Genomic DNA, 57,671 nt, shown 5'->3' with positions numbered 1-57,671 from the left:
TCGCCGCGCAGGTACTCCATCACGAGATAGAAGTCGCGCGAGTCGCGCGAGAACTCCTGCACGCTCACGATGTTCGGGTGGCGCAGGCGCGACATCAGGCGCGCTTCGTCGAGCAACGTCGTGCGCAGCTCGGGCTCGTGCGCGAGGTGCGGCAGCATGCGCTTGATGACGACCGCGCGCTCGAAGCCCGCGACGCCGCCGCGCTTCGCGAGATAGATCTCCGCCATCCCGCCGGCCGCGAGCCTCGCGAGGACGCGGTACGGCCCGATGCGCGCAGGAATCGACTCGTCGAGCGCTGCCACCCCCATGACCGTTGTAGATAGGAAGGACGTTGGGAGCGCCAAGGTCCGCGTCTACATGCGGCACGTGCGAACGAGCGGGGGGCTGCTGGTCGCGGGCGTGTTGGCGCTCGCCTTCGCGTCGACGGGGGTGGTGCCGCGCGCGGTGGCGCAGGAGGTCGCGCCGACACCGACACGCGAGGAGGTCGAGCGCGCGTCGGTGCTCTTCGAGCGATCGGCGCTCGCGTACTCCGAGGGTCGCTTCGACGCGGCCGCGGCGCTCCTCGGTGAGGCGTACGCGCTGAGCCACGAGCCGATCCTGCTCTACAACCTCGGACGCGCACACGAAGGCGCGCGTGCGCCGGAGAGGGCGCTCGACGCGTATCGGCTCTACCTCGAGCAGGCACCGGACGCGGAGAACGCGTCGCTCGTGCGCGAGCGCGTCGAGGTGATCGAGCGCGAGCTCTCGGACGCGGAGGCGGAGCGCGTGCGCGTGCGGCGCGAGCAGGAAGACGCCGCGCGCGAGCGAGAGGCTGCAGCGGAGCGCGCGCGCATCGCGGCCGAGCAGGAGCAAGCGCTCCGGCGCGCCGCGGAGCAGGAGCGGCGACGGCGCGAGGCGGAGCCGAGCCCGTGGCCGTGGGTCGTGGGGGGTGTGGGTGTCGCGGGGCTCGGCGCGGCGCTCGCCGTGGGCATCGTCGCGATGGAGCGCCACGCCGACGCGGCCGCCGCGGAGACGCAGGTCGAGGCCGTCGGGATCTTCGACGAGGCGCAGTCGCTCGCGATCGGTGCGAACGTCGGGCTCGTCGTGGGCGGCGTGCTGCTCGGTGTCGGCGTGGCGTGGGGCGTGGTCGATCTGACCGGCGCGACGCGCCATGACGACGAGCGCGAGCCGCAGGGCAACGTCGAGGTGACGGTCGGACCGGGCGCGCTCGGCGTGCGCGGGACGTTCTGACGCTCAGCGCCAGAGCACGGGCTCGCGGTGGAGCTCGACGCCGAAGCGCGCACGGACCGCGTCCTGCACCTCGCTCGCGAGCGCGAGCAGCTCGGCCGTCGTGCCGCCGCCGTGGTGCACCAGCGCGAGCGCGTGCTTCGTCGAGATGCCGACGTTGCCGCGGCGCATGCCCTTCGTGATCCCCGCGCGCTCGATGAGCCAGCCCGCCGCGAGCTTCACGCGCCCGTCGGGCTGCGGCCATCGCGGCATGCTCTCGTGCTGCGCGGAGAGCGCATCCGCGAGCGACGCATCGACGATCGGGTTCGTGAAGAACGAGCCGGCGCTGCGATGGTTGGGATCGGCGGGATCGACCACCATCGACTTCGCGCGACGAAGCGCGATCACGGTCTCGCGCACGGTGCGCACGTCGCGAGGCGATCCCTCGAGCGCGCGCTCGAGCTCGGCATAGCAGACCGTCGCGGGGCCGTCGGGGACGAGCGCGAACACCACCGAGAGCACGACGTAGCGATCGGGGTCGCGCTTGAACATCGAGTCGCGGTACGCGAACTCGCACTGCGCGGGCGTGAGCTCGACGACGCGCTTCTCGACGCGGTCGAAGACGCGCACGGATGCGATGGTGTCCGCGACCTCCTGGCCGTACGCGCCGACGTTCTGGATCGGCGTCGCGCCCACGAGACCCGGGATGCCGCTCAGGCACTCGAGGCCCGCGAGGCCTGCGCTCGTCGCGCGATCGACGAGCTCGTCCCACGGCTCACCCGCGGCGGCCTCGACGAGCACGACGTCGTCCTGCCGCGTCGTGGTCACGCCGCGCATGCGCATCGCGATCACGAGCCCGTCGAAGCCCGCGTCCGAGACGACGAGGTTCGAGCCCCCGCCGAGGATCGCGACGGGGACCTCTCGCTCTTCCGCGAGCGCGAGCAGGTGCACCAGCGAGTCGACGTCGGTGACGCTCGCGAAGCGCGCGGCGGGGCCACCGAGCTCGAGCGTCGTGTGCGGCGCGAGCGGGACGTCGTGGTCCGCGTTCACGTCGAGCCAGTCGACGCCGAGCTGCTCGTCGATCACACGGCGCATCAGACGCGCGACGTGATGCGCTCCAGGCCGCCCATGTACGGGCGCAGCGCCTCGGGGACGACGACGCTGCCGTCCGCCTGCTGGTTCTGCTCGAGGATCGCGACGAGCGTGCGGCCGATCGCGAGGCCCGAGCCGTTCAGCGTGTGCGCGAGCTGCGGCTTGCCCTTGGGCTCTTGGCGGTAGCGGATCTTCGCGCGGCGCGCCTGGAAGTCGCCGAACCACGAGCAGCTCGAGATCTCGCGGTACGCGTTCTGACCGGGCAGCCAGACCTCGAGGTCGTAGGTCTTGCGCGATCCGAAGCCCATGTCGCCCGCGCACAGGGCCACGGTGCGGTAGTGCAGGCCGAGCACCTCGAGCACGCGCTCCGCGTGGCGGCGCAGCTGCTCCAGCTGATCGAGCCCGTCGTTCGCGTTGCAGAAGCGCACGAGCTCGACCTTGTCGAACTGGTGCTGGCGGATGAGCCCGCGCGTGTCCTTGCCGTAGGTGCCCGCTTCGGCGCGGAAGCACGCGGTGTACGCGCAGTAGGCGCGCGGCAGCTCGCCGGGCTCGAAGATCTCGTCACCGTGATAGTTCGTGACCGGCACTTCGGCGGTCGGCGCGAGCCAGAGCACGTTCGCCTCGCGCTCTTCGGGGCTCGCCTCCGCGCCGAGCTCGGCGCGCTGGGTGCGGAACATGTCCGCCTGGAACTTCGGAAGCTGCCCGGTGCCGCGCATCGCCGACGTGAGGATCAGCGCGGGCGGCCACATCTCGGTGTAGCCGTGCTCGTTCGCGTGCAGGTCCATCATGAGCTGCAGGAGCGCGCGCTCGAGCCGCGCGCCCGCGCCGACGAGCACCGTGAAGCGCGCGCCGCTGATCTTCGCCGCGCGCTCGAAGTCGAGGATGCGCAGGCCGACGCCGATGTCGTGGTGATCCTTGGGCGCGAAGCCGTCGAAGCGCGGCTTCTCGCCCCACGTGTGCACGACGACGTTCGCGGTCTCGTCGGTGCCGTCGGGCGTGGTCTCGTGCGGGACGTTGGGCACCTCGAGCAGGAGCTCCTCGAGCTCACCCTCGATGCGCTTGGTCTCCGACTCGAGCTCCTTGATGCGGTCGCCGAGTGCGCGCATCGCGTCGCGCTGCTGCGCGAACTCGGGGCTCTTCTTGTCGAGCTTCGCCATCGCGGCGCTGGTGTCGTTGCGCTCGGCGCGGGCGCGCTCGAGGTCGGTGATCGCCTGGCGACGGCGCGGCGCGAGCGCGGCGATGCGATCGAGGGTGGCGGCAGCAGCAGGCCCGCGACGCGCGAGCATCGCGCGCGCGTCCTCGAGGTTCTCGGTGACCCAGCGGAGGTCCAACATAGAGGCGGCGCTATACCACGAGGGAGAGGTCTCGGCGTGAGGCGGGGGGTGGTGCCTCCGACGCCCGGGGTGCTCGCGGGCTGCCTCACGATCGCAGTGGGGATGTCGGGAAGCGGTGGGCGCATCGCGGCGCGCGCGCTGCCGCGCTGCCGCGATGCTGTCGTCAGTCTGTGGTCGACGTCGGCGAGCCCCCGTCGCACGAGGGCGTCGGAGGCACCACCCCCCGCCCGGTACCGCGGTTCTGCCGTCTTGATCGGAAAGGACGAGATGGCTCGCGTCCGGTCCGCGCTTCGCCGCGGCCCGGGCGCTCGCAGTTCGGGCTCTGCTGCGCACTCGCCCGGACTGCGACGGGCTCCGCTTCGCGTTCGCCTGGATCGAGGAGGAGCGGGCACGCGCGAAGCGCGGGCGCGCGACGGAGCGTGATGCGCGCGAAGAGGAGCGGGCACGCGCAAAGCGCGGGCGCGCGACGGAGCGTGATGCGCGCGAAGAGGAGCGGGCACGCGCGAAGCGCGGGGACGCGACCGCGACGCGTCGTGCGTGCGACAGCTCGCGACGGCTTGCGGTCGCACGGCTCGAGAGAGGATTCTTGCTTGTTCAATCTCGCGAGCTGGCTAGCTCGCGCCGAGGGAGCGCATGCAACGCTTCAGTCGCAGGCCACGAGCGAGATGGATGATTGCGTTGGCCGCTCCACTGTTGTTTGGATCGTGCTCGTCACCGTCCGACGCCGGCACCGCCGCTCACGCGCGCCAGACGACCTCCGCTCGGACGGGCGAGACCGAGTCGCTGTGCGACTTGGAGTGCCCGGCTCTGGGTCGGCGCATCCGCATTCACGCTGAGCCGGTGAGCTATCGTGGACTCGAGCAGCCCTTCGCGTGCGGATTCGAGCTCGTGTGGGCCGACACCGTTGCTCGCGTGGTGATTGACGCAGACGAGCTCGTCTCCCCTGCGCGCCCCGTGCGTCTGCAGATCCGCTGTCCGGCGCCCATGCAACGAGGAGACTGTCTGACCGTGACCGTCCCTGCCGCTCGCCTCATGGACGCCGCCGCCGAGGACTGGGGGATTCCGATCATCGTGACCGAGGAGACCGCAAGCGTGATCCCCTGCGACTGACCATCGCCGACGTGACGTTCGCACCGGGAAGACGCACGCGGGACGTTTGCCGTTGGACGCGCGGTCTGTCGCCGACACGCTAGGATGCGCGCCGCATGGCCGGGAAAGAACCGATCTCCGGGTTGAAGAGCGAGGACCTCCGCGCCGCTCTCGCGGACGCGCTCGCGGGACGCGAGCAGCGGCTCGGCGAGCTGCTCGCGCGACACGGAGGACTGCCGGGCCCGACCCCGAACCTCGCGCTCGCGGCCGCGTTCGGCGAGGCGATCGGCACCGAGGGCAAGGGCGCGCGACGCGTGCTCGCGACGTTCGCCGCCGATCCCGCGAAGGCCGACGACGCGCGGGTGTTCCTCGCGATCGCCGCGTCGTACGGGTACGCGGCGCGACTCGACGCCGACGCGCGCGACGCGTGGAACGGCGTGTTCGAGCTGACCGCGGACGACCGCGCGCCGGTGCGCATCGGGCTCATCGCCGCGCTCGGCGCGTGGGCGGCGCGCGCGCCGGGCCGCGTCGATCGACTCGTCGCCGAGGCGGACGGATGGCTCGCGCACGACGATCGTGATCACCGATACGCGTCGGCCGCGCTGGTGCTCGACGTGATCGCGGAGACGCGCGCGATCGACGGCGCGGAGGATCGCCCTGCCCTGCTCGCGTGGATCGAGCGCACGATCGAAGAGGTGCGCGACGCACCGCGCGCGGCCGAGCGCTCGCCCGCGCGCCGCCGCATCGTCGCGTCGCTGCCCGGCGCGCTCGCGCACGTGGCGATCGCGATGCGCGGCGAGCCCGACGGCATCGAGTGGCTGCGCGTGCGCTGCACCGAGGCGACGCATCCCGACGTGCGCGCCGCGATCGAGCAGGCGATCGAGAAGCTGCGCCGCGGCGCGGGCGCGCAGTCGAGCGCGACGATCGACATGCTGCGCGCGGCGCTCGCCTCGAGCGCGAAGCCGCCGCGCGATCCGAGCCGCATCCGCGAGGGCACCGGCCGCGGCAAGCAGGGCAAGAGCGCGGGCGGCGGCACCGCGAAGAAGGGCAAGAGCCGCTCGCGCTGAGCCGATCCGTCCCCGTTCTTGGGTATGAGCACCATCGGCCGCCGGCGATCGTGATCGCGTCGCGGCGACGTCGGCCAGCGTCCGCCGGCGATCACGATCGCCGACCGACGATGCCGGCCAGCGTCCGCCGGCGATCACGATCGCCGACCGACGATGCCGACCAGCGTCCGCCGGCGATCCCGATCGCCGACCGACGATGCCGACCAGCGTCGGCTCGCGATCACGATCGCCTCGCGCCGACGCCTACCCGCGTCCGCCGGCGATCACGACCGCTCGACGCCCATGCCGGCCAGCGCCCGCTGACGATCACGATCGCCGGCCGACGCGCCGACCGGCGTCCGCCGGCGATCACGATCGCCTCCCGCCGATGCCGCCCGGTGTCCGCCGGCGATCACGATCGCGCGCTCAGGTCGGACGCGGCTCGCTCGGCGTGGGCGGCGCGGGCGCGCGCTCCTTCGAGCCGGGCGCCCGCATGCCGACGATCGTGTCGAGGTAGCCGAAGAGACGCTGGTCCGCCGCGCTGCTCGGCTCCACGAGCCCGCGCGCCCGCGTCACGCGCTTGGAAGCCTCGCCCCGCAGCTTGATCGCCGGCGTGCGATCGACGCCCGAGTCGGCGCGATCGACGAGCAGCCGGCCGAGCGCGTCACCCGCGTCGAAGAACGCGGTCGCCCAGTCGACGAGCGTGCGCGCCCCGATCCGCACCGCCGAGAGCTCGGCACGATGGGTGTCGAGCTGCGCGCGCCGCTCGCGCGCCCGCGACACCTCGGTCACGTAGCTGTCGCGCAGCTCGCGCAGCCCGCCGGGCAGCAAGAAGTCGAGCCCCGCGCGCGCACCGGCGCGCTCTTCGGGCGTCGAGCCCGGGCACTCGAGCAGCGCGTTGCACAGCGAGTGGATCGCGGCGCCCCACGCGTCGTGCTGCGCGTCGGCGGCGGAGAGCTCCTCGGAGAGCGGCGCGTCGACAACCGCGGCCGGCAGGGCGTCGATCTGCGCGAGTGTCTCTTCGAGCGTGCGCGCGTACGCGGCACCGACCGCGGCCTCGAGCTCGGTGCGGCGATCGCGCACGAGGAACGCGAGGATCATCTGGAGATCACGGAGCGTGAGGTGGTTCATGCGGCGAGAGGAGCACACGTCTCGCGCGCTGAGAAGAGCCCTCGAACGCGTCACACCGCCGCGTACGCGCTGGCCAGGAAGTCGCGCACCACCGCGACCCGGGTGGGCAGGCGCTTGGCGCTCGTGGTGACGAGGTAGAGCGTCGGGGCGCGCAGCTCGTGCTCGGGCAGCACGCGCACGAGGCGCGCGTCGGCGGGCTCGCGCGCGCCCGGTGCGATCGCCAGCACGCCGATGCCCGCGCCCGCGATCACGAGGTCGCGCGCGAAGCGCAGGTCGTCGCACGCGACGCGGCCCCGCACGTCGATCTCCTGCTCGCCGCCCGGCCCGCTCAGCGACAGGCGCGAGACACCGTCGCGCGGCGCCATCAGCACGATCTCGTGGCGCGCGAGATCCTCCGGGCGCTCGGGCGCGCCGCGCCGCGCGACGTAGTCCGCCGACGCGACGAGCCACGCGCGATATCGCCCGAGCGGTCGCGCGATCAGCGACGAGTCCGGCAGGCCGTAGCTGACGCGCAGCGCGAGGTCGAAGCGCTCGCCCGCGAGGTCGACGTAGCGATTGCTGAGGGCACAGGTGACGCGGATGCGCGGGTGCGCGATCGCGAGATCGGCGAGGCAACGCGCGAAGAATCCGTCGTCGAGATCGCCGGGCGCGGTGATGCGCACCTCGCCGCGGGGATCGCGCTGGAGCTCGGTGACGCGGCGCTCGCCCTCGGAGAGCTCGCCCAGCGCGCGCGACGCGTGCTCGTAGAACGCGCGGCCGACCGCGGTGAGCGCGATGCGGCGCGTCGTGCGCTCGAGGAGCTTGGCGCCGAGATCGCGCTCGAGCTGCGCGATCATGCGGCTGATCGACGAGGTCGGGAGCGCGAGCGAGCGCGCGACCTCGCTGAAGCTCCGCGCCTCCGCGACGCGCACGAACGTCTCGACGTGGCTGAGGTTCATCGTTGCCGAATTGGTTAACAGACCGATGCCGCACGATCGACTGCCCACGAGCCGCGCGATCGGCGAAGGTGCGCGCATGACCGAAGGTTGGAACGTCGTCGACGAGGAGCGCGGGATCCTGTGGCGCGAGTACCCGTTCACGAAAGGCGCGTACGCGACGACGCTCGTGGTGCGCGGCCCCGAGGGGCTGATCGTGGTCAGCCCGGGCGCGGGGCTCGACGCGCGCGCGTTCGACGCGCTGCGCGAGCACGGCGAGGTGCGCGCGCTGGTGGCGAACAACACGTTCCATCACCTCGGCCAGAAGGACTGGCGCGCGCGCTTCCCGGACGCGACGAGCCACTGCCCGAGCGCCGCGATCACCACGCTCGCGAAGAAGGCGCCGGGCGTGCCGTGGCGCCCGCTGTCGGACCTCGCGTCGGGCGCGGGCGCGCGCTTCCACGAGCCGCCCGGCTTCAAGACCGGCGAGACGATCGTGCAGGTCGACACCAAGCGCGGCGCCGTGTGGTGGAGCGGCGATCTGCTGGCGAACATCCAGCGCATGCCGGGCCCGCCGATCCGCTGGCTCTTCTCGCTGACCGACAGCGCGCCCGGGTTCCGGCTGTTCAAGCTCGCGGTGTGGACGCTCGTGAAGGACCGCGCGGCGGTGCGCGACGCGCTCCTGCGCGAGCTCGACGCACACCCGCCGGCGATCGTCGTGCCGGCGCACGGCCCGCCGGTCGACACGGCGGACGTCGCGGAGCGCGCGAGAGCGCAGCTGAAGAAGCTCTAGCTCTCCTGCCGCACATCACGCCCGTCGCGGTCCCGCGCTTTTCGCGCGTGCCCGCTCCTCGTTCTCTATCAGGGCGAACGCGAAGCGGAGCCCGAACCGCGAGCGTCGGGGCCGCGGCGAAGCGCGGACCCGTCGCGAGCCATCTCACCCCACCCACGCGAGGCGGCAGAACCGCGGTACCGGGCGGGGGGTGGTGCGTCCGACGCCCTCGTGCGACGGGGGCTCGCAGAGGCCGACCACGGACTGACCACAGCATCGCGGCAGCGCGCGCGCCGCGATGCGCCCACCGCGTCCCGACGCTCTCACCGCGATCGAACAGCAGCCCGCGAGTCGGCTGTAGGAGAGTTGGGGACGCCTCGAAGAGACAGTCGAAACTGCCGTGCAGGAGGTCGTCCCCGTGGCCAAGCGTACCTATCGGACCGTCGAGATCCAACACGTCGACGCGAGCAAGCTCGCCACTGCGCTCGGAGCGTGCTGCATCGTCGCGATCGACCTCGCGAAGACGAAGATGTTCGCCGGCTTCGCGAGCGCAGCGGGTCGCTGTATCGAGATCGTCCGCTTCGAGCACCCGAAGCAGACGCGCCTGTTCCTCGAGCTGCTCTGCCGTCTTCGTGAGCTCGGCGTCGCGCTCGAGGTCGCGATGGAGCCGACGGGCGTCTACGGCGACGCGCTCCGCTATCAGCTGACTCTGCGCGACATCCCCGTGTTCCGCGTCGACGCCAAGAAGGTCCACGATGCGGCCGCGCTGCTCGACGGAGTGCCGAGCCTGCACGACGCCAAGGCGTGCACGCTGCTCGCGCATCTTCACGCGCAAGGCATCTCGAAGCGCTGGAAAGAGCGGAGCGCAGTCCAGAGGGCGATGCGCAGTCTGATCGACGAGCGCGACCTCTACGCTCGACCTTTCGAGACCGCGTACGGACGGCTCGAAGCGCTCGTCGCGCGTCACTGGCCCGAGCTCTCCCAGCACCTCGACATGGACGCCGCGTGGCACCTGCACTTGCTCTGCGAGATGCCCGGCCCTGCCGAGGTCCGCGCCAGACGCGGCGATGCAGTCGCGCTGCTCCGACGCGTCTCGCGCGCGGCGCTCTCCTTCGAGCGCATCGAGCAGATCGTCGGCTGCGCCGTCAGCTCGCTCGGCGAGTCGATGCACGATCAGGAGCGCTCGTTCCTGCGCTCGCTCGCGCGTCACATGCTCGCGTTGCGCGAGCACATCCGCGATGTCGACAAGCGCATCGAGGCCGAGCTCGCCAATCATCGCGAGCTCCACTCGATCCGCGCCGCGTTCGGCGCCGTCACGACCGCTGCGCTCGTCGCCGACCTCGGCAATCCCGCCGACTACGAATCGTCCGCGTCCTTCGAGAAGGCGATGGGCCTCAACCTCAGGGTCCAGAGCAGCGGCAACAACGCCGGGCAGCACACGATCCACATCACGAAGCGAGGTCCCGGACGCGCGCGTCGGTACCTCTTCCTCGCAGCGCTGCGCTTCGTGCAGAGCGACCCCGTCGCGCGTGAGTGGTACCGAGCGCGAAAGGGCTACCGCGCCGACATCAAGCTCAAGGCCGTCGTCGCGCTGATGCGAAAGCTCGCGCGCGCGATGGTGCACGTCGCGCGAGGAGCGCCCTTCGATGCGACCAAGCTCTTCGACACGCGCTCGATGACCGCTGTGACCGCGTCGCCCTCGCGCGACGCCGGACAATCTTCGCTCGCCGGCTCCTGACGGCGAGCTTCGCGCTCTCTTCTCTTCGCTTCCGCTCCAAGGCGCGAAGATCGAGCGGGTGACGCTCACCTGGGGTGCTCGAGCCCGCGAGGCTGCACCGCGAGTCCCAGCGCACCCTCGAGATCGACGCGGCGGGCGAAATGCCCAACGAGGCCGACCCGACGCCGCTCACGCGGACGTCCGACAAGACAGTTCGGGCCTATCCGTCCCGTCGCTCTCCGATCCGACCGCCTGAAGCCACCGCACACCAACCCTCGTTCGCGGCGAGCCACCTCGCGCAAGAAGGGCCCGGTGTGCGGATCAGCGGGTGCGAGACGCGCCCGATCCGGCGATCACACGCGTCCGCACTTGACTACGACAGCACCCCGGGCGCCGGACGCACCACCCCCCGCCTACGCCGAGACCTATCCGATCGAGACCCGCGCGAGCACGGCCGTCCACGTCTCGCTGAGCCCGACCATCTCGACGATCGCGATCGCCTCGGCCATCGCGCGATCGAGGCGCGTCCCCTCGGCCTCGAGGCGCGCCGCGACCCATCGCGCCATCGACACGCGCGTCGCGAGCTCGGCGCGCGCGAGCGCGAAGCTCCCGCGCGTCGCCCACTCGAGCGTCCAGATCGCGTCGGCGATCCAGTCCGCGAGCATCGCGTCGGGCGAGAGCAGCTCGGGCGTGCGGCGCTGCGCGCGATCGAACGCGTCGCACCACGGGCGCGGCCGGCTCGTGCGGATCGGCTCGCCGTGCAAGGCGAGAATCGCGTCGCCCGCCCACTGGTGCGCGCGCGCCCAGCGCATGGGGCGATCGTCGTCGGCGAGCTCGAAGCCGATCTGCGGCCACGACCCGTCGCGCACCTCGGGGAACGGCGCGGTGTCGAGCACGCTCTCCACACGCTCTCCTGCGTCGAGCCGCGTCATCAGCGCGGCCTCGCGCGCGCGCCACGTCGCCCACGACACCGATCGCCCCGCGCTCACCGAGATCGACTCGGGCGCGCGGAGATCCACAGACAGACGTCCGCCCGCGCCGAGCAGCGCGGGCTCGGCATCGCTCGCGCGGAGCAGCGGGCGCGCGCCCATCGTGCGGCACGGACAGCGGTGATCGGTGCCGATCCGCCCGCCGTCGAGCGTCGCGGTGAGCAGGAACGGATAGCGATGACACGTGCGCGGCTTGAGCGGGCTCGTGTGGATCGCGCAGCGCCCGCCGCGCGTGAGGAACGAGCACGCGCCGTCGCGCTTCGTGCGCAGCAGCACCATGCCGCCCTCGCGCAGGATCGCGCTCTCGTGCTCCGCGCGGATCGCGCGGCCTTCCGAGGGCGACACCGGGCCGAGCAGGTGCGCGTCGGTGCAGCACAGACCGTCCCCCGCGCACGCGAAGCGCGCCCCGGGGCGGACCATCAGCGGGCGGGCGCGCACCGGCATCAGCGGACGAGATCGGTGTCGCGAGCCCACGCGTGCACGCGCGCGCCGAGCGTCGTGCGCAGCGCGAGCCGCACCCACGCGCCGCGCCGCGAGAGCTCCGCGAAGCGCGCGATCGCGTCGGGCACCACGTCGATGCGCAGCGCGTCGGTCCCGTCGGGCTGCGCGAACACCCAGAGCCGCTCGGTGCGCGCGCGCCAGCGCGGCCCGAACGCCTCGAACGCGTCGCGCGCGACGATCGGCACGTCCTCGCTCACCACGCGCAGCGCGTCGCACGGGAGCGGCGCGCGCCGCAGCATCAGCCCGTCCCCGAGCGACGCGTCCACGTCGGCCCACGGCCCACGCAGCGCCGGCTCGACGCGGGCGAGCGGCAGCCCTTCGGGCAGCTCCAGCGCGTGCTCCCGCAGCCCGATCGCGCGCGCCAGCACGAAGCGCAGCGCCGCGCGCGTCGTGCCCTCGATCGTCTCGCCGCCGAGCGTGCGCACCTGCGCGATGCCGCGGCGGAGCGGCGTGATCTGCACGCGCGTGCCCGCGGGCACTCGCACGCGCCGGAGCCCGCGCTCCCCGCGCACCGCGACCTCGATGCCCGGCACCGTCCCTTCGATCGCGCAGACGTCGTCGTCCGCGCGCGCCGGCGCCGCCGCGAAGAGCGACGCGGCGATCACCACGAGCGCGAGCCGCATCACCCCATCACGTCTCGGAACGTCACCAGCACGATCACGCCGAGCAGGAACAAGAGGCCGACCATGTGCACGACGGCCTCGACCTTCTCGTTCGGACGACGCCGCGTGATCAGCTCGAACCCGAGGAACACGAGGCGCCCGCCGTCGAGCGCGGGGAACGGCAGCAGGTTGAACAGGCCGAGCGCGACCGAGATCAGCGCGATGAACGGGATGAACGTGCGCGGCCCGCGCTCCGCGCTCTCGGTGGCCATGCGCGTCATCCCGACCGGGCCCTGGATGCCCTCGGTCGATCGATTGCGCACCAGCGCGGCCATGCCCTCGAGCTGCACGCGCGTCTGCACGAGCGGCCACAGCAGCGCGCTGTACGCCGCGTCGCCGACCGACACCGGCTCGAACACGAGCGGCGTCATCACGCCGATCTGGCCCTGATCCTCCGGGCTGCGCGTGGGCGTGATCGTCATCGGCGGCAGGCGCTGCCCGTCGCGCTCGACGACGTAGACCGTCGGCTGCTCGGCGCGCGGCTGCGTGACCGCCTGGAGCTCGCGGATCGTCGTGATCGGCCGTCCGTTCGCCTCGACGATGCGATCGCCGGGCTGCATCCCCGCCTGCTCCGCGGGCGTGCCCGGGCCGACCTCGCCGACGATCATCGCGTCTTGGCTCTCCACCGAGCGCGGCATGCCGAACGCGAGATAGAAGCCGAACATGATCAGCATCGCCGCGAGGTAGTTCGCGAACGAGCCCGCGAAGATCGTGACCATGCGCGCGAGCACGCCCTTGTTGGGGAAGAGCGCAGGGTCGTTGGGATCGATCTCCTCGGCGGGGTTCATCCCGTCGATCTGCACGTACGCGAGGAAGGGGATCGCGCAGACCTGGAAGACGGTCGGGCTGCCCTTCGGCTGATAGCGGAAGATCGGCGGTCCGAACCCGATCGAGTACCGCAGCACACGCATCCCGAAGGCTCGCGCGGCGAGGTAGTGACCGGTTTCGTGGACGACGACCAGGAAAGAGATCCCGAGGATCGCGACCACGATGTTCATCCGGTGTGTCCCTTCCTCCGCGCCCTCCAGGAGAGGAGAACGCCAGCACTGACTCTAGCCGCGGCCGTCGCAGACGGCCACGGGGGGAACCTAGACACACGGGCCGGTGTCTCGAAGCCACGGTGCATGACATCATCCGCGCGATGCGGCGCCTGCGCCCTCTCGCGTTCGCCGCGATGCTCATGCTCGGTGCGGCGCTCGCGCGCGCCGACGATCCCATCGCGCACGAGTACGTGCCGGGCGTCGAGGCCGACGAGGGCACGATGCTGGTCTCGTCCGGCGGCGCCGCGCCCGAGGCGCTCGTCTACGACGGCGAGGTGATCCCAGCGCCCGAGGGCGGGCCGATGCGCCCCGGCGAAGAGCGCGCGATGCAGGCGGCGCCGGGCGACGAGCGCGCGACCGAGGAGGTCGGACGTCGGTCGCCCTCGTTCCGCCCCGACCGCGTGACCGAGCTCAACGGTCAGGTCGGCTACTTCGAGGTCTTCACGCCGACGATCTCGCCGTTCAAGCGCGTCACCGCGCTCGACGGGATCACGCTCGTCGATCGCACGCCGGTGCTCGCGATCGCCGAGCGTGGGCCGCGTCGCGCGGTGACGGTGGAGGGCGTGCACGCGCAGGCGCCCGACTGGAGGCCGCGCGATCTCTTCTGGGGCAGCGTGGTGCTCGACTTCTCGGGCGGACGCGAGGTGCCCTTCCCTTCGGTCTCGCCGGAGTCGCGCTTGCTCACGGTGCGCACCGAGCCCGAGACGCGGCTGCGCTTCGAGCGCGACGGCGCCGACAACTTCTACGCGGTCGTCGACGAGCCGCGCGGCGCGGTGAGCGAGGTCCGCGTCGTGTTCCTCACCGACGCGCCGCGCACGTACTTCGGGACCGAGCTGCCGCGCACGCGCGCCGACGCGCTGATCGACGAGGTGCCGCAGGTGCCCGCGAGCGTGCAGCGTCGCGGCGAGGAGTTCGCCGCGCGCCTCAACCTGCATCGCGGCATGCCGTTCGACGTCACGCTCAGCGAGCTCGTGCGCTGGTTCCGCGACTTCGAGGAGAGCGCCGAGCCCCCGCGCGACACCGGCGACATCTACTGGGACCTCGCGAACGGTCAGCGCGGCGTGTGTCGCCATCGCGCGTACGGCTTCGTGATCACCGCGCAGGCGCTCGGCATCCACGCGCGCTTCGTGCAGAACGAGGCGCACGCGTGGGTCGAGGTGCATCTGCCCGAGAGCCGCGGCTGGCTGCGCATCGATCTCGGCGGCTCGCCGCGCGGTCTGTCGCCGCACAACACCGACGAGCGCCCGCGTTATCGCCCTGACGTGCCCGATCCGCTGCCGCGCCCCGACGCGTACGTGCGCGCGTACCAGGAGGCCGCGCGGCTGAGCGAGGACGCGTCGTCGTCCTCGTCGAGCGGGAGCGGTGGATCGTCGTCGGCGACGGGGACCGGCGGCAACGAGGGCGCTACCTCGACCACTCAAGGCCACGGCGCGCCCCAGGGCGGGCCGGTGCGCGCGCAGGTCGAGGAGGGCACCGCCGGCCGCGAGTCGCGCGCCGCGCTCGATCTGCGGCTCGATCTGCCGTCGACGATCGAGGTGCTGCGCGGCCGCACGCTCGAGGTGACGGGCACGGCGCGCACCGCGGATCTCGGCGTCGCGGGCCTGCGCATCGAGGTGCTGCTCGCGTCGGAGAGCAGCGCGGTCGAGCGCATGCTCGGAGTCACGGTCACGAACGAGCACGGCGCGTTCCGCGGCAGCTTCGGCGTGCCGCCGGATCTCGCGGTCGGCGACTATCGCCTCGTCGTGCGCAGCCCGGGCAACGCACAGGTGGGGCCCGCGGTGGCGCGGTGAAGCGCGCGGGCGTCGTCGCGGCGATCGCGTGCGTGATCGTCGCGAGCGTGGTGCGCGCCGAGGAGGGCGAGCTCGAGGTCGCGCCTCCGCCGACCGAGGTCGCGCTCGAGCAGCGCGCGGAGCCTGTCGTCGACGATCGCTTCGTGCGCGTGTCGGGCACGCGCTTCGTCGTGGGCGGCGCGCCGTTCCACTTCGTCGGCGCGAACGTCGGCGTGGTGCACGGCCTGCCGCACCGCGCGGCGATGGAGCGCACGCTCGACGCGGTGCGCGCCGACGGGCTGCGCGTCATCCGCGTGTGGGCGCTCGGCGAGCGCGCGGAGGACGCGCCGGCGTGGGCGCGCGACTTCGCGTTCCGCACCGGCGAGGAGGGCTGGATCGCGACGTCGTTCGAGCACCTCGATCGCGTGATCGACGCGGCGCGCGCGCGCGACCTGCGCGTGATCGTCGTGCTCGCGAACCGATGGCGCGACTACGGCGGCGTGCCGCAGTACCTGCGATGGGCGGGCGTGCCCTTCGACGAAGCGAGCGCCGACGCGCCGGGCGGCCCGGGGCTCGCGCAGTTCTTCGACTGCACGCGCTGCGACGCGCTCTATCGCGCGCACGTGCGCCGCGTCGTGGAGCGCGTGAGCTCGACGAGCGGGATCGCGTACCGCGACGAGCCGACGATCCTCGCGTGGGAGCTGATGAACGAGTCGAGCGTGCCCGCGCGATCGGCGCCCGCGCTGGTGCGATGGACCCAGGAGAGCGCGCGGTTCATCCGCTCGCTCGATCCGAACCACCTGATCGCGGCGGGCCACATCGGCTACGAGCGCGGCGCCGATCGCGACACGTGGCTCGCGATCCAGCGCCTGCCCGAGATCGACTACGCGGACGCGCACGCGTACCCCGCGGCGTACCAGCGCGTGCGCGACGTGCGCGAGCTGACGCGCTGGATCGACGATCGCGTCCAGCTCGCGCACCACGTCGCGCGCAAGCCGTTCGTGTTCGGCGAATTCGGGTTCAGCACGCGGCACCTCCGCGTGCTCGGCGTGCCGCGCGCGCGCTGGTACGACGCGTTCCTGCGCGCCGGTCATCGCGACGGCATCGCGGGCGCGCTCGTGTGGACGTACCTGCCCTACGAGGATCGTCCGACCGAGCACGGCATCCACCCCGAAGGCGAGGGCGAGCGACGCACGCGCGACGTGCGTGCGGTGCTCGCGAGGCACGCGCGGCGCTGGGCGATCACGCCGCCCGAGGAGCGCAATCCGCGGCTCGGCGAGTCGATCGGGGAGACGCCGATCCACCCCGCGTCGCGAGAAGCGCGGGGCACGTCGCAGGTGCACGACGCGTGGTCCGACGGCGTGCTGCGCATGCCGATCGAGGGCTTCCGCCGCGCGGCGTTCGAGGGCGTGGGGCGCTGGGACGGCGGCGCCGTCGTGCACCTCTGGGGCAGCGGGCGCGGGTGGGTGCGCTACGAATTCCGTAGCGATCGCGGATCGGCTCCGTCGCGGCTCGTGCTGCGCGTGCGCGCGTCCTCGGAGCTGCCGGGCCTCGGGATCGGCGCGACCGCCGAGGACGGATCACGGGTGTCGGTGTCGATCGACGAGGTCGCGCTCGGCACGATCGATCTTCCGCCCGACGACGGGATCGGACGCGTCGTCGAGCTCGTGGTCGACGACGCGGAGCTGCTCGCGCGCGTCTTCGCGCGACCGCGGTCGAGGCACTCGCTGCGCTTCGAGGTCGTGCCCGGCGTGGGCGCGGAAGGACTGTGTCTCTACGGCGCGGCGACCGGTCGCGAGGCGCTCGCGCCCGAGGTCCTCGCGGAGCTCCCGGGCGCGATCGAGCTGACGTACGAGCGCTGATCAGAAGTCCGCGCCGCCCGACACGTACACGGCCCAGATGCCCTCGTCGTCGAAGGCGAAGCCATACGGGTCGTCGAGGTTCATCACGAGGCGACCCTCGACGAAGCCCGCGCCGATCTCGCCGCGCACGAAGGGCACGAGCGCGAGGTAGCCCTCGGAGTCCATGTCCTCGCCGGTCGGCGCGATCATCACGGCCTGGAAGCGCGCGCCGATCGCGAGCTCGGGGATCGGGCGTCCCGCGGCCCACGCCGCGCCCTGGAGCGCGAGCGTCGTGTCGCCGGTCTGCCCCTCGTACTCGACGGGCAGCAGCGCGCCGAAGCCGACCTCGGCGCCGAGGTCGAAGTACTCCTGACGCCACTCGACGTCGCCGCGCGCGACCACCGCCATGTTGAGCGGCACGGTGAGCCACGCGTCCCACGCGCCCTGCATCGCGCCGCCGAGCGCGAGCGTGAAGATCCCGACGAAGCCGTCGCCGAGGAGCCCGCCGCGATAGTCGTCGTAGAGGTTCGTCAGCGGCGCGGTGAGACCGAGCCCGCCGCGCACGCGGAAGCCGTTCTCGCGATCGTGCATGCCGGCGCGCACGCCGACGTACGGGTTGCCCGCGCGGAACGCGGAGCCGTCGCCCGCCGATCCCGCCGCGCGCCACGCGACGTCGAGGTCGACGAAGGTCGTCTCGGTCGGCGCGGCGAGCCGGAACGACCCGTAGAAGCTCGGCTGGAAGAGCTCGACCTCCGACATGCCGACGCTCCAGTGGTAGTAGCCGAGCTCCACCGCGATGCGCGACGTCGACTCGTGATCGCGCAGCTCGCCGGTGCTCGCCTGGGCGTGCGCGAGCGTGCTCGAAGCGAGGACCGAAGCGAAGAGGAGCGCGGGCGCGAGAGCCTGTGAACGAGCGATCACCATTGTTCCTCCGAAGCGACGCACGACGTTCACGCCTTGGTTCGAAACGCGAGCGCGTCGTGCGTGGAGGAGCGCGTGTGCACTGCGTGTGCCCGCTGCTGCTACGCTCGCGCCCCATGGCGACGACCTGGACGGCGAGCAACGTGCCCGAGCAGACGGGCAAGACCTTCGTGATCACCGGATCGAACAGCGGGATCGGCTACGAGGCCGCGGTGATCCTCGCGCAGCGCGGAGGCGAGGTGATCCTCGCGTGCCGCAGTCAGGAGAAGGGGCGGACCGCGCTCGAGCAGCTGCGCGCGGCGGCGCCGGGCGCGAAGGTGAAGCTGATGAAGCTCGATCTCGCGAGCCTCGCGAGCGTGCGTGCGTTCGCGGATCAGGTGAAGAGCGAGCACGGCCGGATCGACGCGCTGATCAACAACGCGGGGCTCATGGCGATCCCGCGCGCGACGACCGAGGACGGGTTCGAGATGCAGCTCGGCACGAACCACCTCGGGCACTTCGCGCTGACGGGCCTGCTCTTCGGGCGGCTGATCGAGACCGCGCCGGCGCGCGTGGTGAACGTCGCGAGCCAGGCGCACCGCATGGGGAAGATGCGCTTCGAGGATCTGATGGGCGAGAAGCGCTACGAGAAGTGGAGCGCGTACGGGCAGAGCAAGCTCGCGAACCTGCTCTTCACGTTCGAGCTGCAGCGCCGCACCGAGAAGAAGTGGCCCGGGAAGGCGCCCGTCGCGGCGGTCGCGTGCCACCCCGGGTACGCGGCGACCGAGCTGCAGGGCAAGGGGCCCGAGCTCGAGAAGAGCCGCTTCGGCGCGATGATCATGAAGCTCGGCAACGGCATGTTCGCGCAGACCGCGGCGATGGGCGCGCTGCCGACGCTGCGCGCGGCGACCGATCCCGACACGAAGAGCGGCGACTACTACGGTCCCGCGGGGCTCGGCGAGATGGCGGGCCCGCCGGTGAAGGTCGGCTGCACGCCGGCGGCGCGCGATCCCGAGGTCGCGAAGCAGCTGTGGGAGCGCAGCGTGGAGCTGACGAAGGTCGACTTCGGCGGGCTCTGATCAGCTCGCGCGGCGCGCGACGCTCGCGAAGCGCGGCAGATTCGCGAGCGACACGCCCGCGCGGTCCGCGATCCATGCGCGGGCCTTCTCTTCCGAGGAGAAGGTCTCGCGCACGACCTTGGCGGGACCGCCGGTCATCCACGTGAACGCGACGTAGACGCCTTCGATCAGCGGGTTCGAGAACACGAACGCCTCGCCGACGACGCGCTTCTCGAAGAGCGCCGCGATCTTCCGGAACTCGTCGGCCGCGGTCTTCCGGTGCAGCGGCGAAGCGCGCACGACGTCCATGGTGCTCAGGTCGACGAGGAACCAGAGCGGTGGCCCGGGACGCTCGAGCAGCGCGCGCAGCTCGTCGTAGTACGCGCGCACCTCGTCGATCGTCGCCTCGCGCGGGAACACGACGACCACGACGGGCGGGTGCGAGGTGTCGACGAGCGTCCTTGCCATGTGCGCGCGGATGCTACCGCGACGCGCGCGTTTCGAGGTACTCAGGCAGCCATGCGCGCTCAGGTCGCTCTCGTCGCGGTGGTGCTCGTGGCTTGTGGCTCGTCCGGGACACCGGCGGACGGAGGCGCGACCCAGGACGCACCGAGCTCGCGCGTCGATGCGAGCGCGAGCGACGCAGGCGCGAGCGGCGAGACGATCCCGGTGATCGTCGCGGCGGGCTCGAACCACGCGCGCTGGGTGAGCATCGACGGCGGCGGCACGTGGTGCTCGGTGCGCGACGAGGCGCCGGGCACGACGGACTACGACAATCCGAACTTGCTCCGGAACATCACGTACACGAACGGTCGGTTCGTGACCGGCTCCGCGAACGCGATCTTCGCGTCGGAGAACGGATACGAGTGGAGCGAGACGACGCGCTCCGGTCAGTGGATCGCGCAGATCGAGTTCGGCAACGGCTGGTGGGTCGCGACCGGCGGCTTCGGGATGGCGATGCGCTCTCGAGATCTCACGACGTGGGAGGACGTCTCGGCGGAGCTCCCGGGCAACGAGGCGTCGCGCACGCTCGCGTTCGGTGCGGGGACGTTCGTGACCGCACGCGACGGAGTCGGCTGGTGGTCGAGCGCCGACGGGCGTGGATGGACGCAGCTCGACGCGAGCGGTGGCACCGAGGTCGTGTTCGACGGAGCGCGCTTCGTCGCGCGGCCCGGCTACGATCGCGGCCACGGCGTGCGGCTGCGCGGCGGATGGCCCGACCGCATCGAGCGCGCGGAGGATCGCGACGGCGCGGCGTTCACCACGGTCGCGATGCTCGACGAGTCGCCGACGCGCTTCGCGTTCGGGGTCGCGCCCGCGGCGGACTACGAGCGTGAGCGGCTGCCCGCGGCGCTCGCCGACTGCCTCGGTCTCTGATCGATCAGCGCAGGCGGATCTTCAGGCCGAGCTCGTCCTTCATGCGCAGCAGGGCCTCCGCATTGCCGCGCGCGTCGTCGACCGGATGGTGCGTGTGCTCGGTGCGGCGCAGGTGCTTGAACGTCTGGAACGCGTCCTTCACCAGGCCCTTGTAGAGCGAGCCGAGGTTCTGCGAGCTGTGGCCGAACGGGTTCTTTCCGAGGAAGTGATGGAAGTACCAATTCACGAATTGCCAATCGAATCCATTGTTGTCAGAGACGAACACGATTCGATTGGCACCCTCGCGAGCGAGCCAGTCGGCGAATCGCGACATCGACTCCGTCGGATCGTCGAACGTCAGAGTCTCTTCGCGAGAGAAGCCGGAGACCTTCAGCGCATCGGGGATCCAGCGCTCCGAGATCGGCCGGATCCGCGCGTAGAACGTGCGCTCGAGCCCGGGCTCCACGATGACCGCGCCGAGCGCGATCATCGAGTAGTCCCCGGGGATCGGCCCATCGGCCTCGACGTCGACCATCACGTACGTCATTCGCGTGCTCCCATCGCGGCGCGCAGCTTGTCGGGATCGAGCACGCGGTGCACGGCGCGCACACGCGTGCCTTCGAGCTCGAGCGCGGAGATCGAGACGACCACGCCGTCGACGTAGGTGACGACGCCCGGCTCGCCGCCGACGAACACGACGCGCTCCTCGACGGCGCCTGCTCGCTCCCGCTTGCGCGCGATGCCCGCGAGCGCTCGCGCGACGCGATCGCGCCCGACGATCCATCGCCGCGCAGCGCCGCGCACCCCGCGGCCATCGGTCGCGAGCCGTGCGTCCTCGGTGAGCAGCTCGACGAGCGCGCGATCGTCCTTCGCGCGCAGCGCCGCTGCGAAGCGGTGCGCGATCTCGGCGCGAGCCTCGGGCGAAGCAACGGAGCGCGAGCGCTCGGTGCGCACACGCTCCCGCGCGCGATGGACCACCTGTCGGCACGCGGCCTCGCTGCGTCCGAGGGCACGCGCGATCGCCGGGTAGTCCACGTCGAACACGTCGCGCAGCAAGAACGCGGCGCGCTCCTCGGGCGCGAGCCGCTCGAGCAGCAGCAGGAACGCGACCGAGAGGTCCGAGGCGAGCTCGACGGCGCGCTCGGGGGAGTCGGTCACGATCGGCGTCGGAAGCCACGGGTCGATCTCGGTGCTGCGCTCGGTTCGGCGGGCACGCAGGCGATCGATGCAGAGGCGCGTGATGGTCGTGACGAGCCACGCCTCGGGCGTCCGCACGAGCTCGTCGTCGTCGCGACGATGCCAGCGCAAGAACGTCTCCTGCACCATGTCGTCGGCGTCGGCGATCGAGCCGAGCATGCGATACGCGATGCCCCACAGACGCCGGCGGTGCGGCTCGAGCACGTCGGTCACGGCGTCTCCGAGGCTCCTTGTCGGAACGCGATCGCGACGCGGTTCCACGCGTTCATCGTCGCGATCACGAAGGTGAGCTCGGCGCGCTCGCGCTCGTCGAAGTGGCGCGCGACCTCGTCGTAGAGCGGGTCGGGCGCGCCGTCGCGATCGACGCGCGTGAGCGACTCCGCCCACGCGAGCGCCGCACGCTCGCGCGGAGAGAAGAACGGAGTCTCGCGCCACGCGGCCACGGCATTGATCTTCCGCGCCGCGACGCCGGCCGCCAGCGCCTCGCGGAAGTGGAGATCGACGCAGTACGAGCACCCGTTGATGTGCGAGATGCGCAGGTCGACGAGGTGGCGCAGCGAGGGCTCGATCGCGCCTTCGGACAGGGTGCGCGAGACGGTGCCGAGCGCGCGATACACGTCGGGAACGATGCGGGGATAGGCGAGACGCTGGTCCATGTGGATTGGCTCCTTCGCAACGAAGACGGGCCAGCCGGCGCGCTGTGACAGGCGAGTCGCCAACACGGTTGGCGCGAAGAGCCGACGAGTCGCGAGACGTCCGTGAGATCCGCACGCGGCGCGTCGCTTGCTCGGAGTCGCACGAATGCGCCGAATCCTCCCCGCGATCGCGTCCTCGCTCGCCCTCGCGTGCACTCCAGTCGACGCCACGCCACCGACTCCTTGTCTGCACACGGATCGACCGCTCCGCATGACGCTCGAAGGACGTCCCGAGAGCGTCGACCTGCTGGTCGTGCTCGACGACTCGAGCCTCGGCCGCATCGACGAGGTGAACGGCGCGATCGCGCGCCTGACACGCTCGCTCGCTACGGGCGATCGCGACGGCGACGAGCGCAGAGACGTGCCCGCCCTCCCGCTGCGCGTCGCGGTCGTGACGAGCCATCTCGGCGCCGCGGGGCACGACGTGCCCTCGTGCACCGACGGGCGCTTCGGAGCCTCGGGCGACGACGGTGCGCCGCGACCGGGCGATCCTTCGTGCGGCGGGAGCTCGCCCGTGATCACGTTCGAGCCGGGCGACGACGCCGATGCGTTCGTCGACGCCGTCCGATGTGCAGCGCGCGTGGGCACGTCTGGCTGCGGCTGGGAGCAGCCGCTCGAGGCCGCGCTCAAGGCGCTCGCGCCGACGCCCGACGCGGCCGACCTCGTCCATCCGCGCGTTCCGCCGCTGTTCCGCGAAGGCACCGGCCACGGCTTCGCCGAGTACGAGCCGTTCACGTATCCCCCGGTCCTCGCGGTGGTGATCGTCACCGACGAGGACGACTGCTCGGTCGAAGACGTCTCGCTGTTCGACCCTGCGGCGTACGACGGTGAGCCGCTCGAGACGCGCTGCCGCGATCATCGCGACGCGCTCTACTCGATCGCGCGCTACGTCGAAGGCGAGCACGGCGAGACCGGCCTCCTCGGACTGCGCTGGAGCCCCGACGACGTCTTCGTCGCCGCGCTGGTGGGCGCACCGCTCGACGCGCTGGAGCCCGACGGCGGCGGAGGCTACGACGCCGTCCTCGCGCACGAGCGCATGCAGCTCGTCGCGGATCCGACGCAGCCCTCGCGCGTCCTGCCGTCGTGCAGTGGCTCCGGCATCACCGCGTTGCCTCCGCGGCGGATCGTGGAAGCGCTCGACGCGCTCGACGACGCGCGCGTGCCGACGTTCCTGCGATCGATCTGCGCGCCCGATCTCGAGCCCTCGTTCGACGCCTTGGGTGACGCGCTGGGTGACCGCATCCTCGGCGCGAGGTGCAGCCGTGCCATCATCGCGGGTTGCGTCGTCGAGGAAGTGCTCCCCGAGGGCATGACGTGCGATGCGCTGCCGGGGCGGACCCGACGCACCATCGAAGATGGGCGGCAGGTCTGCCAGCTCGCGCGGGTTTCGTACGGCTCGGGAGCGCCGGGGTGGGCGCTCGTCGACGCGTTCTGTCCGCCGGAAGCGAGCGCGATCGAGCTCGAGATCGTGTCGCCGCCAGGAGCCGACTACCGCGTCGCGTGTCCCGACTCGCTCGCGCCCGATGGCGGCACGTGCTTCGAGTGACTCAGTCGCCGTCGCTCAGCAGCTTGTCGAGCTGCGTCGCTGCGCTTCCCGGCGCCGCAGTGCCCGGGCCGAGCTTCCGCACATTGTCCATCCAGTGCAGGAGCAGCGCGCGGTTGTCGCCGACGTTCAGGTTCTGCATCTCGAGCGCGCCGATGCGATCCTCGGGCGTGAACGCGGGCTGCTCGACCTTCTCCATCGAGAGCTTGTCCGGGTCGTACGCCATGTACGGCGCGCGCGTCTCGAGGATCGTGTAGTCGTCGCCGCGACGCAGCTCGAGCGTGACCGAGCCGCTGATCGCCGGCGCGATCCAGCGCGTGAGCCCGTCCTTCAGCATCATCGCCTCGGGATCGAACCACTTGCCCTCGTAGAGCAGGCGACCGAGGCGACGGCCGAGCGTCGCGTAGAGATCGGTCGTGCTCTCGTTGTGGATCGCGCTGAGCAGGCGCTCGTAGGCGATGTGGAGGAGCGCCATGCCGGGCGCCTCGTAGATGCCGCGCGACTTCGCATCGATCACGCGGTTCTCGATCTGATCGCTCATGCCGAGGCCGTGGCGTCCGCCGATCTCGTTGCACTGCACGAAGAGCTCGAACGCCGACGCGAAGCGCTTGCCGTTCAGCGCGACCGGCATGCCCGCCTCGTACTCGACCGTGATCGTCTCGGGCTCGATCGCGACGTCCTTCTTCCAGTGCGCGACGCCCATGATCGGCGCGACGATGTGCATGCCGGTGTCGAGCCGCTCGAGGTCCTTCGCCTCGTGCGTCGCGCCCAGGACGTTCGCGTCGGTCGAGTACGCCTTCTCGGTGCCCATCTTGTACGGCAGGCCGATCGACTCGAGGTACTCGCTCATCTCCTTGCGGCCGCCGAACGCGGTGACGAACGCCTGGTCGAGCCACGGCTTGTAGATGCGCAGCTCGGGATCGACGAGGATGCCGTAGCGATAGAAGCGCTGGATGTCGTTGCCCTTGTGGGTACTGCCGTCGCCGAAGACGTGCACGCCGTCCTCGCGCATCGCGCGCACGATCGCGGTCGTCGTCACGGCGCGACCGAGGGGCGTCGTGTTGAAGTACTTCTTGCCGCCCACGCTGAGGTGGAACGCGCCGCACTGGATCGCGATCAGGCCCTCGCGGACCATCGCCTCGCGGCAGTCGAGCAGGCGCGCGAGCTTCGCGCCGTGCGTCATCGCGATCGGCGGGATCTCGCGCGGGTCCTTCTCGTCGGGCTGCGCGAGGTCCGCGGTGTAGCAGTGGACGTCGAGGCCCTGTCGCGACATCCACGCGACGGCAGCGCGCGTGTCGAGGCCGCCCGAGAAGGCGAGGCCGATCTTGGTTCCGGCGGGAGGCAGCGAGCGGTAGATGCGGCTCATGGCGGGCGCGGGTGTAGCACGCCGCGTCGGGCGCGTGATCACGGCGTCGCCACGCGTCCGTCACGCGGCCGTGACACACGTGCGGCTCCCCGCGCGCGCGCAGGCGACGTACGCTCTCGGTCCACATGGCGAGCAGTTCCGCCGAGACGGCGTGGAAGCGAGTCACGCGCGCGACCGTCCGAGCGCTCCGAGGCAAACGCTCGCAGCGCGTCGCGAGCGAGAAGCTCGGGTACGAGACGAACGTGCTGTACGACTGGGAGCGCGGACGGCGCAGCCCGGTCACGACGGAGGTCGTGCGCCTCGCCGCGCTGCGGGCCGCGCCGCGATGGGAGAAGGAGCCCGTGCGGCTGCCGGTCGCGTTCGCCGACGTGCGCACGCTCGCCGACGTCGACGGAGTCGCGTCGTACCTCCGCGCGATCACGTCGGGCCACGCGGTCACGCGCCTCGCGAGCGCGATCGGCGTCACGCGGGCGACGCTCGGGCGCTGGCTGCGCGGGCTCTCGGAGCCGCGCTTCCACGAGTTCCTCGCGCTGGTCGACGCGTGCGGCGCGCTGCCCGATCTCGTCATCGACGCGCTCGGGATCGACGCGTCGACGCTGCCGCTCCCCGAAGGACCGCGGAAGCGCCGCAGCATCGAGGACGCGTTCGAGTCCGAGCCGCTCCTCGCGGTGCTGATCCCCGCGCTCTCGGTGCGCTCGGTGCAGCGCGCGAAGGATCCGGTCGCGGAGCTCGCGCGAGGGCTCGACGTGCCCGAAGCGCGCGTGCTCGCGGCGCTCGAGCTGTGCGCGACGCTCGGGATCGCGCGCAAGACGCGTCAGGGCTGGGCGCTGATCCCCGACGACGGGCCGCGCGTCGTGTCGGCGCGACGCACGAAACGATTCGGCGTCGCGTTCCGCGAGATGGCGCGGTCGCGCGCGCTGCGTCCGGGCTTCGAAGGACCGATCGTCGTGCTGCAGGTCGATCGCGAGCGCTACGAGCGGCTGCAGGAGCACCGACGCGCGATCCAGCAGATGCTGATGGAGCTCTCGACGCCGCTGCCGACCGCCGATCGACTGGTGCTCGTCTCGGTCGAGCTGCACGCGCTGTTCGGCGACGCGCCCTGATCCGGCAGATCCCACCTGCCAGGATCGATCGCGCGCGACGCCGCGCGTGTCGCGTGGATTGCGACCGTGTCGCAGCGCCGCGACGCTCTCGTGATGCGATTCGAACACGCCGCGAGCGCGACGACACGTGCGCTCGGCGCGTCGGGCGCCTGGACGCGGGCACGCGCGAGCGGCGCGCCGCCGGACCAGCGCGCGAGCGAGCGCTGTCGGGGCGGCACCTGCGTGTCGCTCGTGCCGGGTCAGGCGTGCTGCGCGGGGGCGGAGTGGAGCGGTTGATGCGACGACGAAGCACGTTCGTGGCGGCGCTGCTCCTCGCGAGCATCGCGTGCACGGTCGAGGACGATCGCGAAGAGCTCGTGCCGTGCCGCGTGGATCGCGACTGTCCCGGTGGGAGCTGTCGCGCCGGGCTCTGCTCGCCGATCCCGTGCGTCGACGACGACGCCGACGGTCGAGGCGAGGGCTGCTCGATGGGGCCCGACTGCGACGACGGCGATCCGATGCAGACCGGCCTGGAGGTGTGCGACGGACGCGACAACGACTGCGACGGCGACGCCGACGACGGCTTGATCATCACGGCCTGCGGCTCGTGCATGCCGGGCTGCACCGAGCTGCGCCTCGGCGCGGGCGGCTCGCCGTTCGACGCGCCCGCCGCGCAGCTCGACGGCGTCTCGGTCGGTGAAGACGGCGTGCTCTCGATGGAGGCGCCCGAGCCCGCGGCCGAGCACCTCATCTGGATCCCGAGCACCGGCGACGGGACGATCGTGAAGGTCGACGTGCAGACGTTCGAGCCGCTCGCGCGCTATCGCACGGGCCCGAACGCGCTGCTCGACGAGCCCTCGCGCACCGCGGTCGACGTGCGCGGCGACGTCTACGTGACGAACGTCCACGGCGAGAGCGTCACGCGCATCGCGGCGCGTCCTGCGCTCTGCCCGGATCGCGACGGTGACGGAACGGTGCGGACGTCGAGCGGCCCCGACGACGTGCTCCCGTGGGGCGAGGACGAGTGCGTGCTCTGGAACCACCCGATGCCGGATGCGCGGCCGACGGCGATCGCGGTGCGCGACGAGGCGATCCTCGGCGGGTACGCGCCGCGCGTGTGGGTCGGGGGCGTCGACACCGAGCTCGTCTACCAGCTCGACGGCGACACCGGCGAAGAGCTCTTCCGCTTCTCGACCCCGGAGCACCAGCCCGCGACGGTCTTCGCGATCGACGCGCGCGGACAGCTCTTCTCCGCGCCGCACCACACGGGCATCGCGCGCGGGTTCTACGCGCGGATCGACACCACGCGCTGCGTGGACGAGCCGAGCTGCGCCGCCGCGGCCTGTGGGCCATCGGGCGACGACTGCGTGCGGCAGGTCCTCGACATCCCGGCGTGCAGCGCGATCGCGCTCGGGCCCGACGGCCTGCTGCACCTCGGCTGTCCGTATCACACGATCTGGGATCCGCGCGCACCGCTCGGCCGACGGCTCGGCGAGCCGAACGGCGAGTCGTCCTACGTGCGCAACCTGGTCGCGGACGCGCGCGGCAACGTGTTCGTCGCGGACGCGGCGATCAACGGCGTCGGCGTCGTGCGCGTCGACCCCGCGACCGGTGAGACGGTCGGCGTCACGCCGTGGCCCTACGCAGGCGGAGCGGAGCCGCAGGGCCTCTCGGTCGACGACGAGGGGAAGGTGTGGGTGATCAACGCCGCGACCGGCGACGCGACGGTGATCGCGCCCGGCGAGGCGCTCGACGACAACACCGTGTGGTCGGGCGTGGTGCCGATCCTGCGCCGGCCCGACGCGTGGACCGACATGACGACGCGGCTCGGCGCGGCGCCGCGCGCGCGCGGTCTCTATCGCTACCGGCTCGACACGTGCGACGGAGGCGTCGCGACGATCACGCCGGAGCTCGGCCGCCTGACGTGGGAGGCGGGCATCCCGGTGGACGCGTCGATGACGGTGCGCGTGCGCACCGCCGCGTCGCAGAGCGCGCTCGCCGCGGCGCGATGGCTGACCGTCGCGACGATCGCGCCCGACGCGCCGCCGATCGACGTCGGGGACGTGCTCGCGTTCCGCGGCGAGGACCCGGCGCAGATCGTGGAGCTCGAGCTCGCGCTCGACGGCACGGCGCGCGCGCTCCCGCGCGTGCTCTCGGTGCGCCTCGCGTACCGCGCGGGCTGCGAGGTGCCGCGATGATCCGCGTGTGCGTGCTCGCGCTCGCGATCGCGCTCGTCGGGTGCAGCGACGAGCCGCGCCCGCCGGGGCGCGATGCCGGCGCCGGCGACGCGCCCGAGTCCATCTGCGGCGAGCCCGACACGCTGCGATGCGAGGGCCTCGTCCACTACCGCTGCGGCGCGGACGGTCGGACGCGCGAGGACGAGACGCACTGCGACGAAGCGTGCAGCGCGTCGCTCGGCTGCGTCGCGTGCGTGCCGGGCCAGCGGCGCTGCGACGGCAATCGCTCCGAGGTGTGTCTGCCCGACGGGAGCGGCTACACGCACGTGCGCGACTGCGCCGACTGGGGCTCGGTCTGCAGCGGCAACGGCGACTGCGGCGACGAGTGCGCGATCGCCGAGCGTCGCAACGGGTACATCGGCTGCGAGTACTTCGCGGCCCCGCTCGGCAACCACCTCCTCGATCTGTCGACGTTCACCTTCCGTATCTCGATCGCGAACCCCGGCGCGGCGCCCGCCCACGTGCGCATCCAGCGCGGCGGCGACGACGTGCGCTCGCTCGACGTGGCGGCGGGAGACCTCGAGGTCGTCACGCTTCCGTGGACCGAGTCGGCGTGGGTCGGCGAGCAGGCCGAGAGCATCGCGAGCCCGGACGCGGCGTACCGCGTCATCGCGGATCGGCCGGTCGTGGTGACGCAGTTCAATCCCTACGAGTACGCGACCTCGGCGGGCACGACGTTCAGCCACTCGAACGACGCGTCGCTGCTCCTGCCGGTGCACGCGCTCGCGGGCCGCTACGTCGGGCTCTCGTTCGCGCCGTTCAACGTGCTCGATCCGCTCGCGGGCGTGGTGCAGTGGACGGGCGCGATCGCGCTCGTGGGCGTGAGCCCGGACCCGGTGCGGGTGCGCATGCACCTGCGCGCGCCGATCGAGGCCGAGCGCTCGGGGCGCTGGCCCGCGCTGACCGTCGGCGACGTGCTCGAGCTCGAGCTCGCGCGCGGCGAGGTCGTGCAGGTGTTCGCGAAGCGGCCGCCTCCGTGCGGCGCGGGGCGCGACGGCGCGCGCTCGGTGCTCGGCTCGAACGCGATCGCGTGCGACGACCCCGCGCACGACCTCACCGGCTCGAGCATCGAGGCCGACGGCCCCCTCGCCGTCTTCGCCACGCACCCCTGCCTGTACGCGCCGTTCTACGCGCCTGCCTGCGATCACGTCGAGGAGCAGCTCGCTCCCGTGCGCGCGTGGGGTCGCTCGTTCCGCGCGAGCGCGCTCGTGCAGCCGGGCGTCGACACCGCGAACCTCGTGCGCATCGTCGCGAGCGCGCACGACACCGAGATCACGTTCGACCCTCCGCCGGTCGACGGCGCGACGTTCGCGCTGCCGAGCCGCGAGCACCGCGATCTCGTCGTGCGAGGTCCCTTCTCGATCGAGGCGACGCATCCGGTGCAGGTCTCGGTGCTCACGCTCGGCGCGGGCTACGCCGAGCCCGAGACGCCGGTCGGCGATCCCGCGCTCACGATGCTGGTGCCGCGCGAGCAGTACCGCGCCGACTACACGTTCGTCGCGCCCGAGACGTACCGCTCGACGCTCGACGGGCAGAGCTATCTCACCGTCGTGCGCGCACGCGACGTCGGCATCCTGCTCGACGGCGCGCCGCTCGAGGTGCCGTTCCGCAGCATCGGCGACGAGCAGGTCGCGACGTTCCCGATCTCCGGCGGCATCCACACGCTCGTCGCGGCCGATCCCGAAGCGCGCATCGGCGCGCTCGTGTTCGGGCTCGCTCGCTACACGTCGTACGCGTACCCGGCTGGCCTCGACCTGGAGACGGTGGATCTCGAATGAGCGCCCGACTCGCCATCCCGATCGCCGCGCTCGCGGCGATGATCGCGTGCACCGGACGCACGCCTCCCGAGACCGACGGCGGGCCTCCGCCCGACGTGCCCGCGCGACCGGATGCGGGCGACGCGCGCGACGCCGGTCCCGAAGATCCGTTCGATCCGAGCTCGTCGTGCGCCGCGTGGGTCTCGCCGCTGGAGAGCACCGTGGGCTCGCTGCTGCTGCTCGTCGATCAGTCGGTGAGCATGCAGCTCGACGGTCGCGAGGCGACGCGCTGGGAGGAGCTGCAGGAAGGCATCGCGTCGTGGATCGAGGACGCGCCCGCCGAGCTCGAGGTCGGGCTCGTTCGCTTCCCGGAGCACACGACCGGATGCGCGACACCGCTCGAGCCGACGGTCGCGATCGCGCCGCTCTCCGCCGAGCAGCGCGCGCAGCTCGTCGGCGCGCTGGGTGAGCTGCCGTTCAGCAGCGAGACGCCGCTCACCGCCGCGGTGGAGTCGGGCTTCGCGCTGCTCGATCGACTGCCGTCCGCGGAGCCGCGCGGCATCGTGCTCCTCACCGACGGCCTCGACACGTGCCATCCCGACGGGCCCGGCGTGCCCGATCGCCTGGTGCGCCTGGTGCGCGAGCGCGCGACGCAACAGCAGCAACCGACGGTGACGATCTCGCTCGGCGGCGATCGCGGCGACCTCTCGGTGCTCGCGGCGAACGGCGGCGCGCCGAGCTTCGAAGGATGCGCAGCGACCTGCCGCTGGGACACGCCGATCGAAGCCTGCTGCCAGTTCCTGTTCGTGCGCGCGGGGCTCGACGAGGCCGAGCGCTTGCTCGGCGAGTCGTGCTCGTTCGATCTCCCGTGGACGAGCCCACCGAGCGCGCGCGATCTCGAGCTGATCAACCTCGGGCTGCGCCGCGACGACGGCTCGATCGAGCGCCTCCGCATCGTCACGCCGGGCCGTCCCGGCGGCCACGCGCGGCTGGGTGACGACGGAGCGCACGTGGTGCTCACGGACGCCACGCGCTGCGAGCGCGTGCGGCGCGGTGAAGCGGCGCTGATCGGCTCGTTCGGATGCGCGCAGGAGCGGTGGTGATGAGGACGACGAAGCTGATCGGCGCGCTCGCGATCGCGTGCAGCCTCGCGTGCGGCGACGGCGATCCTCCGGCGACGATGGACGACGGCGGTCAGCGCGCGTGCGTCGCGCCCGGGCTCACCCTCGGCCAGCTCTGCTCCGAGGACGCGCCCTGCGACGACGGCTGCTTCTGCAACGGCGTCGAGCGCTGCGTCGAGGGCGTGTGCAGCGCGGGCGAGCGCGCGGCGTGCGACGACGGTGTCGCGTGCACGCTGGACGCCTGCGACCCGGCGACCGACGCGTGCGCCGCGACCGCCGCCGACATCGAGTGCGACGACGGCGATCCCTGTAACGGCATCGAGATCTGCGAGCTGACGCGCGGCTGCGTGCCCGGCCCCGATCCCTGCGACGACGGCGACGACTGCACCGTCGACTCGTGCACCGGTGAGGGCGAGTGCGAGCACGAGCTCGCCGATCGCGACGACGACGGCTTCGTCGACCAGCTGTGCGGCGGCACCGACTGCGACGACGCGCCGAGCACCGGAGCGAGCCGCCATCCCGGCGCGCCCGAGGTGTGCGGCAACGAGCTCGACGACGACTGCAACGGCAGCTCCGACGCGCTCGAGTCGTGCCCCGCGACGAACGACGGCTGCGACGACGCGCGCGTGATCAGCGCGTCGACGACGCTGCTCGGCACGACGCTCGGCGCGGCGCTCGACGTGCCCTCGCCGTGCGTCGTCGGCGGGAACGAGCCCGGCGACGTGGTCTACCGCGTGCGCCTCCCGGCCGAGCGCGATCTGTCCGTGAGCGCCGCGAGCGTCACGCCCGACGACCCGCTGACGACGGCGGTCGCGCTCGCGCTGCGTCCCTGGGACCAGTGCGCGATGCCCGAGGGCGCGCCGCTCGCGTGTCGCGCGCCGGACGCGCCGACCGTGCTCCGGGCGCGGCGCCTCGCGGCGGGTGACTACGCGCTCGTGGTCACGTCGGTCGCGGGACGCGGCCCGTTCGAGCTCTCGGTCGAGATCGAGGCGCCCGTCGATGCGATCGAGGGCGACGGCTGCGAGGCCCCGCGCACGATCACCGCGTCGGGCACGTACTCGTTGCCGCTGCTCGATCTGCGCGCCGACATCGCCGACCACTGCCGCTTCGGCGATCGCGGCGGCGTGGATGCCGTGTACCGGCTGGTGCTCGATGCGCCGCGCGACGTGCACATCGAGGGCGAGAACGCGCGCGTCGCGGTGACCTCGGTGTGCGGCGACGAAGGTCGCGACGACGACGTGCGCGGGTGCGGCGCGGGCGCGCTCACGCTGCGCGCGCTGCCGGCGGGCGAGCACTGGATCGTCGTCGAGGACGCGCGCACCGATCCCACGGCGGTCTCGCTGGACGTCGACGTCACGATCGAGCCCGTCTCCGGCGAGGCGCACGACGGCGACGTCTGCGCCCGCGCGGTCGAGCTCGCGGAGGGCGTGCCCACGACGATCGATCCGCTCCCCTTCGGCTACGAGCTCGGCGCGGCGTGCGAGGACCCGACGATCCGTCCCGCCGACGATCTCTTCGTCCGCTTCACGCTCGCGGAGGCGCGCGACGTGATCGTCGGCGCGAGCAGCAGCTGGGGTCCGCCCTGCGCCGTGACGATCACCGACGACTGCAGCACGCGCGGCGCGCTCGCATGCCGCAGGACGGGCGTGCTGCGCGTGCCGTCGGTGCCCGCGGGCGAGCACTTCGCGGCGATCTCGTGCATGGAGAACACCGGGCCCGTCGAGGTCAGGCTCGACACCGAAGCGCCCGCGAGCGCGCGCGCGAACGACGTCTGCGCCGGCGCCGTAGCGCTCGAGCCGGGCAGGGCCGCGCGCGTCGAGCTCACCGCATATCGCGACGACCGACGCTGCGGCCACGAGCGCCCCGACGCCGACGCGTTCTATCGGCTCGCGCTGAGCGCGCGCCGCCGCGTGCTCTTCTTCGTGACGCCCGAAGAGGGCGCGGGCCCGATCACCCTCGGCGTCCTCGATCGTTGCGACGACATCACGCCCACCTGCCGCACGGCCGAGGCGCAGGCGGACGGCACGATCGTGTTCGAGGAGACGCTCGAGGCGGGCGAGCACCTCGTGATGCTCGAGGGCGACCCCGCTGCGATCCCGGCCGCGCGACTGCGCGTGCAGACGACGGAGCCGCGATGACGAAGCGCTGGTCGATCTCGATCGCTCTGATCCTCGCCGCGTGCGGCGAGCCCGGTCCCGCTCCGCTCGCCGACGCGGGCGCGCTGCCCGACGCGCCTCCGCCCGCGACGTGCGACGCGCCCGGCGCGACGGTCGGCGCCGCGTGCACGATCGCCGCGGAGTGCAGCGACGGCTGCTTCTGCAACGGCGAGGAGGCGTGCGTCGAGGGTCGCTGCGAGGCGGGCACCGCGCCGTGCGTCGACGCGCACGAGTGCACCGACGACGTGTGCGTCGAGGCCGCGCGCAGCTGCGTGTTCGGGCCCGACGCCGAGCGCTGCCAGGACGACGACGCCTGCAACGGCCGCGAGGTCTGCTCCGCCGATCTCGGCTGTCTCCCGGCGCCCGCGCTGCTCGACTGCAGCGACGGAGATCCGTGCACGGTCGACACGTGCGATCCCGCGACGGGCTGCGGCTCGACCACCGTGCTGCGCGACGCCGACGCGGACGGCGCGGTCGACGCGCGCTGCGGCGGCGACGACTGCAACGACGCGCTCGACTCGATCGGCCCCGCGCGCGAGGAGATCTGCGACAACTTCATCGACGACGACTGCGACGGTCTGCGCGACTACGCGCAGGCGAGCTGCGTCGCGACGAACGACACCTGCGCGACCGCGCGCGCCCTGCCGGGCTCCGGCTCGTACTCCGGGACCACGGCCGGCCTCGCCGCGGACGGCACGTCGAGCTGCTCGGAGCTGGGCACCGACGCGTTCTACGCGTTCCGCATCGACGCGCCGCGACGCGTCCGCGTCGCGGTCTGGACGCCGGTCGACGCGACCGTCTCCCTGCGCCTCCGCACCGACTGCGCCGACCCCGATCCCGCGCGCGACGTCCGCTGCGCGAACAACGGCGGAGCCGGTGCGATCGTCGTCGACGAGCCCGCGCTCGCCGCGGGCGAGTACGTCATCCGCGTCGCCACCGGGGTGCCCGTCGCGTTCGGCGTGGAGCTCTCGATCACCGCGCCCGGCACGCCGGTCCGCGGGGATCGTTGCGACGCCGAGCTCGTCGACATCACGGCCTCCACCGTGATCGCCGGTGACTTCGCGCTCTACGACGACGACCTCACGACCACGTGCGGCGAGGCGGGCGCGCTCCCCGAGGTCGTGCATCGACTCCACCTCGATCGACCGATGGACGTGGTGCTCGAGGCGAGCCTCGGGATGACGCCGATCGTGTACCGCGGCGTGACGCTCGAGGTGCGACGCACCTGCGACGACGCGAGCACGTCGCTCGGCTGCGCGATGCCCGACGCGCAGCAGGATCCGCTCTTCGAGGACCAGGGCGTCTCGCGGCTCCGCTACGCGCCGCTCGCCGCGGGCGACTACTTCGTCGTCATCGAGCGGCGGCAGAGCTACCCGACGTACGAGCTGCGCGCGACGATCACCGAGCCGGTCCCGCGGCTCGAGGGCGACGCGTGCGGCACCGCCGTCGACATCACGAATCGCACGGCCACGCTGGAGCCGCGACGCCTCGTCGGCTCGGGCTCGCACGGCACGCGGTTCGAGCCGGATTACCTCTCGAATTGCGGTGGCGTCGGCACCCTCTTCTACCCCGACGCGGTCTTCCGCTTCGAGGTCGAGACCACGTCGGACGTGATGCTCGACGTCGACTGGATCGGCGACAACGCGCACCTCTTCGTGCAGGCCGACTGCGGGAGCGTCGCTTCCGAGCTCCTCTGCCTCGAGACGCCGCGCGCCTACGGGCCGCCGCTCCTCCGCAGCGTCCCGCCCGGCGACTACTTCGTGATCGCCCGCGCCGGCGGGTACCACCAGCCGATCCACGCGCGCGCGACGCTCCTGCCGCCGACCCCGCGGCCCGAGAACGATCGGTGCCAGGACGCGCTCGAGATCGGCGACGGCGCATCGCGCATGGACACGCTCTACGGCTTCGCCGACGACGTCGAGGCGTGCTGGGCCGGCAGGGACGCGCTCTACCGGCTCACGCTCGATCGCGAGAGCGCGGTGACCGCGCTGGTCGAGTCGCTCGACCCGTTCAACCCCGTGACGATGGGGCTGCTCGAGAGCGACTGCGCCACGGCGATCACCGACTGCGTGCCGCGCGCGCTCGATCGCGTGCTCCCGCCGGGCACGTACTTCCTCGCGGTGCAGGGCTATCAAGAGACCGACTTCCGGCTCGACGTGTTCGTCGATCCGATCTGACGGAGAGAGCCACGATGGGACTGCCGACTCGATCCCACGCTCGAGCCCTCGCGCTCGCGACGCTCGCGACGTGCGTGGCCGCGCCCGCCGCCGCGCAGCCCGGCCATCGGATGCAGACCGAAGAGGGCTTCTACTTCTTCGTCGATCACGTGCCCGGCGAGTACGGCGACGATCCGAACCAGGGCACGGGCGCGCTGCTCTCCGTGTTCGGCTCGGACACGCGCACCCTCGAGCTCGGCGTGCGCTCCGACGGCTCGCGCTTCTGGTACCGGCAGGACGGCACCGCGACGACGTTCTCGCTCGGCGATCGCCAGATCGATCTGCCCGACGTGCGGAGCGGTGTCGTGCAGATCCGCAGGAGCGTGTTCGTGCCCGAGGAAGGGCCCTCGATCGCACGCATCGTCGACGTGATCACGAACACCAGCGACGAGCCCCTCGCGATCACGCTCGACGAGGTCGTTCCCGCGAACCAGCTCGCGACGTCGAGCGGCGACACGATGGTCGACACGGACGACGCGTGGTCGGTGTCCGGCTTCTCGTGGATCGAGGAGATGACCGGGCTCGTGTGGGGCTCGGCATCGCCGCCGGTGCCCGGTGTGATCACGCGCGAGGGCTTCCTGCGAATGATCTCGCGCACCGTGCGCATCGGCCCCGGCGAGCGCGTCGTGCTCGTTCGCTTCGCGACGAAGTCGCGCACGCTCGAGGGCGCGCGCGATCTCGCGCTGCAGGTCCTGTCGGGCCCGCCTCCCGAGGTGATGGTCGGCATGGACGAGCTGATCCCCGACGTCATCAACTTCGACTGGGTCGTGCCCGGCGCGCCTCGCGTGCAGATCGAGGCCGCGACGATCGTGCCGGAGGGCGCGGCGATCCCCGTGCGCGCCACCGCGCTGCCCGCGGACGTGACGTGGAGCTGGGACGTGACGGGCACGGGCGAGCTCGTCCCGATGGGCACGACGCGCGAGGTCAGCGTGCCCGCCGACGCGCTGGATGGTCCCGACCTGATCCGCGTCGGTGCGGAAGCGACCGCGGACGGACGGAGCACCCGGCGCTACTGGATGATCCGCGTCGAGAACGTCGCGCCGTCCTTCGTCGATCTGCCCGAGCGCCTCGAGCTCCGCGTCGGCGAGGCGCACGAGCTCGTGCTTCGCGCGCAGGATCCCTCGCCGCTCGATCGCACCTCGTTCGAGCTGGTCTCGGCGCCCGAAGGCGTGACCCTCGAGCGCGATCGCGTCCGCATGCGCCCGACCGAGGCGCAGATCACGCGCGGCGGTCGCGAGCTGATCATCGCGGTGCGCGTGATCGACGACGACGGCGGCGCGACCGACGCATCGATCGCGCTCGCGGTGCGACCGAACCGCGCGCCCTCGGTGCCGATCCCGATCGCGCCGGTGCCGGGCTCGAGCATCGAGGATCGGACTCCGGACCTCGTCGTCTCGAACGCGATCGACGACGACGGCGACACGCTGCGATACGAGCTGGAGATCGACACGTCGCCGGACTTCGACGCGCCCATGCGCGTCGCGGATCTCCCGAGCGGCACCGCCGTGACGTCATGGCCCGTTCCCGAGGCGCTCGCGCCGGGCAGCTACGTCTGGCGCGTGCGCGTGACCGACGGCGCGTTCACGAGCGACTGGGCCACCGCGTCGTTCCGCGTGAGCGCGCCCCGCGACGCGGGGGCTCCCGCCGACGCGAGCGCGCCGCCGCCGACCGAGCGCAGCTCGGGCTGCGCGGTCGGAGGTGGTGCGCGTATCCGCGGCAATGCGCTCCTGCTCGTCCTCGGCGCCATGATCGTGATCCGTGCTCGGCGCCGGCGACTCCAGCGCTGACTCCGATGCTCGTCGCGGCCAGCGCGGATGAACATCCGCGCTGGCCACGATGGCCCTCAACCGCGCGCGATCATCCGCGTCGCGAGCACACCGAACAGCGCGACCGCGCCGAGCGCAGCGACCCCGCGCGCGCCACTCAGCCGGTGCTCCCACACATCGACGCGATCCGCGAGCAGCAGCAGCATCCAGTGGCGCGTCCAGTGATCCGGGTACGAGTACGCCAGCTTCCGAACGCGGCCCGACAGGCCCTTCGGCGGCTGCGCGGTGCCGTACACCGGCGGGATCTCCTTGTACGGCCGCTCGTTCTTGAACACCGTCACGTCCGACGACTGCTGCGCCGGGATCTTCGCGCTCTCCACGGGCCGCGGCTCGCGCTCCTTCGGATAGCCGGGCCGCCGCGAAGGATCCGCGTCGACTCCGTATCCGACGATCTGGCTCGGATCGATCATGATCGTCCTCCTCCTCACGCGCTGACGGTGCTGGTCCCGGGGGTGAGCACGCACTTCACGCAGCCGTCCTTCTTCTGCGCGAAGAGGTGATAGGCCGTCGGTGCGTCCTCGAGCGAGAAGCGGTGCGTGATGATGCCCTTCGCATCGATGCGCCCCGCGCGGATGTGCTCGAGCAGGTGCTCCATGTAGCGCTTCACGTTGCACTGGTTCATGCGCAGCGTGAGGCCCTTGTTCATCGCAGTGCCGATGTCGACGAGGTTCCACGGCGGGCCGTAGACACCGACGATCGACACGTTCCCGCCCTTGCGGGTCGCGTGCATGCACCAGTTGATCGCCGTCGCGCTGCCGCCCTCGAGCTTCAGCCCGAGCCCGACGATCTTCTGCATCACCGAGCCCGAGGCCTCGCACCCGACGGCGTCGATGGTGGAGTCCGCGCCGCGACCCTCCGTCATCTCCTTGATCGCGGCGATGATGTCGACTTCCTTGAAGTTCAGAGTCTCGACTTGCGCATATTTCTCCGCGAACTCGAGTCGATAATCGACGTAATCGACGCCGATCACACGGCCCGCGCCCATCAGCCACGCGCACTTCATCGCGAAGAGACCGACGGGCCCACAGCCGAACACGACGACGGTGTCGCCGGGCTTGATGTCCGCCATCTCCGCGCCCTGATAGCCGGTCGGGAGGATGTCGCTGAGGAAAAGGACGTCCTCTTCGTCCATGTCCTCCGGGATCTTCATCGGGCCGACGTTCGCGTACGGAACGCGCACGTACTCCGCCTGTCCGCCCTCGTATCCGCCGGTCGTGTGCGAGTACCCGAACACGCCACACGCGACGTCGCTCGTCGGATTCGAGTTCTCGCAGTTCGCGAAGAGCCCGCGCTGGCAGAAGAAACAGGTCCCGCACGAGATCGGGAACGGGACGACGACGCGATCACCGACCGCCAGGTTGCCCACGCCCGGGCCGACCTCTTCGACGATGCCGGTGAACTCGTGACCGAAGGTGTGCCCGACGCGCGTGTCCGGAATCAGACCGTGCAGCAGGTGCAGATCCGATCCGCAGATCGCACTGCGCGTGACCCTGAGGATCGCGTCCTGCGGGTGCTCGATCCGCGGGTCCGGCTTGTTCACGACGGAGACGCGATAGGGGCCCTGATAGCTGAGTGCTCGCATTCGAGTTCCACGCTCCTCGAAAGGTGACGTGGGGACTCGACCGAGGGGTCACAAGCGCGCGTCGTGATTCGTGATCACGACGGAATCTTGCCCGTCGCGCGACCGCACGGCGTGGCGCGCGACCACGCGATCAGATCGTCGCGCGATCAGATCGTCGACGCGCCGACGTGGAACACGTCCGCGCTCGCGCCGATCGCCGCGAGCACCTCGGCGCTCGGCTCACCGACGACCTCGACGCGCGCGAGCGCCGCACGACCGCCCGAGAACACGACGTTCTCCATGCCCTGCACGTTGTGTCGCGCCTCGCTCAGGATGCGCAGCACGTGCGCGAGCACGCCGACACGATCGGCGTGGCGCACGACCACGACGTGCGTCGCCGCGCTCCGCACCGCGAGGTTCACGCAGTTCGGGATCGGCTCGGCGCGCTGGTACGCACCGACGATGCGCACGACCTCTTCGCCGACTGCTTCTTCGGCCTCGTCGGTGCTCGCGCCGACGTGACAGGTCCCGTACACGTTCGGGTGATCGGCGATCGGCTCCTCGAAGGGCGCCTGCCCGGCGCTGGGCTCCTTCGCGAACACGTCGAGGCCGGCGCGGATGCCGCGCGACGAGCACGCCGCGAGCAGCGCGTCCTGATCGACCACCTCGCCGCGCGACGTGTTCACGAAGTACGCGCCGGGCTTCATCGCAGCGAACACGCTCGCGCCGATGCGCTTGTCGGTCTCGGGCGTGAGCGCGAGGTGCACGCTCACCGCGTCCGCGTTCGTCACGGCGGCCTCGGGCGTCGTCGCGCGCACGATGCCGAGCTCCTCCGCCTGCGCCTCGGTCAAGCGACGCGACCACCCGACGACGCGCATGCCGAGCGCCTGCGCGCGCACGATCACCTCGCGCGCGATCGCACCGACGCCGAGCACCGCGAGCGTGCGACCGCGCAGGCCGCGCGCCTCGCCGAGCGTCTTCTTGTCCCAGCGATGCGCGCGCAGGCTCGCCACGTTGTCGGCGATGCGGCGATCGAGGTTGATCAAGTGCCCGATCGTCAGCTCCGCGACCGCCGCCGCGTTCTTGCCGGGGCAGTTCGCGACGTAGACACCGCGCGCCGAGGCCGCGCTCATGTCGATCGTGTTCACGCCGGCGCCCGCGCGGATGATCAGCGAGAGGCTCTTGCCGCTCTCGACGTGCTGCGCGGTGACCTTGGTGCTGCGGACGATCAGCACCTCGGGGTCGAGCTCGCGCATCGCCGCGCCGAGGGTCTCGCCCTCGAGCTTCGGATCGACGTCGAGGCGAGCACCGAGGTCCTGGAGGCGACCGGGGACGAACGAAGCGAGCTTGTCGGCGACGAGGATGCGCATGCGCCCACGATACCGGCGCGTGCTGCGCGGCGATCGTGGGCGCTGTGCGCTTCCTCGTTCACGGCACGGTCAGGTCGCGGACGCGCCAGAACCACTGGCCCTGATCGAGATCGATGTGCACCACCGGACAGCCCTGATCGTCGACGCCGATCAGCTGCTGCACGCGCGCCTGACGACCGACGAACGGATCCATCTCCGCCGACCAGTTGTCGTCGCCGTTCACCGGGCGATGACGACCGATCGTCACGCTCGCGCCGACCGCGATCGGCCCCCACTGCACCGTCGCGTCGGTGAGCCCGCACTCCTGCGGCGTCGCGCTGCCGCCGGTGCCGAAGAGACCTCCGCCCCCACCGCCGCCCGAGCCCCACGCGACGACGCTCGCCGGACGACCGTGATCGCTGCTCACGCCGGTGCTCGCGACGAGCCCACCACCGCCCGCGCCGGCGTCACCACCGCTCCCGAGGCGCAGATCACGCACGCGCCAGAACCACTGCCGGCTGTCGATGTCGACCCGCACGCCCGGGCAGCCGACTCCGTCGATCCCCGAGAGCTCCACGACGCGCGCGCGACGACCGACGAACTGCTGCATCTCGTCGGCCCAGTTGTCGTCGCCGTCGACCATGCGATGGCGGCCGAGCACCACCTCGGTGCCCGTCGAGATCGGCCCGTAATTCGGGCGCATCTCGTCCTGTCGGCACTGCTGCGGGATCCCCGTCGCGCTCGGCGCGCGCGCTTCGGCGCGGGGCTGCGGACCGGTGCCGATGCCGAGATCGCGCACGCGCCAGAACCACTGGCCACCATCGACGTCGACGCGGATGCCGGGGCATCCCGCGGCGTCGACGCCGCTCAGGCGCGTCACGCGCGCGGCGCGGCCGAGCCAGCGCGCCATCTGATCGTCCCAGTTGTCGTCGCCGGACACGAAGCGATGGCGCTGCAGGGTCACGACCGTGCCGGGCTCGAGCGCGCCGTAGCGCGCGGCCTCCTCGGTCATCCCGCACTCCTGGGGCGGACGTCCTTCCGTCGACTGGGCCGACGCGAGTGGAACCATCGCGAGCGCCGACACCACCAGCGCGAGCGTGAACAGGGCGGAGCGAGCGATCATCAGTCGCGCATCGTACCACCCGGGCAGTGGCTCGGCAGTGCGTCCAGGTCGCGCACGAACGTACGGAAGCGACCCTCGACGCGCAGCGCGCCCGGCGCGAGCGGGAGCTCGGCGACGAACGTCCCCTCGAGCGCACCGCCGAGCGCGCGCTCGAGCGCGGTGATCGTGAACGTGCCCGCGCCTCCGCTCGCGCGACCGATTCGCGGGACGGTGATCTCGATCGACGCGCCGAGCGGAGCGATCGCGCGCTCGAACGGAACCGCCGCGTCGGACGGCAGATCGAGCTCCGCGCGGAGCCCGGGCCGCGTGGTGGAGAGCACGTCGGGCGCGCCGCGCTCGTCGAGGATCACGCGGTGGGCGCAGCCCTCGGCGCGCAGTCGCACGCCGCGCGCGAGCTGCGGGAGATCGATCGTGATCGGCGCCTGGTCCACGGGCGCGCCGCCCGAAGCGGGAGGCGGGAGCACGCGCGTCACGTCGAGGTGGAGCTCGGCGGGCTCGCGCGCCGCGCGCGACACGCGATCGGCTCCGAGCGCGCTCGCATAGCGCCGGACCCACGCCTCGCAGCGCGCGCGATCGCGCGGCGGACAGCGCGACGTCTCGCCCGCGAGCACGGCCACGCACGTGGGGCGATCGGCGATCGTCTCCGCGTCGCAGAGCGCGGGATCGCGCGCGGCCCACGCGACGCAGCGTGGCTCGCGCCCCTCGATCGCGAGGTCCTCGGGGCACACGCCGGGGTCACCGGCGATCATCGCGAGGCGTCGCCGACAGCCCCGGCGCGCGGTGGACACCGAGAGCGCGTCGCACGCCTCGACGTCGCGACGATGCACCGCGTCGAGCGCGCGGCACGCGTCGTCGAAGAACGCGTCGTAGCCGAGGTCGCCGAGCGCCTCGGCCGCGAGCGTGGGGGTGTGCGCACGAAGTTGGGCGAGGCACGCGGCCACGGACTCGAAGTGCTCGATCGTGGTGCTCAGGTCCTCCACATCGGTGGGCCACGAAGCAGGCATCGGCGCGGTCGTCTCGTCCGCGCCGCTCGGCGCGGACGGCGCGGGCGCGATCGGCTCGGGCGCCGGCGCAGGCGCGGGATCGCTGCACGCTGCGCAGGCGATCAGGACGCCGAGGAACGGCCACGAACGACGCACGGCGCGAGCATACGCGCACCTCGCCCACCCGGCCTCGCCCTGGTACAAAGGCCCACTGATGCGCTACGAACGCCGACTCGTCATCGTCGCCGCGCTCTCCGCGCTCCTGACCTTCGTCGCGCTCGAGCCCCCACGCGCCGGCGCACAGGACACACCCGAGACGGCACAGCCCGAGACGGCGCAGCCCGAGACGCCGCAGCCCGAGACGGCACAGCCCGAGAGCCCACCGGCGGCGCCGGGCGAGACGACGACGGCGACGACGCTCCCGCAGCCCTCGCGGCGCTTGATCGTGATCGACGCGGCGACGTACGGGATCGATCCCGTCGTCGGTCGTGTCGCGACCGAGCGACTCCGGCGCACCGCCGTCGAGATGGGCTACGAGGTGCTCGATGGCGGCGCGACCATCGCGGCGGCGCAGCGGCTGCGCATGCCGTATCCGCCGGCGCCCGCGGACCTCTGGCGCGTGACCTGGGTCGCGCAGGCGCATCGCGGCGCGTTCGCGCGCATCTGGGCCTCGGAAGGTCGCTACGTGATCGAGATGACGGTCGCGAGCCTCGACGGCACCGGGCCGTTCTTCGCGCGCGAGACCGCGGGCTCGGGTGATCTGCGCGAGGTGATCGATCGCATGGTGCGCGCGACGCTGCCTCCTCCCGCGCAGTGGCAGCAGCAGTCGACGTCGGCGGTCGGTGCGACGCCGAGCGCGCCCGCGGCGGTGCCGCGTCGATGGCGCGAGCGCCCGCGCGAGGAGCTCGCGCACCCGGGTGGCATCGGCGTGCGACTGCCCGAGCCGCCGCTCCGCCGACTGCAGCTCAGCGTGCAGACCGAGGCGGTGATCGGCACCACGCAGGGCGGCTTCTACAACCACCTCGTCGGCGCGCGCGTCGACGTGCGCATCACGCGCGACCTGATGTTCGGCGCGTACGTCGGATACGCGAACCTCCAGGGTCGCAACGAGCGCGCGAACAACATCCTCCTGATGATCCAGGGCGAGCAGCGCATCCGCGTGAGCCCCGCGCTCGGCCTCACGATCCCGCTGCGCGTCGCCGCGGGATACCTGCCCTTCAACGGGCCGGTGATCCGCCTCGCGGCGGGCGTGAATTACGCGATCTCGGAGGACTGGGAGATCGGCGCCGACATCGTCGCTCCGACGTTCTGGATCCTCCCCGACGACGTGGCGGTCTCGCTCGACATCGCGGTCGAGGCGACCTACCGATTCCCGTTCTGACGCGCGCGCACGCGCGTGCAGTCGCGCGCTCCGGCCACGGATCGGCCGCACGGGACAAGAGCGGGCTCACGATCGGCGCGGCGCGAGCTCCGATACCATCGCTGCGACATGCGGAACCACGCAGCGGCGGTGGCGCTCTGTGCGCTCTCGATCCTCGCGTGCGGCGACGACGACGCCGCGAGCACCGACGCCGGCGCACAGGCGCAGGACGCGGGGAGCGACGCGGGGCCGCCGATGCGCACTCCGTTCTGCGATCCGAGCGCCGGCGCGCCCGGGCCCTACCCCGCGCCCGACGCGTTCCCCGCGCCGCGCGGTCCGGGAGTGCCCGCGGTGACCTTCGAGGAGAGCGCGCTCGGAGCCGGCTGCGCCTTCCTCGACGGCGGCGAGTGGGACGTCACCGATCACCACAACCTCGGCGTCATCTACGACGGATATCTGCTCATGCCGATCGCGCCGGAGTTCGGCGGCGGCGGACTGGCCTTCTTCGATCTCAGCGATCCCTGCGCCCCGACGCGCATCGGCTCGGGCAGCTCGCGCCAGATGCGCGAGTCGCACTCGATCGGGTTCTCGTCGCACGGCGGTCGCTGGGCGGTGGTCGACGGATTGCGGCGCGCGCTCATGCGCGACGCCGGAGGCGTGCAGTTCTGGGACGTGTCGGATCCCACCGCGCCCGAGGCGGTGTCGAGCCTCGATCTGCCGGGATTCCTCTATCCCGACGCGTATGCACGCGTGACACTGAGCGTGTTCTGGCAGGTGCCGTACGTGTACGTCGCCGGCGCGGACAACGGCGTGTACGTCGTCGACGCGACGAATCCGCGCAATCCGGTGCTGGTGCGACAGGTGTCGTTCGAGCCGACGCTGCGCGCCGGACACGTGCAGGCGATCGGGAACCTGCTGATCGTCACCGCGGCCGAGGGCCCGCGCACCGTGCTCCTCGACATCTCGGATCCCGAAGATCCACAGCCGATCCCGGGCGGCGACTTCGACGCGCTCGACGAGAACGGCAGAGCGCGAGAGGCGTACTTCACGACCGCGACCGGCGGATACGTCTGGTACGCGAAGAAGGAAGACGGCGGCGGATTGATGGTGATGGACATCCACGATCCGACGCAGCCGCGATATGCAGGCTCGTATCGCAGCGGCGGGAACGGCGGATACGTGTTCCTCCACGAGCACTACGCGTTCGTCGGCGAGTCGAGCGTCGCGCGCATCTACGACGTGTCGGATCTCTCGAACATCCGAGTCGTGCGCGAGCTGAGCCTGCCCGGTGATCTCGACACCATCGTGCCGCTCGGGAACCTCGCGCTGCTCAGCGTCGACGCGCTGCCCGACGGAGTCGATCCGAACGATCAGGGCAGCGCCATCGCACCGTGGCGCGCCGAGCCCGACTCGAACGCTCCGCGCGTGACCTGGGCGTGGCCGCAAGACGGCGCCGAGGGACTGCCGCCCACGTCGCGCTTCGCGGTCACGTTCGACGAGATGATCGACGTGCAGAGCGCGTGGGAAGGCTCGGTGCGCCTGCATCGCGCGGGCGCGACGCCCGACGAAGGCCGCGTCGCGGGCGTGGTGAGCGCGCAGGAGACGATCGTCACGTTCTCGCCGTTCTGCCCGCTCGAGCGGGGCGAGTACGTGCTCGAGATCCCCGCGGGCGGCGTGCGCGACGTGTCGGGCAACGCCGTGAGCGAGGCGTTCACCGCGACGTTCCGCGTGGGCGTCCCGTGAGGCGCGCGCTCGCGATCGTGCTCGTGCTGGCCGCGTGCGGCGCGCCGCGCGTCGAGCCCGACGCCGCCGTCGTGCAGGACGCATCGACGCCGATCGACGCGCCGGTCGAGCTGCGCGCGCTCGCGGGAGCGTCGCGCTACGCGCTCGTCGGTGACGAGGTCGTGCTCGACGGCTCGGCCTCGACCGGCGCGACGCGATATCAATGGGCGCCCGGCGGTGGCCTCGCGCCTGGGCCGATCTCCGAGGATCCCGTGCTGCGCGTGCGCTACGCCGCGCCGGGCCGCGAGCAGGCCGTGCTGACGGTGTGGGACGCCAGCGGACGACGGCGCAGCGCGGGGGTCGTGATCAGCGTCACGCGTCCGCCGACCCACGTGCCGCGACAGTCGAGCTCGATCGCGCTCGTGGGCGATCACCTCGTCGCGGCGGTGAGCCCGGACTCCGACGAAGTCGTGCTCGCGCGGTGGAGCGACGACGCGACGCTCGAGGTCGTGCGTCGCGCGCGTGTGTGCGACGAGCCGCGGACGCTCGCGCCGTGGCGCGGTCGTGTGATCGTCGCGTGCACCGGAGACGCGGTCGCGCTGGTGGAGCTCGAGCGCGACGCCGTGCAGCAGGTCGCGCTCCCGCGCGGGTCGCGCCCGTTCGGCGTCGTCGGCACCGACGGCTCGGCGTGGGTCTCGCTCCAGGCGACTGGCATGCTCGCGGAGATCACGCTCGAGGATGCCAGTCTGCGACTGGCACGCTCGATTCGTGCGATCGACGATGCGCGCGGCGTCTCGGTGCTGCCCGACGGGCGCATCGCCGTCACGCGCTGGCGCTCGCCCGACGAGCACGGCGAGATCGCCGCGGTCGACGTGACGAGCGCCGACGTCGAGACCTGGACGCTCGCGTACGATCCGCAGCCGTCGAGCGACACCGAGGTCGGCGGCGTGCCGAGCTATCTGGAGCAGCTCCTCGTCTCTCCCGACGCGACCACCGCGATGGTGCCCTCGCTCCAGGCCGCGATCGGCGAAGGGCTGTTCGTCACCGGAGGCGCACGCCCGCTCACGTTCGAGACGACCATGCGCGCGGTGATCTCGTTCCTCGATCCCGCGAGCGGCGTCGAGGACGTCGAGCGCCGCCGACAGCTCGACAACCGCGGGTTCACCCACGCAGGCGTGCTCTCGTCGCGCGGCGACTACCTCTTCGCGCTCACCCGCGGCACGCGCACCGTCGAGCGCATCGACGTGCTCGAGACGCGGCTCGCCGGATCGATCCAGGACGTCGGGCTCGCACCGAACGGGCTCGCGCTCTCGCCCGACGATCGATTCCTGTTCGTCGACGCGTACCTCTCGCGCGAGATCGTGATCTACGACGTGCGCGACTTCGACGTCGAGCCCAGCGCGCTCGCGCGCGTCCGCATCCCGACGAGCGAGCCGCTCTCCGACGTCCTCCTGCGCGGCAAGATCCTCTTCAACGACAGCCGCGATCCCCGCCTCTCGAGCGACGGATACATCGCGTGCGCGCACTGCCACCTCGACGGGCTCGACGATCGTCGCGTGTGGGACTTCACCGATCGCGGCGAGGGACTGCGGAACACGACCTCCCTGCTCGGATTCCCCACCACGGGCGCGATCCACTGGACCGCGAATTTCGACGAAGTGCAGGACTTCGAGCACGACATCCGCGGTCCGTTCCGCGGCGCCGGGCTGATGGACGACGCGTCGTTCCACACCGGCACGCGCGACACGACGCTCGGCGACCGCAAGTCGGGGATCAGCGCGGATCTCGACGCGCTCGCGGCGTACGTGGCGTCGCTCGCCACGTTCGCGCCGAGCCCGTTCCGCGCGCCCGACGGCTCGCTCCCGGAGGCCGCCGAGCGCGGGCGCGTGCTCTTCGAGTCGAGCGCCACGGGATGCGCCGACTGCCACGCCGGCGATCGCATGACCGACAGCGGCTTCGACGAGGATGGCAGTCCGCGGCTCCACGACGTCGGCACGCTCGGCGCCGGCTCGGGCCAGCGGCTCGGCGCGGCGCTGCCCGGCCTCGACACACCGACGCTGCACGGCGTGTGGTCGACCGCGCCCTATCTCCACGACGGCTCGGCCGCGACGCTCCGCGAAGTGCTCCGCGATCGCAACCCGGGCGACGCGCACGGCCGCACGGCTGCGCTCGGCGACGCGGACATCGACGATCTCGTCGCGTACCTGCGCTGCCTCGACGGCCGGCGCGACTAGCGGCATACCGCGCGCGTCCGTCGCCCATGCGCGCCGCCTCGCTCGTCTTCGCGATCCTGTTCGCGCTGCCTGCGCTGGCGCGCGCCGACGAGCCACCACGCGTCCGCGCCGCGTCGCGCGGCGCCACCCCGATCGACGTCGACGGCGCGCTCGACGAGGACGCGTGGTCGCGCGCCGAGCTCGCGTCGGGCTTCACCGAGCGCACGCCGCACCCTGGCGTGCGGGCCGCCGTCGGCACCCGCTTCCGCGTGCTCTACGACGCGAGCGCGCTCTACGTCGGCATCGAGCTCGATCTCGCGCCCGGCGAGTCGCCACGCGCGCTCTCGATGACGCGCGACTCCGAGGACATCTGGAACGACGACGCGGTGAGCGTGAAGATCGACGCGCGCCGCGATCACCGCACCACGCTCGGCTTCGTCGTGAGCGCGTCGGGCGCGCAGCTCGACTACCTCGTGCTCGACAACGGACGCGCGTTCCGGCGCGAGGTCGACATGGTCTGGGAGAGCGCGGTGCGCGTGCACGAGGGCCGCTGGGTCGCCGAGCTGCGCATCCCCGCGATCTCGCTCGGGCTCGCCGACGCCCAGGGCCCGCGCGCGATCGGCATCAACGTGAGCCGCGATCACAACGCGCGCGCCGCGACCTACGACTGGGCCGCGATGCCCCCCGAATTCGGCGCGTTCTCCGCGCTGCACTACGGCGTGGTCGAGGGCGTGGAGATCGGCGGCGTCGGCGCGCCGCTCGCCGTCACGCTCTACTCGCTCGGCGCGTACGAGTCCCCGGAGAGCGGCGATCCCGCGGATGCGTTCCGCGGCGCGGTCGGTGCCGACGCGCTGATGCGCATCGACGGAGACGTGTGGGCCGAGCTGACGGCGCTCACTGACTTCGCGCAGGTCGATCTCGACGACGCGCTCGTCAACCTCGATCGATTCCCGCTCTTCCTCCCGGAGCGCCGCCCCTTCTTCCTCAACGGGCTCGACGTGTTCGACGCGGGCGTGCCCGAGACGCTCGTGCCCTTCTACTCGCGACGCATCGGGCTCGACCCCACGGGCGATCCGATCCCGGTGCTCGGCGGGCTCAAGCTCTACGGTCGCTCGGGCCCGGTGAGCTTCGGTGTGATCGACGTGCTCACCGACGACCAGGGCGACGTGCCCGCCGCGAACCACACCGCGGCGCGAGGCCGCCTCGCGCTCGATCTGCCGTCGAGCAGCGACGGCGCGTCGTACGTCGGCGCGTTCGTCGTGTCGCGACAACCGTTTCGCTGGGACGGCGGTCCGCTCGATCGCGGTCCCTCCATCACGTACGGCGGCGACGCGCTGGTGCGCACCGCGGAGGATCGCCTCGAGCTCTACGGCTTCGCGTCGGGCACCGCGGTCGACGGACGGCTCGACGCCGATCGCGACGGCGAGGGCTTCGCGAGCGCAGCCTCGATCCGATGGCGCGGTGACATCTGGCAGCCCGTGCTCTCGGGGCTCTTCGTCGATCGCGGCTACGCCCCGGAGCTCGGGTTCGCGCGCCGTCCGGGCGCGGCGCAGCTCTCGCTCGAGGCGCCGGTGATCGCGCGTCCCTCGGGCTTCTTCCGGCGCATGCAGATCGGCCCGCTGATGCAGCTGCAGGCGAGCGACGACTTCGGGCGCGTGCTCTACGGCAGCGGCGCCGTGTGGGCGGAGGTCGAAGGCGACGCGGGATGGATGGCGAGCTTCATCGCGGAGTACCGCGAGGACGTCGTCGACGAGGACTTCGAGATCGTGCCCGGTGTCACGGCGCGCGCGGGCACGTGGCGCGGCGTGTACGTCGAGGCGTACGTCGCGTCGCCGTCGGCGCGGAACCCGTACGTCGAGCTCTTCTACTCGGTGAGCAACGCCTACTTCGGCGGCGTGCTGCACAACCCGTATGCGCGCTTCGCCGCGAGCCTCGGGCCGTTCGTGCGCATCGACCTGCGCGCCGACGTCTATCACGTGATGTTGCGCGAGCACGATCCGTTCTGGACGTACGCAATCAACGGGCTCTTGCGAGTGACGCCCACGACCGCGCTGCAGATCGATCTGATCGGGCGAGTCGACGGCGAGAACGAGCGCGCGACCGGGCTCCTGCGGGTGCGATGGCGCTACGCGCCGGGCAGCGATCTGTTCGTCGTATGGCGGGAGGAGGTCGACTGGGACGCGACGAACGTCGTCGTCGAGCACGAGGTCACGCTGAAGATGACCTATCGATTCGACCTCTCGCTCTGAGAGCAAGAATCCGAATCGACGAGGACCGCAGGAACCAATCGGAGAGCAGGAGCTCCTGAGATCAGCCGACCGACTCGCTCTCGCCCGACAGCGCTTCTTCCAGCGCGGCCATGCCTGCTGCGACGTCGAGCTTCACGCCCTCCTTCCGGAAGGCCATGCCCATCGCGTAGAGCACCTTGAACAGGTTGTGCGAGCGGCACTGCTCGCCCATCTGGCCGATGCGCACGACGTCGAGCCCGAACGCGCCGGAGATCTCGACGTTGTACTGGGTGCTCATCGTCTTGCGCACCCGCGCGCCGTCGACGCCCTTCGGGATCGTGATCGCGACCACCGAGTTCAGTCGATGCGACCTCGGCACGAACAGCGAGAGGCCCATCGCCTCGATCCCGCGCTGCAGCGCCTCGCTGCTCACGCGGTGCCGCTCGAACCGACGCTCGAGCGTCTCGTCGCAGATGAGCCGCAGCGCCTCGTGCAGCGCGAGGATGCCCGGCACCGGCGCGGTGTAGTGGTACTGCTGGTAGCCCCAGAAGCGCCACGCACGCTCGGCGTCGAAGCACCAGTGCGAGCGCGGCGAAGGACGCTCGCCGACGACCTTCCACGCACGATCGCTGAACGCGATCAGCGACACGCCGGGGATCGACGACAGGCCCTTCTGTCCACCGGTGACCGCGGCGTCGATGCCCCACTCGTCCATGCGCATCGGCATCGTCGACAGCGTCACCACCGCATCGACGACCACGATCGCGCCGTGCTCGCGCGCGATGGCCGCGATCTGCGGCAGCTCCACGTTGAGCAGGCCGCACGACGTCTCGCCCTGCGCGATCGTCACGACGTCGAACCGCTCGCGCGCGAACGCGTCCGCGACTGCCTGCGCGCTCACCGGCGTCGCGACCTCGGGCTCGAGGAACTTCACGGTGCCGCCGAGGCCCAGCGCCATCTCGCCGAGGCGACCGCTGAACGTGCCGCTCTTCAGGCAGAGCACCTTGCGACCCGGCCAGACGAAGCTGGCCATCGCCATCTCCATCGCGCCCGACGCCGGCCCACCGACGCCGAGCACCTTCTCCGCGTTCGTCTGGAACGCGTAGCGGCTCATCGCCTTCACCGCGGCGATGACCTTGTCCATCGTCTCGCCGAGGTGGTTGATCACCACGCCGTTCGCGCGCGCCACCGCGTGCGGGATCGGCACGGGGCCCGCGCCCATCAGGAGCAGCGGCTCCGCGGGCAGCAGCGTGGAGAGCGGGACGAGCGGCGGAGGAGGCACGCGAGAGGGCATCTCGTTCACGTCGCGCTGCGGATCAGGAAGAAGGGCCGCAGCGGGCACGCGAGTATGCCGAGCGATCGCCGCACGCGCGAGTCGAGGTCACTCGGGCGCGGGCAGCTCCTGCGAGACGAGGCGATACGTGCCCGCGCCACCCACCGCGCTCTCGCCGTCCACCACGACCCAGTACACGCCGGGCGCGAGATCGAGCGCGACGCGCGACTGTCGCCAACCGCCCGGCAACCCGACGGTGCTGCGACATCCGAGCTCGTCACCGTTCTCCGCGAGCAGATAGAGCGCGGAGTCGAAGCGGCTCGCGAGCCGGAACGAGAAGCGCGCCGCGTGATCGACGCGCAGCGCGTAGAGATGCTCGGGCGCTTGGGTTCCGCCGCAGCTCCCGTGGTAGCGCGACGCGGCGGGCACGAGCTCGCTCTCGATCGCGTCGCGCGCGTGGAGCTCGCCGTGCGGTGCGCTCTCGATCGCGCGCGGATCGACCGGATCTTCGAACGCGACGAGGCGATACCGACCGAACGCGTGCGTGCCGTCGACCGCGACGAAGTACGTGCCCGCAGGCAGGTGCATGTCGAACGTCTCGAGCCGCGCCGCGCGATCGCGGCACGCGACCTCGGGCCCGTCGATCGCGCCCTCGCGCACGTAGATCGTCGCGTCGAACTCCGACACGAGGCGCAGCGAGAGCCGCGCCGGCGATGCGAGCTGCACCACGTACCACTGCTGCGGGCCGCCATCGCCGCCGCAGCTCGCGGCGTCGTCGGGCCCGTGGGTGATCGTCGCGCCGAAGAACACGCGCCCCGGCACGAGCTCGATGACCCCCTCGGGCGTGCCGTGCGGCAGCGTGCGCCCACACGCGAGCTCCGCGGTGTCGCGCAGCACCGCGCGCCCCGTCGCGCGCTCGACGATCTCGTACTCGATGCGCATCGACGCGGAGCGCACGGTCCAGCCGTCGCTCTGCGCGTCGACGTGCGAGCGATCCCCGACGGTGCGCAGCTCGTAGTCCTGCGGCGTCGCACGCACGTGCTCGCCGGTGTATGGGTCCGCGAAGTACGGACGGATCGACAGGTTGCACTGCAGCTCGACGCCGTGCGCCTGCGCGTTCGCGCGCGGTGCCGCGACGAGTACCCCGATCACGCACGACAGCACCGCGAGACCACGCATGCCCCGTCCCTCCGCGCGTGAGAGGAAACTTGTCACCCGCGCACGCCCGTCGCCATCCCACACGACGAGGACGTTACCCTCGTCCGGTGCGTGCCCATCACGTCGACGTCGATCGCGTCACCGCACCGGCGTTCGCGCTCGCGGACGAGCTCACGCCCGGCGCGGGCGCGTGGCACGCGCATCGCCGTCACCAGCTGCTCTTCGCGGCCGAGGGCGCGCTGCGGCTCGAGCTCGAGGAGGGCGTGTGGCTCCTGCCTCCTCGGCGCGCCGCGCTGATCCGCGCGCGCGTCGCGCATCGCGTCGACGTCGATCACGCCGCGAGCCTCCGCACGATCTACTGGGCCCCGCGGTTCGCGCCGGCGCCCCGAGCGCCCTGCGTGGTGCTCGCGGTCGACGCGCTCACGCGCGAGATGATCCTGCACGCGATGCGCTGGCGTCCGCGCGAGGCTGCGCGCGACGCGAGCGGTCGTCGCTTCCTGCGCGTGCTGATCGAGATCGCGCAGCGACGCGCGGCGGACCCGCTCCCGATGCACCTGCCGCCGCCGCGCAGCGACGAGCTGCGCCGTGCCCTCTCGATCGTGCACGCACGGCTCGGCGATCCGCTGCGCGCGGCCGACGTGGCGCGCTCCGCGGGCATGTCGGAGCGCACGATGGCGCGGCGGATGGAAGTCGAGCTCTCGCTCAGCTTTCGCGACTACCTCCACGCGGCGCGCATGCTGCGCGCGATGGAGCGCCTCGCGGTGCCCGGCACGCGCGTCGCGGAGGTCGCGACCGAGCTCGGCTTCGCGACGCCGTCGGCGTTCACCCACGCGTTCGCGCGCTTCGCGGGCGAGACCCCGCGCGACTACTCCGCGCGCTCGAGCGCGACCGCCGTCCACACCGCGGGGAGCCCGACGCGCAGGAAGACCGGATACGCGTAGCCGGGATACGACGCCTCGATGCGCGCGCGCAGCGCGTCGATCGCGCCTTCCGGCGCCGGCACGACGGGCGATGCCTCGCGCGTCAGCGCGCGCACGTGCTCGAGGTACGCGCGCTGCGCGTCGATGCGCTCCACCCCACCGCTCTCGCCGCGCCCCGGATGCACGCGCCGCGGGCGCAGCGCCTCGATCTCGTCGAGCCGCGCCAGCCACGCATCGACGTGCCCGAGCTCCAGCCACGCGTGCGCGCGATGCGCGATGAGGTCGCCGGTGAACACGTGCCCGTTCCAGTCGATCACGACGTGCGCGTCGCTGCATCCCGCGCCGAGCACGTGGGCGCGCAGCGTGAGCCCCGCCGCGTGGATCTCGGTGGTCGCGTCGCCGAAGGCGTCGAGCTCGGGCATCGCGCTCGGATAGTCCGGCGCGTAGCGCTCGTAGAACCATCGCCGTCGCAGCGCGTCGACCTCGGGGACTCGCGCGCGCACCTGCTCCGAGGTCACGACGCGCACGCCGCGCCGGCGCATCACCTCGGCGCCGTTGAATTTGTCGGGGTTCGCGTGCAGCACGATCGCGAGCACGACGCGCTTGCCGGTCTCGCGCTCGACGGTGTCGAGCATGCGCTCCGCTTCGGAGGGCATGAACTGGGTGTCGATCACCACGACGCCCTCCGGCCCTTCGATCCAGTACGAGCGCGTGTGGAACCCGCGGGGCACCGACACGAACGTGCCGACTCCATCCGCGCGATCGAGGTCCACAGCGCGCGGCGCGACGGGCGCACTGCCACACGCCACGAGCAGACACGCGACCGAGATCATCCGAACAGCCATCACACCGCCTCCCGACACGGTGCGATCCTGGCGCGAGAGCGTGTGGCGGACCGTCGATGATCTGCCGAAGACTTGCTCGAATCAGCCAGCGAGCCGGCCGATGCCGTCGAGGTATGCCCGGGCGAGCTCGTAGTCGTTCTTCTGATCCGGATGGAAGTCGGCGCGCAGGTAGTCGGCGATCGCCGCGCGGAACATGACTGCGCGATGCCTGCGCTCGCGCTCGAGCACCGGATCCGCCGCCGCAGCGCGACGATGCACGTCGAGCTCGGTGCCCATCGCGGCCTCCTGGCGCAGCAGCTCGCGCGCCCCGAGGATCCAGAACGCGAGGATGCTCGCCGTCCCGATCGCGAGCCCCGCGGCGCGCACGCTCCAGCGCGGATCGACGCGCTGCAGCACGTCGTACGCGACCGACTTGTGCTCGATCTCCTCCGCGGCGTGCCAGCGCAGCAGGTCGCGCATCAGCGGGTGCGCGTGCTCGAGCATGTCGCTCTTCAGCGCGTTCTCCGCCATCGTCGCGGTGTAGTGCTCGAGCGCGGCGGTGGCCGACAGGCGCAGCACCGGAGGCACGTGCTTCTCGAGCACGTCGAACGCGAGCCGCCGGTAGAGCGCGAGGAACGGCTCGAGGTCGTAGCCCTGCTCCTGCAGCAGCTTGTTGTAGCGCTCGTGCTCGTGACCGTGCCGGCCCTCCTGACCGAAGAAGCCGCGCACGCGCGCGAGGAGCTCGGGGTCGTCCTCGATGACGTGCATGTAGTGCTTCACCGAGCGGATGAAGAAGCGCTCGCCGTCGGGGAAGAGCAGGTTCAGCGCGTTCGAGACGTGGGTCGGGATCGGGTTCTCGAAGAACCACCACCGCGGCACGGCGGCCTCGCGAAACGCGAAGCCCATCGCGCGCACCGGGATCGGCCTCTTCGTGCTGCTCTCCGCGCCCGCCGTCGCGCTCATGGCTTCCTCCGCGATGTTGCGAGCATCTAGCACCTGTTGAACTTCGGTCAATAGCGCTGGACGCGGGGCTGGGTCATGCTCGGCGATCCCCGCATGAGCGCTCCGGTCGCCCGCCATCGCCTCGCGCTCGACGAGCGCCGCGCCCAGCTCCTCGAGCTCGGAGCGCGCCTGTTCTCGGAGCGCGCGTACGACGACGTGTCGATCGACGACATCGCCGAGGCGGCGGGGATCTCGAAGGGGCTCCTCTATCACTACTTCGGCAGCAAGCGCGCGTTCTACGTCGCGACGGTGCGACAAGCCGCGCAGCAGCTGCAGCTCCGCACCGAGCCCGACGCCTCGCTGCCCCAGCCGTCGCGCGCGCGCGCCGGGCTCGACGGATACCTGAGCTTCGTCGAGGAGCACGCGGCGCCCTACGCGTCGCTCATGCGCAGCGGGATCGGCAACGATCCCGAGGTCGCCGCGATCGTCGACGAGACGCGCGACGCGATCGTGAAGCGCATGATGGACGAGCTCGGGCTGAGCGAGCCGCGCCCGGTGGTGCGCTTCGCGCTGCGCAGCTGGATCGGCCTCGTGGAGGCCGCGAGCCTCGACTGGCTCGATCGTCGCGAGGTCGCGCGCGAGGCCGTGCTGCAGATGCTGCTCGAGTCGCTCTACTCGACGCTCGTGATCGCGTCGCGGCTCGATCCCGACGCGCCCATCTCGGTCGGCGCGCCGCCGCAGGCGGTCAGCGACGCGAGCGCGGTGATCGAGACCGGCGAGACCGAGCGCAAGGCGCGCCCGCGGCGCCGCTGATCAGAGCGCGGCGATGCCGCGCGGCGCGGGATCGTCGCCGAGCATCTCGAACGCGGCACGGTGCGCCGTGCGAAGCGTGAGCGGCGCGCGACCGTCGCGCTCGAGCACGATCTCGCAGCGCGCGAGCTTCGAGTTGAGGCACGTCTTGGTGCCGCCGGGAGGGTTGCCGTAGGGCAGCGCGACGAACGTGGACGCCGGCGCCTCCATCCGGCCGTGCAGCCGCGCGCCCTTCGCGCGCACGTCGAAGCGCCACTCGAACGGATGGAACGACGCGCGCGCCGCGAGCCCGCGCGGCACCGAGTCGAAGCGCACCTCCTCGTCGCCGAGGCGCAGCACCGCGACGGTGAGCGGCGGCGCGAGCACCGGGCCCACCGCGACGCGCGCGGTCGCGACCTCGAGGAACACCTCGGGCGCGGCGTCGAAGCCCGCGACCTGGCCCCACGCATAACGGTCGGTGTGGCGGCTGCCCCAATTGTGGTTGTGGCTGCCGATCCATCCGTCGATCGCGAGCGGCTCTCCGTCGACCTCGATCGTGCCGTCGAAGCGCGCGAAGGGCGCGCTGGTGAGCACCTTCGCCCGCGGCAGCGGTGCGTCGTAGAGCGCGCGCGGGAAGAGCAGCAGCGGCGACGACGCGCTCGCGTAGCGCAGCGACCATCGCAGCGAGCGCGACGCGCTCTTCGCGCCGCCCTCGATCGCCCGCGCGTCGAGGTGCGATCCCGCGAGGTCCACGTCGAGGCCGCGCGGGGCGAAGCGACACGACGCGATCGTGAACTCCTCGCGCACCGCGACGACCCGCCCGCGCTCGCCGTCGAAGACGATCGCCCAGACCTCGCCGAGCGCTTGCTCCGGCGGCGCACCGCGGCGCGCGAGGATCGTCGATCGGATCCAGAACGCGAGCGGTCGCGTCGGGTGGTTCGCGCGCTGGAACCAGCTCTCGTAGTGCCCGCCGCGGTCCGACGCGACGAAGCGAGGGGTGTCGAGGGCATCGCGCTCGAGCTCGATCATGCGTCCTTGCTCTGCGCCGTCGCGCGACGCTCGGCCATGACCTCGGAGGTCAGGGTCCGCGGGAGTGCTCGCTGGCGAAGGGTCCGCACGGGAGCGTGCGGCGCACGCGGACGGGAGGACCCTGCGCCGGCGAGCCGATTTTAGGCACAGCGGGAGTGCTCGCTGGCGAAGGGTCCGCACGGGAGCGTGCGGCGCACGCGGACGGGAGGACCCTGCGCCGGCGAGCGACGTCGGGACCCAGGTCAGCTCTCGTCGCCGGCCTCGCGCGCGAGCTCGTCGATCACCGCGCGCAGGACGCGACGGGCGCCCTCGATGTCGCGCGCGTCGACCTGACGCATCGCACGCGCGACCGCGGCCTCGACCGTCCCGCTGCGCTCGCGATCGAGATCCTTGCCGGCGCTCGCGAGGTAGAGGTGCATGCGGCGGGCGTCGTCGGGATCGGGCTCGCGGCGCACCGCGCGACGCTCCTCGAGCCGGCGCAGGATGCCCGTCAGCGTGCTCGGGTGGATGCGCATCGCGCTCGAGAGCTCGCCCGCCGCGATCCCGGGGCGCCGTCCGATGATGCGCAGCGCGAGCCGCTGCGG

At 72.2% G+C, this 57,671-nt stretch carries 49 protein-coding genes (2 of these 49 only partly in view); 24 read left to right on the top strand and 25 right to left on the bottom strand.

The window, feature by feature from the left end:
• Positions 1-308, bottom strand: the 5' end (the start) of a protein-coding gene (locus tag DB32_RS10385; RefSeq protein ID WP_053232265.1) for a serine/threonine protein kinase. 1,312 nt of this gene lie to the left of the window's left edge; 308 of the gene's 1,620 nt are visible here — the first part of the coding sequence; its start codon is at positions 306-308; its stop codon lies beyond the left edge, outside the window.
• A gap of 58 nt (positions 309-366) precedes the next feature.
• On the opposite strand from DB32_RS10385, the gene DB32_RS10380 reads away from it, so the two are divergent.
• On the top strand, positions 367-1,230 hold the full coding sequence (locus tag DB32_RS10380; RefSeq protein WP_157068921.1) for a hypothetical protein: 864 nt from the start codon (positions 367-369) through the stop codon (positions 1,228-1,230).
• Between the two features lie 3 nt (positions 1,231-1,233).
• On the opposite strand, the gene DB32_RS10375 is transcribed toward DB32_RS10380, so the two are convergent.
• Complete coding sequence (locus tag DB32_RS10375; RefSeq protein ID WP_083457291.1) at positions 1,234-2,301, bottom strand: UDP-N-acetylmuramate dehydrogenase; 1,068 nt, start codon at positions 2,299-2,301, stop codon at positions 1,234-1,236.
• The gene (gene serS / locus DB32_RS10370) at positions 2,301-3,632 is read right to left on the bottom strand and encodes a serine--tRNA ligase (protein ID WP_053232263.1); all 1,332 of its coding nucleotides are present in this window, start codon (positions 3,630-3,632) and stop codon (positions 2,301-2,303) included. Before serS ends, DB32_RS10375 begins: the two co-directional genes overlap by 1 nt.
• Positions 3,633-4,301: 669 nt before the next feature.
• Between serS and DB32_RS10360 the strand changes: the two genes are divergently transcribed.
• On the top strand, positions 4,302-4,742 hold the full coding sequence (locus DB32_RS10360; protein WP_053232261.1) for a hypothetical protein: 441 nt from the start codon (positions 4,302-4,304) through the stop codon (positions 4,740-4,742).
• A gap of 95 nt (positions 4,743-4,837) precedes the next feature.
• Positions 4,838-5,788, top strand: a complete 951-nt coding sequence (locus tag DB32_RS10355) for a hypothetical protein (protein WP_157068920.1) — start codon at positions 4,838-4,840, stop codon at positions 5,786-5,788.
• A 405-nt stretch (positions 5,789-6,193) separates the two neighbouring features.
• Here the strand turns inward: DB32_RS10355 and DB32_RS10350 are convergent, their stop codons facing one another.
• Both DB32_RS10350 and DB32_RS10345 read right to left on the bottom strand, forming a co-directional pair.
• Positions 6,194-6,898 carry a hypothetical protein gene (locus DB32_RS10350; RefSeq protein WP_053232259.1) on the bottom strand — a complete coding sequence of 235 codons (705 nt, stop codon included), beginning with the start codon at positions 6,896-6,898 and terminating at the stop codon, positions 6,194-6,196.
• Positions 6,899-6,948: 50 nt separating this feature from the next.
• Positions 6,949-7,914, bottom strand: coding sequence for a LysR family transcriptional regulator (locus tag DB32_RS10345; RefSeq protein ID WP_083457290.1), 966 nt, complete (start codon positions 7,912-7,914; stop codon positions 6,949-6,951).
• Between DB32_RS10345 and DB32_RS10340 the strand changes: the two genes are divergently transcribed.
• Together DB32_RS10340 and DB32_RS10335 are read left to right on the top strand one after the other, a co-directional pair.
• Complete coding sequence (locus DB32_RS10340) at positions 7,913-8,605, top strand: hypothetical protein (RefSeq protein WP_157068919.1); 693 nt, start codon at positions 7,913-7,915, stop codon at positions 8,603-8,605. The genes DB32_RS10345 and DB32_RS10340 overlap by 2 nt on opposite strands.
• Before the next feature lie 397 nt (positions 8,606-9,002).
• Positions 9,003-10,322 (top strand): transposase, encoded by a 1,320-nt coding sequence (locus tag DB32_RS10335; RefSeq protein WP_157068918.1) that lies wholly within the window; start codon positions 9,003-9,005, stop codon positions 10,320-10,322.
• A 404-nt stretch (positions 10,323-10,726) separates the two neighbouring features.
• On the opposite strand, the gene DB32_RS10330 is transcribed toward DB32_RS10335, so the two are convergent.
• Genes DB32_RS10330 through DB32_RS10320 form a run of 3 tightly spaced genes read right to left on the bottom strand, consistent with a single transcriptional unit; the run spans position 10,727 to position 13,451 of the window.
• Positions 10,727-11,734 (bottom strand): YkgJ family cysteine cluster protein, encoded by a 1,008-nt coding sequence (locus DB32_RS10330; protein ID WP_053232255.1) that lies wholly within the window; start codon positions 11,732-11,734, stop codon positions 10,727-10,729.
• Complete coding sequence (locus DB32_RS10325) at positions 11,734-12,414, bottom strand: hypothetical protein (RefSeq protein WP_053232254.1); 681 nt, start codon at positions 12,412-12,414, stop codon at positions 11,734-11,736. The genes DB32_RS10330 and DB32_RS10325 overlap by 1 nt, the downstream gene beginning before the upstream one ends.
• Positions 12,414-13,451: a M50 family metallopeptidase gene (locus DB32_RS10320; RefSeq protein WP_053232253.1), complete on the bottom strand. Its 1,038-nt coding sequence runs from the start codon at positions 13,449-13,451 to the stop codon at positions 12,414-12,416. The genes DB32_RS10325 and DB32_RS10320 overlap by 1 nt, the downstream gene beginning before the upstream one ends.
• Before the next feature lie 122 nt (positions 13,452-13,573).
• On the opposite strand from DB32_RS10320, the gene DB32_RS10315 reads away from it, so the two are divergent.
• Together DB32_RS10315 and DB32_RS10310 are read left to right on the top strand one after the other, a co-directional pair.
• On the top strand, positions 13,574-15,283 hold the full coding sequence (locus tag DB32_RS10315; RefSeq protein WP_053232252.1) for a transglutaminase-like domain-containing protein: 1,710 nt from the start codon (positions 13,574-13,576) through the stop codon (positions 15,281-15,283).
• Complete coding sequence (locus DB32_RS10310) at positions 15,280-17,124, top strand: glycoside hydrolase 5 family protein (protein WP_053232251.1); 1,845 nt, start codon at positions 15,280-15,282, stop codon at positions 17,122-17,124. Before DB32_RS10315 ends, DB32_RS10310 begins: the two co-directional genes overlap by 4 nt.
• On the opposite strand, the gene DB32_RS10305 is transcribed toward DB32_RS10310, so the two are convergent.
• Positions 17,125-18,024 (bottom strand): hypothetical protein, encoded by a 900-nt coding sequence (locus DB32_RS10305; protein ID WP_157068917.1) that lies wholly within the window; start codon positions 18,022-18,024, stop codon positions 17,125-17,127. It abuts the gene before it with no gap.
• A gap of 116 nt (positions 18,025-18,140) precedes the next feature.
• Here DB32_RS10305 and DB32_RS10300 point away from each other — a divergent pair, with 116 nt between their 5' ends.
• Positions 18,141-19,082, top strand: a complete 942-nt coding sequence (locus tag DB32_RS10300; RefSeq protein WP_053232249.1) for an oxidoreductase — start codon at positions 18,141-18,143, stop codon at positions 19,080-19,082.
• On the opposite strand, the gene DB32_RS10295 is transcribed toward DB32_RS10300, so the two are convergent.
• Entirely contained in the window at positions 19,083-19,529 is a 447-nt protein-coding gene (locus DB32_RS10295) for an STAS/SEC14 domain-containing protein (RefSeq protein WP_053232248.1), read from the bottom strand.
• Positions 19,530-19,580: 51 nt separating this feature from the next.
• Here DB32_RS10295 and DB32_RS10290 point away from each other — a divergent pair, with 51 nt between their 5' ends.
• Positions 19,581-20,438, top strand: coding sequence for a beta propeller repeat protein (locus tag DB32_RS10290; RefSeq protein WP_053232247.1), 858 nt, complete (start codon positions 19,581-19,583; stop codon positions 20,436-20,438).
• A gap of 4 nt (positions 20,439-20,442) precedes the next feature.
• Here the strand turns inward: DB32_RS10290 and DB32_RS10285 are convergent, their stop codons facing one another.
• The 3 genes from DB32_RS10285 to DB32_RS46575 are packed head-to-tail and all read right to left on the bottom strand — an operon-like array spanning position 20,443 to position 22,270.
• A complete protein-coding gene (locus DB32_RS10285) occupies positions 20,443-20,964 on the bottom strand; it encodes a 3'-5' exonuclease (RefSeq protein WP_053232246.1) in 522 nt (173 codons plus the stop codon).
• On the bottom strand, positions 20,961-21,827 hold the full coding sequence (sigJ, locus tag DB32_RS46580) for an RNA polymerase sigma factor SigJ (RefSeq protein ID WP_053232245.1): 867 nt from the start codon (positions 21,825-21,827) through the stop codon (positions 20,961-20,963). Before sigJ ends, DB32_RS10285 begins: the two co-directional genes overlap by 4 nt.
• On the bottom strand, positions 21,824-22,270 hold the full coding sequence (locus DB32_RS46575) for a carboxymuconolactone decarboxylase family protein (protein ID WP_053232244.1): 447 nt from the start codon (positions 22,268-22,270) through the stop codon (positions 21,824-21,826). Before DB32_RS46575 ends, sigJ begins: the two co-directional genes overlap by 4 nt.
• Before the next feature lie 145 nt (positions 22,271-22,415).
• Between DB32_RS46575 and DB32_RS10270 the strand changes: the two genes are divergently transcribed.
• Complete coding sequence (locus tag DB32_RS10270; protein WP_169791402.1) at positions 22,416-23,855, top strand: hypothetical protein; 1,440 nt, start codon at positions 22,416-22,418, stop codon at positions 23,853-23,855.
• Position 23,856: 1 nt separating this feature from the next.
• On the opposite strand, the gene argG is transcribed toward DB32_RS10270, so the two are convergent.
• Positions 23,857-25,218: an argininosuccinate synthase gene (gene argG, locus DB32_RS10265; RefSeq protein WP_053232242.1), complete on the bottom strand. Its 1,362-nt coding sequence runs from the start codon at positions 25,216-25,218 to the stop codon at positions 23,857-23,859.
• Between the two features lie 125 nt (positions 25,219-25,343).
• Between argG and DB32_RS10260 the strand changes: the two genes are divergently transcribed.
• The 8 genes from DB32_RS10260 (at position 25,344) to DB32_RS10225 (ending at position 37,574) form a co-directional block, all read left to right on the top strand.
• On the top strand, positions 25,344-26,321 hold the full coding sequence (locus DB32_RS10260) for a helix-turn-helix domain-containing protein (RefSeq protein WP_053232241.1): 978 nt from the start codon (positions 25,344-25,346) through the stop codon (positions 26,319-26,321).
• Positions 26,322-26,414: 93 nt separating this feature from the next.
• Complete coding sequence (locus tag DB32_RS10255; protein ID WP_157068916.1) at positions 26,415-26,597, top strand: hypothetical protein; 183 nt, start codon at positions 26,415-26,417, stop codon at positions 26,595-26,597.
• Positions 26,597-28,498, top strand: a complete 1,902-nt coding sequence (locus DB32_RS10250) for a Vgb family protein (RefSeq protein WP_157068915.1) — start codon at positions 26,597-26,599, stop codon at positions 28,496-28,498. Before DB32_RS10255 ends, DB32_RS10250 begins: the two co-directional genes overlap by 1 nt.
• Positions 28,495-30,315, top strand: a complete 1,821-nt coding sequence (locus tag DB32_RS48105; protein ID WP_053232238.1) for an IgGFc-binding protein — start codon at positions 28,495-28,497, stop codon at positions 30,313-30,315. Before DB32_RS10250 ends, DB32_RS48105 begins: the two co-directional genes overlap by 4 nt.
• Positions 30,312-31,397, top strand: coding sequence for a vWA domain-containing protein (locus DB32_RS48100; RefSeq protein ID WP_053232237.1), 1,086 nt, complete (start codon positions 30,312-30,314; stop codon positions 31,395-31,397). Before DB32_RS48105 ends, DB32_RS48100 begins: the two co-directional genes overlap by 4 nt.
• On the top strand, positions 31,397-33,553 hold the full coding sequence (locus DB32_RS10235) for a putative metal-binding motif-containing protein (protein ID WP_157068914.1): 2,157 nt from the start codon (positions 31,397-31,399) through the stop codon (positions 33,551-33,553). Before DB32_RS48100 ends, DB32_RS10235 begins: the two co-directional genes overlap by 1 nt.
• On the top strand, positions 33,550-35,748 hold the full coding sequence (locus DB32_RS10230) for a putative metal-binding motif-containing protein (protein WP_053232235.1): 2,199 nt from the start codon (positions 33,550-33,552) through the stop codon (positions 35,746-35,748). The genes DB32_RS10235 and DB32_RS10230 overlap by 4 nt, the downstream gene beginning before the upstream one ends.
• A gap of 14 nt (positions 35,749-35,762) precedes the next feature.
• Complete coding sequence (locus DB32_RS10225; protein WP_053232234.1) at positions 35,763-37,574, top strand: hypothetical protein; 1,812 nt, start codon at positions 35,763-35,765, stop codon at positions 37,572-37,574.
• 56 nt (positions 37,575-37,630) lie between these two features.
• On the opposite strand, the gene DB32_RS10220 is transcribed toward DB32_RS10225, so the two are convergent.
• The 5 genes from DB32_RS10220 to DB32_RS10200 form a co-directional block, all read right to left on the bottom strand.
• Positions 37,631-38,023 carry a hypothetical protein gene (locus DB32_RS10220; protein ID WP_053232233.1) on the bottom strand — a complete coding sequence of 131 codons (393 nt, stop codon included), beginning with the start codon at positions 38,021-38,023 and terminating at the stop codon, positions 37,631-37,633.
• A gap of 14 nt (positions 38,024-38,037) precedes the next feature.
• Complete coding sequence (locus DB32_RS10215; protein ID WP_053232232.1) at positions 38,038-39,195, bottom strand: zinc-dependent alcohol dehydrogenase; 1,158 nt, start codon at positions 39,193-39,195, stop codon at positions 38,038-38,040.
• Positions 39,196-39,341: 146 nt separating this feature from the next.
• Entirely contained in the window at positions 39,342-40,544 is a 1,203-nt protein-coding gene (locus DB32_RS10210) for an NAD(P)-dependent oxidoreductase (protein ID WP_053232231.1), read from the bottom strand.
• A gap of 58 nt (positions 40,545-40,602) precedes the next feature.
• Positions 40,603-41,646: a hypothetical protein gene (locus tag DB32_RS10205; protein WP_053232230.1), complete on the bottom strand. Its 1,044-nt coding sequence runs from the start codon at positions 41,644-41,646 to the stop codon at positions 40,603-40,605.
• Positions 41,646-42,785 (bottom strand): hypothetical protein, encoded by a 1,140-nt coding sequence (locus tag DB32_RS10200; RefSeq protein WP_053232229.1) that lies wholly within the window; start codon positions 42,783-42,785, stop codon positions 41,646-41,648. Before DB32_RS10200 ends, DB32_RS10205 begins: the two co-directional genes overlap by 1 nt.
• 58 nt (positions 42,786-42,843) lie before the next feature.
• On the opposite strand from DB32_RS10200, the gene DB32_RS10195 reads away from it, so the two are divergent.
• The 4 genes from DB32_RS10195 to DB32_RS10180 all read left to right on the top strand — a co-directional run bounded on the left by DB32_RS10195 (position 42,844) and on the right by DB32_RS10180 (position 50,173).
• Entirely contained in the window at positions 42,844-44,010 is a 1,167-nt protein-coding gene (locus DB32_RS10195) for a hypothetical protein (protein ID WP_053232228.1), read from the top strand.
• Positions 44,011-44,118: 108 nt separating this feature from the next.
• The gene (locus DB32_RS10190) at positions 44,119-45,732 is read left to right on the top strand and encodes an Ig-like domain-containing protein (RefSeq protein WP_053232227.1); all 1,614 of its coding nucleotides are present in this window, start codon (positions 44,119-44,121) and stop codon (positions 45,730-45,732) included.
• Entirely contained in the window at positions 45,729-47,945 is a 2,217-nt protein-coding gene (locus DB32_RS10185) for a c-type cytochrome (protein WP_053232226.1), read from the top strand. Before DB32_RS10190 ends, DB32_RS10185 begins: the two co-directional genes overlap by 4 nt.
• A 26-nt stretch (positions 47,946-47,971) precedes the next feature.
• The gene (locus DB32_RS10180; protein WP_053232225.1) at positions 47,972-50,173 is read left to right on the top strand and encodes a carbohydrate binding family 9 domain-containing protein; all 2,202 of its coding nucleotides are present in this window, start codon (positions 47,972-47,974) and stop codon (positions 50,171-50,173) included.
• A 61-nt stretch (positions 50,174-50,234) separates the two neighbouring features.
• On the opposite strand, the gene DB32_RS10175 is transcribed toward DB32_RS10180, so the two are convergent.
• Together DB32_RS10175 and DB32_RS10170 are read right to left on the bottom strand one after the other, a co-directional pair.
• Positions 50,235-51,446 (bottom strand): pyridoxal-phosphate-dependent aminotransferase family protein, encoded by a 1,212-nt coding sequence (locus DB32_RS10175; protein ID WP_053238757.1) that lies wholly within the window; start codon positions 51,444-51,446, stop codon positions 50,235-50,237.
• An 87-nt stretch (positions 51,447-51,533) separates the two neighbouring features.
• Positions 51,534-52,604 (bottom strand): hypothetical protein, encoded by a 1,071-nt coding sequence (locus DB32_RS10170; protein ID WP_053232224.1) that lies wholly within the window; start codon positions 52,602-52,604, stop codon positions 51,534-51,536.
• Positions 52,605-52,690: 86 nt separating this feature from the next.
• Between DB32_RS10170 and DB32_RS10165 the strand changes: the two genes are divergently transcribed.
• Complete coding sequence (locus DB32_RS10165) at positions 52,691-53,524, top strand: AraC family transcriptional regulator (protein ID WP_053232223.1); 834 nt, start codon at positions 52,691-52,693, stop codon at positions 53,522-53,524.
• Here DB32_RS10165 and DB32_RS10160 read toward each other — a convergent pair.
• Both DB32_RS10160 and DB32_RS10155 read right to left on the bottom strand, forming a co-directional pair.
• Entirely contained in the window at positions 53,449-54,348 is a 900-nt protein-coding gene (locus DB32_RS10160) for an MBL fold metallo-hydrolase (RefSeq protein WP_053232222.1), read from the bottom strand. The two genes, DB32_RS10165 and DB32_RS10160, sit on opposite strands and share 76 nt — an antisense overlap.
• An 81-nt stretch (positions 54,349-54,429) precedes the next feature.
• A complete protein-coding gene (locus tag DB32_RS10155) occupies positions 54,430-55,290 on the bottom strand; it encodes a metal-dependent hydrolase (RefSeq protein ID WP_075097498.1) in 861 nt (286 codons plus the stop codon).
• Positions 55,291-55,383: 93 nt separating this feature from the next.
• Between DB32_RS10155 and DB32_RS10150 the strand changes: the two genes are divergently transcribed.
• On the top strand, positions 55,384-56,082 hold the full coding sequence (locus DB32_RS10150; protein WP_169791401.1) for a TetR/AcrR family transcriptional regulator: 699 nt from the start codon (positions 55,384-55,386) through the stop codon (positions 56,080-56,082).
• On the opposite strand, the gene DB32_RS10145 is transcribed toward DB32_RS10150, so the two are convergent.
• Positions 56,083-57,087, bottom strand: coding sequence for a hypothetical protein (locus tag DB32_RS10145; RefSeq protein WP_053232220.1), 1,005 nt, complete (start codon positions 57,085-57,087; stop codon positions 56,083-56,085).
• A gap of 242 nt (positions 57,088-57,329) precedes the next feature.
• Positions 57,330-57,671, bottom strand: the 3' portion of a protein-coding gene (locus DB32_RS10140) for a MarR family winged helix-turn-helix transcriptional regulator (RefSeq protein WP_053232219.1). The gene runs 132 nt beyond the window's last position; the window shows 342 of its 474 coding nt (coding positions 133-474); its start codon lies off the right edge, out of view; its stop codon occupies positions 57,330-57,332.

It is taken from the genome of Sandaracinus amylolyticus (genome assembly GCF_000737325.1).
Classification (GTDB): Bacteria; Myxococcota_A; Polyangia; order Polyangiales; family Sandaracinaceae; genus Sandaracinus; species Sandaracinus amylolyticus.
Note: the sequence above shows the minus strand (reverse complement) of the source record. Positions and strands in the feature narration are given on the sequence as shown.

Coding starts and splice junctions, on each gene's coding strand:
- DB32_RS10375 (WP_083457291.1), bottom strand. CDS start 2,301: ATGCGCCGTGTGATCGACGAGCAGCTCGGCGTCGACTGGCTCGACGTG.
- DB32_RS10355 (WP_157068920.1), top strand. CDS start 4,838: ATGGCCGGGAAAGAACCGATCTCCGGGTTGAAGAGCGAGGACCTCCGC.
- DB32_RS10170 (WP_053232224.1), bottom strand. CDS start 52,604: ATGCGTGGTCTCGCGGTGCTGTCGTGCGTGATCGGGGTACTCGTCGCG.
- DB32_RS10215 (WP_053232232.1), bottom strand. CDS start 39,195: ATGCGAGCACTCAGCTATCAGGGCCCCTATCGCGTCTCCGTCGTGAAC.
- DB32_RS10190 (WP_053232227.1), top strand. CDS start 44,119: ATGCGGAACCACGCAGCGGCGGTGGCGCTCTGTGCGCTCTCGATCCTC.
- DB32_RS10260 (WP_053232241.1), top strand. CDS start 25,344: ATGGCGAGCAGTTCCGCCGAGACGGCGTGGAAGCGAGTCACGCGCGCG.
- DB32_RS46575 (WP_053232244.1), bottom strand. CDS start 22,270: ATGGACCAGCGTCTCGCCTATCCCCGCATCGTTCCCGACGTGTATCGC.
- DB32_RS10220 (WP_053232233.1), bottom strand. CDS start 38,023: ATGATCGATCCGAGCCAGATCGTCGGATACGGAGTCGACGCGGATCCT.
- DB32_RS10300 (WP_053232249.1), top strand. CDS start 18,141: ATGGCGACGACCTGGACGGCGAGCAACGTGCCCGAGCAGACGGGCAAG.
- DB32_RS48100 (WP_053232237.1), top strand. CDS start 30,312: ATGAGCGCCCGACTCGCCATCCCGATCGCCGCGCTCGCGGCGATGATC.
- DB32_RS10255 (WP_157068916.1), top strand. CDS start 26,415: ATGCGATTCGAACACGCCGCGAGCGCGACGACACGTGCGCTCGGCGCG.
- DB32_RS10195 (WP_053232228.1), top strand. CDS start 42,844: ATGCGCTACGAACGCCGACTCGTCATCGTCGCCGCGCTCTCCGCGCTC.
- DB32_RS10230 (WP_053232235.1), top strand. CDS start 33,550: ATGACGAAGCGCTGGTCGATCTCGATCGCTCTGATCCTCGCCGCGTGC.
- DB32_RS10325 (WP_053232254.1), bottom strand. CDS start 12,414: ATGCGGCTCGCGCTCGTGGTGATCGCCGCGTCGCTCTTCGCGGCGGCG.
- DB32_RS10340 (WP_157068919.1), top strand. CDS start 7,913: ATGACCGAAGGTTGGAACGTCGTCGACGAGGAGCGCGGGATCCTGTGG.
- DB32_RS10345 (WP_083457290.1), bottom strand. CDS start 7,914: ATGCGCGCACCTTCGCCGATCGCGCGGCTCGTGGGCAGTCGATCGTGC.
- DB32_RS10235 (WP_157068914.1), top strand. CDS start 31,397: ATGAGGACGACGAAGCTGATCGGCGCGCTCGCGATCGCGTGCAGCCTC.
- DB32_RS10360 (WP_053232261.1), top strand. CDS start 4,302: ATGATTGCGTTGGCCGCTCCACTGTTGTTTGGATCGTGCTCGTCACCG.
- DB32_RS10285 (WP_053232246.1), bottom strand. CDS start 20,964: ATGACGTACGTGATGGTCGACGTCGAGGCCGATGGGCCGATCCCCGGG.
- argG (WP_053232242.1), bottom strand. CDS start 25,218: ATGAGCCGCATCTACCGCTCGCTGCCTCCCGCCGGAACCAAGATCGGC.
- DB32_RS10145 (WP_053232220.1), bottom strand. CDS start 57,087: ATGATCGAGCTCGAGCGCGATGCCCTCGACACCCCTCGCTTCGTCGCG.
- DB32_RS10155 (WP_075097498.1), bottom strand. CDS start 55,290: ATGAGCGCGACGGCGGGCGCGGAGAGCAGCACGAAGAGGCCGATCCCG.
- DB32_RS10290 (WP_053232247.1), top strand. CDS start 19,581: ATGCGCGCTCAGGTCGCTCTCGTCGCGGTGGTGCTCGTGGCTTGTGGC.
- DB32_RS10270 (WP_169791402.1), top strand. CDS start 22,416: ATGCGCCGAATCCTCCCCGCGATCGCGTCCTCGCTCGCCCTCGCGTGC.
- DB32_RS10210 (WP_053232231.1), bottom strand. CDS start 40,544: ATGCGCATCCTCGTCGCCGACAAGCTCGCTTCGTTCGTCCCCGGTCGC.
- DB32_RS10330 (WP_053232255.1), bottom strand. CDS start 11,734: ATGCCGGTGCGCGCCCGCCCGCTGATGGTCCGCCCCGGGGCGCGCTTC.
- DB32_RS10350 (WP_053232259.1), bottom strand. CDS start 6,898: ATGAACCACCTCACGCTCCGTGATCTCCAGATGATCCTCGCGTTCCTC.
- DB32_RS10150 (WP_169791401.1), top strand. CDS start 55,384: ATGAGCGCTCCGGTCGCCCGCCATCGCCTCGCGCTCGACGAGCGCCGC.
- DB32_RS10205 (WP_053232230.1), bottom strand. CDS start 41,646: ATGATCGCTCGCTCCGCCCTGTTCACGCTCGCGCTGGTGGTGTCGGCG.
- DB32_RS10320 (WP_053232253.1), bottom strand. CDS start 13,451: ATGAACATCGTGGTCGCGATCCTCGGGATCTCTTTCCTGGTCGTCGTC.
- serS (WP_053232263.1), bottom strand. CDS start 3,632: ATGTTGGACCTCCGCTGGGTCACCGAGAACCTCGAGGACGCGCGCGCG.
- DB32_RS10175 (WP_053238757.1), bottom strand. CDS start 51,446: ATGCCCTCTCGCGTGCCTCCTCCGCCGCTCGTCCCGCTCTCCACGCTG.
- DB32_RS10180 (WP_053232225.1), top strand. CDS start 47,972: ATGCGCGCCGCCTCGCTCGTCTTCGCGATCCTGTTCGCGCTGCCTGCG.
- DB32_RS10225 (WP_053232234.1), top strand. CDS start 35,763: ATGGGACTGCCGACTCGATCCCACGCTCGAGCCCTCGCGCTCGCGACG.
- DB32_RS48105 (WP_053232238.1), top strand. CDS start 28,495: ATGATCCGCGTGTGCGTGCTCGCGCTCGCGATCGCGCTCGTCGGGTGC.
- DB32_RS10160 (WP_053232222.1), bottom strand. CDS start 54,348: ATGGCTGTTCGGATGATCTCGGTCGCGTGTCTGCTCGTGGCGTGTGGC.
- DB32_RS10295 (WP_053232248.1), bottom strand. CDS start 19,529: ATGGCAAGGACGCTCGTCGACACCTCGCACCCGCCCGTCGTGGTCGTC.
- DB32_RS10250 (WP_157068915.1), top strand. CDS start 26,597: ATGCGACGACGAAGCACGTTCGTGGCGGCGCTGCTCCTCGCGAGCATC.